59 protein-coding genes and 1 tRNA gene (2 of these 60 cut by a window edge) are annotated in these 53,612 nt (G+C 55.7%); 32 read left to right on the forward strand and 28 right to left on the reverse strand.

The genetic code is table 11. The features are described 5' to 3' along the window. A protein-coding gene (locus RUESEDTHA_RS09000; protein ID WP_180886342.1) for a 2-dehydropantoate 2-reductase crosses the window boundary here: on the forward strand, window positions 1–30 show its 3' portion. It extends 945 nt beyond the left edge of the window; 30 of the gene's 975 nt are visible here — the last part of the coding sequence; its start codon lies off the left edge, out of view; the stop codon is at window positions 28–30. 4 nt (window positions 31–34) lie between these two features. On the opposite strand, the gene RUESEDTHA_RS09005 is transcribed toward RUESEDTHA_RS09000, so the two are convergent. The 3 genes from RUESEDTHA_RS09005 to hrpB all read right to left on the reverse strand — a co-directional run bounded on the left by RUESEDTHA_RS09005 (window position 35) and on the right by hrpB (window position 4,658). Then, complete coding sequence (locus RUESEDTHA_RS09005; RefSeq protein ID WP_180886344.1) at window positions 35–1,513, reverse strand: inorganic phosphate transporter; 1,479 nt, start codon at window positions 1,511–1,513, stop codon at window positions 35–37. 92 nt (window positions 1,514–1,605) lie between these two features. Beyond that, on the reverse strand, window positions 1,606–2,064 hold the full coding sequence (locus tag RUESEDTHA_RS09010) for an NUDIX hydrolase (protein ID WP_180886346.1): 459 nt from the start codon (window positions 2,062–2,064) through the stop codon (window positions 1,606–1,608). Window positions 2,065–2,225: 161 nt separating this feature from the next. Then, complete coding sequence (gene hrpB, locus RUESEDTHA_RS09015; RefSeq protein WP_180886348.1) at window positions 2,226–4,658, reverse strand: ATP-dependent helicase HrpB; 2,433 nt, start codon at window positions 4,656–4,658, stop codon at window positions 2,226–2,228. 227 nt (window positions 4,659–4,885) lie between these two features. On the opposite strand from hrpB, the gene meaB reads away from it, so the two are divergent. The 4 genes from meaB to RUESEDTHA_RS09035 all read left to right on the forward strand — a co-directional run bounded on the left by meaB (window position 4,886) and on the right by RUESEDTHA_RS09035 (window position 7,578). Continuing rightward, window positions 4,886–5,857 (forward strand): methylmalonyl Co-A mutase-associated GTPase MeaB, encoded by a 972-nt coding sequence (gene meaB, locus RUESEDTHA_RS09020; RefSeq protein WP_180886350.1) that lies wholly within the window; start codon window positions 4,886–4,888, stop codon window positions 5,855–5,857. A gap of 163 nt (window positions 5,858–6,020) precedes the next feature. Further along, complete coding sequence (gene rpmB / locus RUESEDTHA_RS09025; RefSeq protein WP_180886352.1) at window positions 6,021–6,308, forward strand: 50S ribosomal protein L28; 288 nt, start codon at window positions 6,021–6,023, stop codon at window positions 6,306–6,308. Between the two features lie 362 nt (window positions 6,309–6,670). Further along, window positions 6,671–7,066, forward strand: a complete 396-nt coding sequence (locus tag RUESEDTHA_RS20855; RefSeq protein WP_370456778.1) for a hypothetical protein — start codon at window positions 6,671–6,673, stop codon at window positions 7,064–7,066. Between the two features lie 44 nt (window positions 7,067–7,110). After that, on the forward strand, window positions 7,111–7,578 hold the full coding sequence (locus RUESEDTHA_RS09035) for a copper chaperone PCu(A)C (protein ID WP_180886354.1): 468 nt from the start codon (window positions 7,111–7,113) through the stop codon (window positions 7,576–7,578). An 81-nt stretch (window positions 7,579–7,659) separates the two neighbouring features. Here the strand turns inward: RUESEDTHA_RS09035 and RUESEDTHA_RS09040 are convergent, their stop codons facing one another. Continuing rightward, entirely contained in the window at window positions 7,660–8,268 is a 609-nt protein-coding gene (locus RUESEDTHA_RS09040) for an HdeD family acid-resistance protein (protein ID WP_171125557.1), read from the reverse strand. A gap of 64 nt (window positions 8,269–8,332) precedes the next feature. Next, window positions 8,333–9,028 carry an NAD-dependent deacylase gene (locus tag RUESEDTHA_RS09045; protein WP_180886356.1) on the reverse strand — a complete coding sequence of 232 codons (696 nt, stop codon included), beginning with the start codon at window positions 9,026–9,028 and terminating at the stop codon, window positions 8,333–8,335. 28 nt (window positions 9,029–9,056) lie between these two features. Here RUESEDTHA_RS09045 and RUESEDTHA_RS09050 point away from each other — a divergent pair, with 28 nt between their 5' ends. After that, a complete protein-coding gene (locus tag RUESEDTHA_RS09050) occupies window positions 9,057–9,500 on the forward strand; it encodes a low molecular weight protein-tyrosine-phosphatase (protein ID WP_180886358.1) in 444 nt (147 codons plus the stop codon). Here the strand turns inward: RUESEDTHA_RS09050 and RUESEDTHA_RS09055 are convergent. Together RUESEDTHA_RS09055 and RUESEDTHA_RS09060 are read right to left on the reverse strand one after the other, a co-directional pair. Continuing rightward, window positions 9,497–10,438, reverse strand: a complete 942-nt coding sequence (locus RUESEDTHA_RS09055; RefSeq protein WP_180886360.1) for a LysR family transcriptional regulator — start codon at window positions 10,436–10,438, stop codon at window positions 9,497–9,499. The genes RUESEDTHA_RS09050 and RUESEDTHA_RS09055 overlap by 4 nt on opposite strands. A 66-nt stretch (window positions 10,439–10,504) precedes the next feature. Then, window positions 10,505–10,813, reverse strand: a complete 309-nt coding sequence (locus tag RUESEDTHA_RS09060) for a hypothetical protein (protein ID WP_180886362.1) — start codon at window positions 10,811–10,813, stop codon at window positions 10,505–10,507. Window positions 10,814–11,068: 255 nt separating this feature from the next. Between RUESEDTHA_RS09060 and lepA the strand changes: the two genes are divergently transcribed. Further along, window positions 11,069–12,868: a translation elongation factor 4 gene (gene lepA, locus RUESEDTHA_RS09065; RefSeq protein ID WP_180886364.1), complete on the forward strand. Its 1,800-nt coding sequence runs from the start codon at window positions 11,069–11,071 to the stop codon at window positions 12,866–12,868. Between the two features lie 44 nt (window positions 12,869–12,912). Here lepA and RUESEDTHA_RS09070 read toward each other — a convergent pair whose 3' ends face one another. Then, a complete protein-coding gene (locus RUESEDTHA_RS09070; protein ID WP_180886366.1) occupies window positions 12,913–13,824 on the reverse strand; it encodes a hypothetical protein in 912 nt (303 codons plus the stop codon). Window positions 13,825–14,152: 328 nt separating this feature from the next. Between RUESEDTHA_RS09070 and RUESEDTHA_RS09075 the strand changes: the two genes are divergently transcribed. The 3 genes from RUESEDTHA_RS09075 to RUESEDTHA_RS09085 all read left to right on the forward strand — a co-directional run bounded on the left by RUESEDTHA_RS09075 (window position 14,153) and on the right by RUESEDTHA_RS09085 (window position 15,569). Continuing rightward, on the forward strand, window positions 14,153–14,332 hold the full coding sequence (locus tag RUESEDTHA_RS09075) for a CTP synthetase (protein WP_180886368.1): 180 nt from the start codon (window positions 14,153–14,155) through the stop codon (window positions 14,330–14,332). Between the two features lie 118 nt (window positions 14,333–14,450). Further along, window positions 14,451–14,936 carry a hypothetical protein gene (locus tag RUESEDTHA_RS09080; RefSeq protein ID WP_180886370.1) on the forward strand — a complete coding sequence of 162 codons (486 nt, stop codon included), beginning with the start codon at window positions 14,451–14,453 and terminating at the stop codon, window positions 14,934–14,936. Between the two features lie 183 nt (window positions 14,937–15,119). Then, window positions 15,120–15,569: a hypothetical protein gene (locus RUESEDTHA_RS09085; protein ID WP_180886373.1), complete on the forward strand. Its 450-nt coding sequence runs from the start codon at window positions 15,120–15,122 to the stop codon at window positions 15,567–15,569. A 1,113-nt stretch (window positions 15,570–16,682) separates the two neighbouring features. On the opposite strand, the gene RUESEDTHA_RS09090 is transcribed toward RUESEDTHA_RS09085, so the two are convergent. Together RUESEDTHA_RS09090 and RUESEDTHA_RS09095 are read right to left on the reverse strand one after the other, a co-directional pair. Then, the gene (locus RUESEDTHA_RS09090) at window positions 16,683–16,820 is read right to left on the reverse strand and encodes an entericidin A/B family lipoprotein (protein WP_171125517.1); all 138 of its coding nucleotides are present in this window, start codon (window positions 16,818–16,820) and stop codon (window positions 16,683–16,685) included. 281 nt (window positions 16,821–17,101) lie between these two features. Next, window positions 17,102–17,443: a metalloregulator ArsR/SmtB family transcription factor gene (locus tag RUESEDTHA_RS09095; RefSeq protein ID WP_180886376.1), complete on the reverse strand. Its 342-nt coding sequence runs from the start codon at window positions 17,441–17,443 to the stop codon at window positions 17,102–17,104. Window positions 17,444–17,780: 337 nt separating this feature from the next. Between RUESEDTHA_RS09095 and RUESEDTHA_RS09100 the strand changes: the two genes are divergently transcribed. From RUESEDTHA_RS09100 to RUESEDTHA_RS09125, 6 genes are all read left to right on the forward strand, one after another. After that, complete coding sequence (locus RUESEDTHA_RS09100) at window positions 17,781–18,413, forward strand: ATP-dependent Clp protease proteolytic subunit (RefSeq protein ID WP_039970058.1); 633 nt, start codon at window positions 17,781–17,783, stop codon at window positions 18,411–18,413. Window positions 18,414–18,547: 134 nt separating this feature from the next. Then, entirely contained in the window at window positions 18,548–19,813 is a 1,266-nt protein-coding gene (gene clpX / locus RUESEDTHA_RS09105) for an ATP-dependent Clp protease ATP-binding subunit ClpX (protein WP_171121930.1), read from the forward strand. Between the two features lie 61 nt (window positions 19,814–19,874). Next, window positions 19,875–20,249, forward strand: a complete 375-nt coding sequence (locus RUESEDTHA_RS09110; RefSeq protein ID WP_180886391.1) for a Rid family hydrolase — start codon at window positions 19,875–19,877, stop codon at window positions 20,247–20,249. Window positions 20,250–20,328: 79 nt separating this feature from the next. Then, window positions 20,329–20,712 carry an NADH:ubiquinone oxidoreductase subunit NDUFA12 gene (locus RUESEDTHA_RS09115; protein ID WP_180886393.1) on the forward strand — a complete coding sequence of 128 codons (384 nt, stop codon included), beginning with the start codon at window positions 20,329–20,331 and terminating at the stop codon, window positions 20,710–20,712. A gap of 12 nt (window positions 20,713–20,724) precedes the next feature. Further along, on the forward strand, window positions 20,725–21,177 hold the full coding sequence (gene mlaD / locus RUESEDTHA_RS09120) for an outer membrane lipid asymmetry maintenance protein MlaD (protein ID WP_170565449.1): 453 nt from the start codon (window positions 20,725–20,727) through the stop codon (window positions 21,175–21,177). Continuing rightward, window positions 21,174–21,542: a DUF2155 domain-containing protein gene (locus tag RUESEDTHA_RS09125; RefSeq protein ID WP_180886395.1), complete on the forward strand. Its 369-nt coding sequence runs from the start codon at window positions 21,174–21,176 to the stop codon at window positions 21,540–21,542. Before mlaD ends, RUESEDTHA_RS09125 begins: the two co-directional genes overlap by 4 nt. Here RUESEDTHA_RS09125 and aat read toward each other — a convergent pair. The 4 genes from aat to RUESEDTHA_RS09145 all read right to left on the reverse strand — a co-directional run bounded on the left by aat (window position 21,497) and on the right by RUESEDTHA_RS09145 (window position 24,731). Then, entirely contained in the window at window positions 21,497–22,129 is a 633-nt protein-coding gene (aat, locus tag RUESEDTHA_RS09130) for a leucyl/phenylalanyl-tRNA--protein transferase (protein WP_180886397.1), read from the reverse strand. The genes RUESEDTHA_RS09125 and aat overlap by 46 nt on opposite strands. Before the next feature lie 48 nt (window positions 22,130–22,177). Then, window positions 22,178–23,527: an acetyl-CoA carboxylase biotin carboxylase subunit gene (gene accC, locus RUESEDTHA_RS09135; RefSeq protein WP_180886399.1), complete on the reverse strand. Its 1,350-nt coding sequence runs from the start codon at window positions 23,525–23,527 to the stop codon at window positions 22,178–22,180. A gap of 9 nt (window positions 23,528–23,536) precedes the next feature. Then, complete coding sequence (accB, locus tag RUESEDTHA_RS09140) at window positions 23,537–24,043, reverse strand: acetyl-CoA carboxylase biotin carboxyl carrier protein (RefSeq protein WP_180886401.1); 507 nt, start codon at window positions 24,041–24,043, stop codon at window positions 23,537–23,539. A gap of 151 nt (window positions 24,044–24,194) precedes the next feature. Further along, window positions 24,195–24,731, reverse strand: coding sequence for a helix-turn-helix transcriptional regulator (locus RUESEDTHA_RS09145; RefSeq protein ID WP_171121938.1), 537 nt, complete (start codon window positions 24,729–24,731; stop codon window positions 24,195–24,197). A gap of 216 nt (window positions 24,732–24,947) precedes the next feature. On the opposite strand from RUESEDTHA_RS09145, the gene RUESEDTHA_RS09150 reads away from it, so the two are divergent. The 5 genes from RUESEDTHA_RS09150 to RUESEDTHA_RS09170 all read left to right on the forward strand — a co-directional run bounded on the left by RUESEDTHA_RS09150 (window position 24,948) and on the right by RUESEDTHA_RS09170 (window position 30,827). Beyond that, a complete protein-coding gene (locus RUESEDTHA_RS09150; RefSeq protein ID WP_180886404.1) occupies window positions 24,948–26,243 on the forward strand; it encodes a helix-turn-helix transcriptional regulator in 1,296 nt (431 codons plus the stop codon). 78 nt (window positions 26,244–26,321) lie between these two features. Further along, entirely contained in the window at window positions 26,322–26,702 is a 381-nt protein-coding gene (locus RUESEDTHA_RS09155; RefSeq protein ID WP_171121940.1) for a response regulator transcription factor, read from the forward strand. Beyond that, window positions 26,699–27,010, forward strand: a complete 312-nt coding sequence (locus RUESEDTHA_RS09160) for a hypothetical protein (RefSeq protein WP_180886406.1) — start codon at window positions 26,699–26,701, stop codon at window positions 27,008–27,010. The genes RUESEDTHA_RS09155 and RUESEDTHA_RS09160 overlap by 4 nt, the downstream gene beginning before the upstream one ends. Further along, the gene (locus RUESEDTHA_RS09165) at window positions 26,998–29,676 is read left to right on the forward strand and encodes a sensor histidine kinase (protein ID WP_180886408.1); all 2,679 of its coding nucleotides are present in this window, start codon (window positions 26,998–27,000) and stop codon (window positions 29,674–29,676) included. The genes RUESEDTHA_RS09160 and RUESEDTHA_RS09165 overlap by 13 nt, the downstream gene beginning before the upstream one ends. Before the next feature lie 77 nt (window positions 29,677–29,753). Continuing rightward, entirely contained in the window at window positions 29,754–30,827 is a 1,074-nt protein-coding gene (locus tag RUESEDTHA_RS09170; RefSeq protein ID WP_180886410.1) for a FliM/FliN family flagellar motor C-terminal domain-containing protein, read from the forward strand. Window positions 30,828–30,837: 10 nt separating this feature from the next. Here the strand turns inward: RUESEDTHA_RS09170 and RUESEDTHA_RS09175 are convergent, their stop codons facing one another. The 4 genes from RUESEDTHA_RS09175 to RUESEDTHA_RS09190 are packed head-to-tail and all read right to left on the reverse strand — an operon-like array spanning window position 30,838 to window position 33,026. Then, entirely contained in the window at window positions 30,838–31,269 is a 432-nt protein-coding gene (locus RUESEDTHA_RS09175; RefSeq protein ID WP_180886412.1) for a TIGR01244 family sulfur transferase, read from the reverse strand. Window positions 31,270–31,278: 9 nt separating this feature from the next. After that, window positions 31,279–31,710, reverse strand: a complete 432-nt coding sequence (locus RUESEDTHA_RS09180) for a DUF6691 family protein (RefSeq protein WP_180886414.1) — start codon at window positions 31,708–31,710, stop codon at window positions 31,279–31,281. Next, window positions 31,710–32,132, reverse strand: a complete 423-nt coding sequence (locus RUESEDTHA_RS09185) for a YeeE/YedE family protein (RefSeq protein ID WP_171121946.1) — start codon at window positions 32,130–32,132, stop codon at window positions 31,710–31,712. Before RUESEDTHA_RS09185 ends, RUESEDTHA_RS09180 begins: the two co-directional genes overlap by 1 nt. A 30-nt stretch (window positions 32,133–32,162) precedes the next feature. Further along, complete coding sequence (locus tag RUESEDTHA_RS09190; protein ID WP_180886416.1) at window positions 32,163–33,026, reverse strand: MBL fold metallo-hydrolase; 864 nt, start codon at window positions 33,024–33,026, stop codon at window positions 32,163–32,165. A gap of 246 nt (window positions 33,027–33,272) precedes the next feature. On the opposite strand from RUESEDTHA_RS09190, the gene RUESEDTHA_RS09195 reads away from it, so the two are divergent. Further along, a complete protein-coding gene (locus RUESEDTHA_RS09195; protein WP_180886418.1) occupies window positions 33,273–33,488 on the forward strand; it encodes a hypothetical protein in 216 nt (71 codons plus the stop codon). 9 nt (window positions 33,489–33,497) lie between these two features. Here the strand turns inward: RUESEDTHA_RS09195 and RUESEDTHA_RS09200 are convergent, their stop codons facing one another. Next, window positions 33,498–33,716, reverse strand: a complete 219-nt coding sequence (locus tag RUESEDTHA_RS09200; protein ID WP_171122335.1) for a hypothetical protein — start codon at window positions 33,714–33,716, stop codon at window positions 33,498–33,500. 160 nt (window positions 33,717–33,876) lie between these two features. On the opposite strand from RUESEDTHA_RS09200, the gene RUESEDTHA_RS09205 reads away from it, so the two are divergent. Further along, window positions 33,877–34,146 (forward strand): DUF2312 domain-containing protein, encoded by a 270-nt coding sequence (locus RUESEDTHA_RS09205; protein WP_171121949.1) that lies wholly within the window; start codon window positions 33,877–33,879, stop codon window positions 34,144–34,146. 154 nt (window positions 34,147–34,300) lie between these two features. Here the strand turns inward: RUESEDTHA_RS09205 and RUESEDTHA_RS09210 are convergent, their stop codons facing one another. Further along, window positions 34,301–35,176 carry a hypothetical protein gene (locus RUESEDTHA_RS09210; RefSeq protein ID WP_180886420.1) on the reverse strand — a complete coding sequence of 292 codons (876 nt, stop codon included), beginning with the start codon at window positions 35,174–35,176 and terminating at the stop codon, window positions 34,301–34,303. A gap of 183 nt (window positions 35,177–35,359) precedes the next feature. Here RUESEDTHA_RS09210 and RUESEDTHA_RS09215 point away from each other — a divergent pair. Then, window positions 35,360–35,435, forward strand: a tRNA-Thr gene (locus RUESEDTHA_RS09215). Between the two features lie 447 nt (window positions 35,436–35,882). Beyond that, a complete protein-coding gene (locus RUESEDTHA_RS09220; protein WP_219635841.1) occupies window positions 35,883–36,632 on the forward strand; it encodes a site-specific DNA-methyltransferase in 750 nt (249 codons plus the stop codon). Here the strand turns inward: RUESEDTHA_RS09220 and RUESEDTHA_RS21020 are convergent. Both RUESEDTHA_RS21020 and RUESEDTHA_RS09230 read right to left on the reverse strand, forming a co-directional pair. Further along, window positions 36,614–36,802: a ScaI family restriction endonuclease gene (locus RUESEDTHA_RS21020; protein WP_180886422.1), complete on the reverse strand. Its 189-nt coding sequence runs from the start codon at window positions 36,800–36,802 to the stop codon at window positions 36,614–36,616. The genes RUESEDTHA_RS09220 and RUESEDTHA_RS21020 overlap by 19 nt on opposite strands. 300 nt (window positions 36,803–37,102) lie before the next feature. Continuing rightward, a complete protein-coding gene (locus tag RUESEDTHA_RS09230) occupies window positions 37,103–39,016 on the reverse strand; it encodes a DUF3604 domain-containing protein (protein WP_180886424.1) in 1,914 nt (637 codons plus the stop codon). Between the two features lie 404 nt (window positions 39,017–39,420). Between RUESEDTHA_RS09230 and RUESEDTHA_RS09235 the strand changes: the two genes are divergently transcribed. Continuing rightward, window positions 39,421–40,293, forward strand: a complete 873-nt coding sequence (locus tag RUESEDTHA_RS09235) for an ABC transporter transmembrane domain-containing protein (RefSeq protein ID WP_255431665.1) — start codon at window positions 39,421–39,423, stop codon at window positions 40,291–40,293. A 35-nt stretch (window positions 40,294–40,328) separates the two neighbouring features. Then, window positions 40,329–40,568 (forward strand): hypothetical protein, encoded by a 240-nt coding sequence (locus tag RUESEDTHA_RS09240; protein ID WP_180886428.1) that lies wholly within the window; start codon window positions 40,329–40,331, stop codon window positions 40,566–40,568. Between the two features lie 23 nt (window positions 40,569–40,591). On the opposite strand, the gene RUESEDTHA_RS09245 is transcribed toward RUESEDTHA_RS09240, so the two are convergent. Further along, on the reverse strand, window positions 40,592–41,545 hold the full coding sequence (locus RUESEDTHA_RS09245) for an SDR family oxidoreductase (protein ID WP_180886430.1): 954 nt from the start codon (window positions 41,543–41,545) through the stop codon (window positions 40,592–40,594). 168 nt (window positions 41,546–41,713) lie between these two features. On the opposite strand from RUESEDTHA_RS09245, the gene RUESEDTHA_RS09250 reads away from it, so the two are divergent. The 4 genes from RUESEDTHA_RS09250 to RUESEDTHA_RS09265 all read left to right on the forward strand — a co-directional run bounded on the left by RUESEDTHA_RS09250 (window position 41,714) and on the right by RUESEDTHA_RS09265 (window position 46,376). Continuing rightward, window positions 41,714–42,607, forward strand: coding sequence for an AraC family transcriptional regulator (locus RUESEDTHA_RS09250; protein ID WP_180886432.1), 894 nt, complete (start codon window positions 41,714–41,716; stop codon window positions 42,605–42,607). A gap of 858 nt (window positions 42,608–43,465) precedes the next feature. Continuing rightward, a complete protein-coding gene (locus RUESEDTHA_RS09255) occupies window positions 43,466–44,167 on the forward strand; it encodes a sulfotransferase family 2 domain-containing protein (protein WP_255431666.1) in 702 nt (233 codons plus the stop codon). A gap of 102 nt (window positions 44,168–44,269) precedes the next feature. Further along, window positions 44,270–45,160 (forward strand): FkbM family methyltransferase, encoded by an 891-nt coding sequence (locus tag RUESEDTHA_RS09260; protein ID WP_180886436.1) that lies wholly within the window; start codon window positions 44,270–44,272, stop codon window positions 45,158–45,160. Between the two features lie 250 nt (window positions 45,161–45,410). Next, window positions 45,411–46,376: a hypothetical protein gene (locus RUESEDTHA_RS09265; protein ID WP_180886438.1), complete on the forward strand. Its 966-nt coding sequence runs from the start codon at window positions 45,411–45,413 to the stop codon at window positions 46,374–46,376. Window positions 46,377–46,490: 114 nt separating this feature from the next. Here RUESEDTHA_RS09265 and RUESEDTHA_RS09270 read toward each other — a convergent pair whose 3' ends face one another. Next, on the reverse strand, window positions 46,491–46,790 hold the full coding sequence (locus tag RUESEDTHA_RS09270) for a hypothetical protein (protein WP_180886441.1): 300 nt from the start codon (window positions 46,788–46,790) through the stop codon (window positions 46,491–46,493). Between the two features lie 580 nt (window positions 46,791–47,370). Between RUESEDTHA_RS09270 and RUESEDTHA_RS09275 the strand changes: the two genes are divergently transcribed. Beyond that, window positions 47,371–50,160 (forward strand): bifunctional aconitate hydratase 2/2-methylisocitrate dehydratase, encoded by a 2,790-nt coding sequence (locus RUESEDTHA_RS09275; protein WP_180886443.1) that lies wholly within the window; start codon window positions 47,371–47,373, stop codon window positions 50,158–50,160. A 122-nt stretch (window positions 50,161–50,282) separates the two neighbouring features. Here RUESEDTHA_RS09275 and RUESEDTHA_RS09280 read toward each other — a convergent pair whose 3' ends face one another. The 4 genes from RUESEDTHA_RS09280 to RUESEDTHA_RS09295 all read right to left on the reverse strand — a co-directional run. Continuing rightward, window positions 50,283–51,545 (reverse strand): TRAP transporter large permease, encoded by a 1,263-nt coding sequence (locus tag RUESEDTHA_RS09280; RefSeq protein WP_180886444.1) that lies wholly within the window; start codon window positions 51,543–51,545, stop codon window positions 50,283–50,285. Continuing rightward, window positions 51,542–52,066, reverse strand: a complete 525-nt coding sequence (locus RUESEDTHA_RS09285) for a TRAP transporter small permease (protein ID WP_180886447.1) — start codon at window positions 52,064–52,066, stop codon at window positions 51,542–51,544. Before RUESEDTHA_RS09285 ends, RUESEDTHA_RS09280 begins: the two co-directional genes overlap by 4 nt. A gap of 63 nt (window positions 52,067–52,129) precedes the next feature. After that, window positions 52,130–53,104, reverse strand: coding sequence for a TRAP transporter substrate-binding protein (locus tag RUESEDTHA_RS09290; protein WP_180886450.1), 975 nt, complete (start codon window positions 53,102–53,104; stop codon window positions 52,130–52,132). 26 nt (window positions 53,105–53,130) lie between these two features. Then, window positions 53,131–53,612: the 3' portion of a 3-hydroxyanthranilate 3,4-dioxygenase gene (locus tag RUESEDTHA_RS09295; protein ID WP_171125493.1), read on the reverse strand. Its footprint extends 61 nt past the window's final position; 482 of the gene's 543 nt are visible here — the last part of the coding sequence; the start codon falls outside the window, past its right edge — the gene reads right to left on this strand; the stop codon is at window positions 53,131–53,133.

A 53,612-nucleotide genomic window follows, 5' to 3' on the forward strand; every position in this document is an offset into this window, starting at 1 on the left:
GCAATGGGTCCAGAGCGGATCGTGTCCTAACGCCTTATTGAAAGGCCGTCAGAATCCAGAAAATAACCGCTGACATTGTTGCGGCGGCGGGCACCGTGATGACCCATGCTGCCACGATTGTCATGAAATGGGATCGCCGCACCAGCTTGCGCCGCTTGTGTTCTTCGCGCGCCAAACGGCGTTCCGGCGGTCGCTGATAGTTTGAGGTTTTCCACCGGCGGTCCGAATGCCATTCGCGGTAAAACCCGACCCCGAAGACCCCGCCAACCGCGATATGGGTGGAACTGACGGGCAGGCCCAGCCAACTGGCCACAATCACCGTGATTGCCGCGGACAAGGCGACGCAGAAGGCGCGCATAGGGTTCAGCTTGGTGATCTGGCTGCCGACCATACGGATCAGCTTGGGGCCAAACAGGAACAGGCCGAAGGAAATGCCAAAGGCACCAATCACCATTACCCAGCTTGGGATTGTCACTTTGGACGCGAAATCGCCGAACTCGGCGGCGTGGACAATGGCGGCCAAGGGGCCAACGGCATTCGCCACGTCGTTTGCTCCGTGGGCGAAACTGAGGAATGCGGCGGAGATGACCAGAGGCAGACCAAAAAGCGTCTTGAGGGATTTCGTGCGGTTTTCCAACCCTTCGGACTTGCGGCGAACCCATGGTACCGTAACGGTCCATGCCAACAAACCAGCGGCCGAGCCGATCAGCAGGGCGACTTCAAGGTCCACCTTGACGATCCGCTTTAGACCCTTGACCGCCAGATAGGTCGCAAATGCCCCGGCCATTACGGCGACCAGAATGGGAACCCAGCGCCGTACGGCGGCAATCTTGTCGTCCTGATATTGGATTTTCGCTTTGATCAGCGCCAGAAAACCAGCGGCAATAACGCCCCCCAGTACGGGTGAGATCACCCAGCTTGCGGCAATCGCACTCATCGTACCCCAACTGACAGCACTCAGACCTGCTGCTGCGATGCCAGCCCCCATCACGCCGCCCACGACGGAGTGGGTCGTGGATACTGGTGCGCCGACCCACGTTGCCAGATTGACCCACAATGCCGAGGAAATCAGCGCCGCCATCATCGCCCAGATGAACACATTGCTGTTTTGAACCGAGGCCGGGTCAATAATGCCCTTGGATATTGTCGAAACTACATCCCCACCTGCCAGCAAAGCCCCTGCGCTTTCGGCTATGGCGGCGATAACAATCGCACCGCCCATCGTCAGCGCGTTGGCACCCACGGCAGGGCCCATGTTATTGGCAACGTCGTTGGCACCGATATTGATCGCCATGTACGCTCCGAAAGCCGCTGCCGCGACGACGATCAGCCCTCCGTCGGCCTGACCAAACAAAACGGCTGCGGTTAACCCGGCCAGCGCGATGAATGCCAGCGCGATACCGGGGGCAAGCATGGGGCGTGCGACGTACACATTTGCAGATTCAACGCGTGAAATGCGGTGCAAGTCGCTGTCCAGTGCCTGCCAGCGGGTTTTGGAATTCGAATTCGACATGAGGTTTCATCGGTTTTCTGGATTTGACGCACGCCGCTAAACGGTTTCGCCTGTGCGGGCAACCGCTCTGTCATCAAATTGTAGCGATTTTGTTACAAGTGACGTAGGATCTCGCTGAGTTCAGGCTCCCAAACGCGGTCAGCGGCCGTCTGGGGCGAAACCCACTCGCGCGTGCGCTGACCTACTTCGGGGAAGTCATCCGCCAGTTCCTGAACGTCAACCCGGTACACATTCGTCAATACCGGCTGAGCCGATCCGTCTTTGAGAATTTTGTCGTATGTGTACTGCCCGACAGGGCTGCGGCCAAGCTTCGCTGGCCTTACGCCGGCTTCTTCCCATGCTTCTTGCCGGGCTGTTTCCGCGCCGTCCAAACCGTCCATGGGCCAGCCCTTGGGAATGACCCATCGGCCCGTTTCGCGGCTGGTGATCAACAAAACTTCGGGCCCGTCTTGCGTTTTTCTCAGGCAAAGGGCAGCGAACTGCACCCGGCGGGGGCGCAGGAACAAAGGTCTGGCGACCTCTTCCCAGATATTTCGCAACCATTTTGTCAAAACAGGCTCACTTGAGTGGATGAAACGTATGCGTGTGTCACATAACAACGGAATGGAATATCTTCAATGCACCTATCTTTACCCTGCGTCATCTCGGCACTGATTGCTGCCGAAGGGCTGCAATTTCTAGCGGGAAAGGTGATTATTTGCCGAACAGCGTTCTAGCTGCGCCGTTTCGCCCGCAACGTGGGGTCGGCCTGCGTTGGGTCTTCGGGCCAAGGGTGTTTGGGGTATTGCGCGCGCATGTCCTTGCGCACATCGGCATAGGATCCCGCCCAAAACCCCGGCAGATCGCGCGTGATCTGTATCGGTCGCTGCGCCGGAGACAGCAGGGTGATCTTCAATGCTTCACCCCCGACAATTGGGTGACGCGTGACGCCAAACAATTCCTGCAAACGTACCGAGATTTCGGGGACCGCGCCGCCATAGTCGATGGGAACCTTGCGCCCGAGCGGTGTCTCAAAAGAGCCGGGTGCGCGGCGATCCAATTCTTGTGTCTGTCCCCAATCCAGACGAGAGCGAAGCGCGGGCAGCAGATCGAACCGTTTCCAGTCTTCAGCATTGCGCACTCCCTCAAGCATGGGCAGCAACCAGTCTTCCACTGTGTCCATCAGGCCCTGATTCGAGAAGTCCGGCAGGTCCACCCCTTCGGCCCGAACCAGTTCCACGCGCGCTGCCAGACGCGCGGCTGCCCCGTTCAAAACCAGCCCGAGGTCTCGCACGCCATCCAGCATTGCGTGGGCGACGGCATCGCTTGGGACGTCTTTCCATATTCGGTCATCAAGAGTGATAGCGCCAAACCGTTCTTGCCGCCGGGCGATGACGCGCCGGTCGCGTTTCGACCAATCACACGTTTCGACCCAGTCGATCTGATCCGAAAACAGGTCGCGGATTTCCCGCTCGGTAATTTGGGCGGCCATGCGTACACGCGCTTCTCGCGGATTTCCATCGGTGTCGGTGACCACAAGATACTGGGCGGCTGCCAGCGTATCTTCACCGTCCAGCACGACCCCTTTGCCGCCGGACAGGACATAGCGTGGCACATCACCCTTTCGCCGCTGTCCGATCCTGTCGGGATATGCAAGCGCGGCCATGGATGCGGGGCTTAGGTCCGAACGACTGCCACGGTCGCGCAGCCGCTTGGCCTCGGCCTTGATCCGGTCCACCGCGCCTGTGTTCACCTGCCAGACCCGATTGCGTTGAAAGGCCCGAGTGTCCCGCAACGCTTCAAGCCGCAGCAGAACATCCGCCGGAGCACCTTTAAGTGGGTCACGTTCTGCCATCAGCGCCGCCAGAATTGCTGCATCGGGTCCAGCCTGTACCAGCATGTGCCCAAGGCGCGGATGCAAAGGCAGCGCCGCCAAAGCCCGTCCGTGATCGGTAATCCGGCCGTTGCTGTCGAGCGCGCCCAGCATTTGCAGCAGGTTTCGTGCTTCGGCCATCGCTCCGTCAGGCGGAGGGGTTAGAAAGGCCAGATCGCTGGGCGAAGCACCCCAGAGGGCCAATTCCAATGCCAGTCCGGTCAGGTCGGCGGCTTCGATCTCGGCCGGGGGGTAGGCAGCCAGCGCTCCTTCTTCCCCTTTGGACCAAAGGCGATAGCAAACACCTTTGGCCACCCGCCCGGCGCGACCTGCGCGTTGTGTCGCTTCGGCGCGTGTGACGCGTTCCGTCACGAGACGGGACATGCCCGAGCCGGGGTCGAACCTTGCTCGCCGCGCCTGTCCCATATCGACGACCACACGAATATCGGGGATGGTCAGCGATGTTTCGGCAATTGACGTGGCCAATACCACTTTGCGGCCGCTATCAACCGGAGCGATCGCCTTGCGCTGCTCTGCGAAAGGCATCGACCCAAAAAGCGGCCTGATCGTGCAGTCCTTGGGCAAGCGACGGGTCAACGCGGCCTCGGCGCGGCGGATTTCACCTTCGCCGGGAAGGAAAACCAGCATCCCCCCATCGGTTTCCCGTTCGGCCTGAGTGACCAGATCCACCAATGCGTCCAGCCTTCGCGCCTGTGTCCCCATTGGATGGTCAAGCCAACGCGTTTCAACAGGAAAGCTGCGGCCTTCGGAGGTGACCAGCAGGGCATCCATCAGGCGTCCTACCGGTTCGGCATCCAATGTCGCAGACATGGCCAGAAGGATAAGGTCGTCCCTCAGCGCCCCCGTTACTTCAAGACATAATGCAAGTCCAAGGTCCGCGTTCAGTGATCTTTCGTGAAATTCATCGAAGATAACCGCGCCCACGCCGGGAAGATCGGGCTCGGATTGCAGCATACGCGTCAAAATCCCTTCGGTCACAACCTCGATCCGGGTGGTCTTGGACACTTTTGTTTCGCCACGCACGCGGTATCCGACCGTTTCGCCAGCGCGCTGACCAAGAGTTTCCGCCATGCGTTCAGCGGCTGCGCGCGCCGCCAGCCTGCGTGGCTCAAGCATGACAATCCGACCGTCACACAGCCCGGCATCCAGTATCGCTAACGGCACCCGAGTTGTCTTACCCGCACCCGGAGGGGCCTGAAGCACAGCGCGGCCCGAAGCTTTCAAAGCTTCGATAAGATCGGGAATGGCGTCGTCGATAGGCAGGCGTGTCATGGTGGCTTTATCCGCGAATGGTCCCCCAACGTCCAGTTCTGCCCTGTGGGAACATGGCCAGAGGTGTGCATCAACGGGGATCACGGTTTTCGCAGACGCCAACAGAGGACAGGCCGCAACACCCTAGCGCGAATAGCTGGCCGTGGTTGCATTTCCCGAACCCTATGGTCTGGACAAACACCCCTTTGGGGCGGCAAGTAGACCTGCCGCAGAGGATCGGGGTCAAAATGGAAATAGACGGCCTGGCAGACAGGATTTTGAACGGAGACAGGCGTGCTTTGGCCCGTGCCATTACGCTGGTTGAAAGTGGCCGCGCCGATCATCGGGCGCAGGCGACGGAATTGCTGGCTCAATTGGCAGGGTCAGACAGGCAGGCGCTGCGGATCGGATTGTCAGGGACGCCGGGGGTGGGCAAATCCACCTTTATCGAGAGCTTTGGCATGATGCTGATCGGTATAGGGCTTCGCGTGGCGGTTCTGGCTGTTGATCCCAGCTCTGCCCGATCGGGCGGTTCAATTCTGGGCGACAAAACCCGAATGGAGCGTCTGAGCCGCGAACGCGCCGCCTTTATCCGCCCGTCGCCCAGCCAGTCGCATCTTGGCGGCGTGGCCCGTCGCACACGCGAGGCAATCGCATTGTGCGAAGCGGCTGGGTTTGACGTTGTGCTGATCGAAACCGTGGGTGTTGGCCAATCGGAAACCGTTGTGTCCGAACTGTCCGACCTGTTCCTGTTGCTGCTCGCGCCTGCGGGCGGCGATGAGTTGCAGGGCGTCAAGCGCGGTATCATGGAAATGGCGGATATGATCCTGGTGAACAAGGCGGATGGCGATCTCAAGGCGACAGCCACGCGCACCTGCGCCGACTACGCCGGTGCCTTGCGCCTGCTGCGCAAACGCCCGCAGGACCCCGAAGGGTTTCCCAAGGCCATGACGGTTTCTGCGGTCGAGGAACATGGGTTGGAAGACGCGTGGTCCGAAATTCAGTCCCTGACCCAATGGCGTCGCGACTCGGGTCATTGGGAAAGGAACCGGGCGGTGCAGGCGCAGTATTGGTTCGAGCAGGAAGTGCGTTCGGCGCTTCTGTCGCGGCTGGCAACTGCGCGGGCGCGGGCCGAGATGGAGCGTCTGAGCACCGAAGTTTCACAAGGCCGGATAAGCCCTGCCGCGGCGGCGGAAGAGATGCTTACGACGCTGGCCTGAAGGGGTGACAGGTAAAGTCAAAGAATTCTGCTGGCCCGTCTTGACCCTTCCGGCGATTCCCACTACACGCATCCAACCAGTTTTCGGGCGCGACTTCGGGTTGCGCCCCTTGTGATTTGGCCGAGGGCAGTATGCCCGGCCTCCAGAAACAAAGGAAGAAACCATGTCGCGCCGTTGCGAACTGACCGGAAAAGGCCCGATGACTGGCAACAATGTCAGCCACGCCAAAAACAGAACTCGTCGTCGTTTTCTGCCCAACCTGAACGACGTTACCCTGCAGTCCGAGACTCTGGGCCGTGGCGTCAAGCTGCGCATTACTGCCGCTGCTCTGCGTTCGGTTGATCACCGCGGTGGTCTGGACGCGTTCCTGGCCAAAGCCAAGGACGAAGAACTGTCCGCGAACGCACTGAAAGTGAAAAAGGAAATCGCCAAGGCACAAGCTTCGGCCTAAACTTTTTTTACTGCGAATTTCAGGCCCTGTACCCACGTGGTGCAGGGCCTTTGCTTTTGTCTGGATTAAGAATGTTCGCGATTTCGGTGCAATTGGATCCTGAAGCGTAACTTTGATCACATACAGCGAATTCTGAACGGAATATGTTTAGGCATATTTTTGGCGGAGTTTGCCCTCATGTCTTTCAAATCTTTCGATTCTTTCTCAGTGTTGGCCGCATTTTTCGGCAAGACCTTTGGGACATGCTTTCGGATGCAACGTCAGGTGAACCGGCTGCATACGAGTCTGACCAAAGGGTCCGTCAAACGCCGGGAATTAGACCGCTGACACTTTCGTCTGACCCCAAGGCTTCAAGCGTCTGAATGCGCTTGAAGCCGGAATTGTCTCTGGCCTATACCCTTGGCAGAATGAAACCCGCTCTGACCAGAATTCTACCCTTTGCGCTTTCGCTGCTCGTTATTTTGACGGGGCAGGGTTTTGCAGTTTCGCGCGGGGTCGATGCTGCGGTCGGTCAAATGGTGCTGTGTACCGGAAACGGTCCGGTTGTTGTCTACGTCGATGCCGAAGGGCAACCGACGCAGGCCCCGCATTTTTGCCCTGACTTTGCTTTGACCGTGTTGGGCGCTGTTTCCATGGCGGACGCTGCGCTTCCCGACGCGCCAAAGCAACCCCAGCCGAGGTTGAAGCGTGGCTTGGGTGATCTCATCACGCCGTCGGTTGCCTCACAATCGGCGCGCGCACCTCCCAATTTGGCTTGATACTGTTTTCCATTTTATCAAGAACTCAAATCAGGAGAGGCTTTATGTCCTTCACCTACAAAATGCTGGCCACCGTTACCGCCGTTACCCTTGCAACTGCCGCCTGGGCGCAAGATAGCATCACCGTCGAGGACGCCTATGCGCGTTCGTCGGGCAAGTCCGCAAAGGCGGGTGCCGCTTTCATGATGATCCAGAACTTGGGTGAGACCGACGACCGTTTGATCGCAGCCGAATCGGATGTTGCGGCACGGGTCGAGCTGCACACTCATCAGGTTGATGACAACGGCGTGGCCAAGATGCTTCATGTCGAAGAGGGGTTCGTCATCCCGGCCGGAGAAACTCATATGCTGAAGCGTGGCGGGGATCACGTAATGTTTATGGGGATTTCGGCACCGTTCGAACAAGGCGCAACTGTGCCTGTCACGCTGGTTTTTGAAAAGGCTGGTGAGATCGTGGTCGACATTCCGGTCGATCTGGAACGCAAAGGCGACCACGGGTCACACAACCACTAAGGCTACGCTTTTCTTCGGGCCGCGATACGGCCGTCATCCATGCGTCAGGCCGGGTAATCCCCGGCCTGTTTGCGTTGCGTTTCAGCGGTTCACGACGCGCATTGCGATGCGATCATGGGCCCGTTTGAAGCGCGCGGCGAGGAAGAACATAACGACCGAGAAGGCCAATGCCGAAAAGGCGATTGCCCAACCCAGGGCGACCATCCCGCTGCCGGGCCAGAACAGCAGCACAAGTCCGATAACCAGCGCCACAATCCCCGAGTTACGCACCGTGGCCGCGTCCGGGTTCTGGTCGGGCATCTGACGCCAAGCCATCAGCGAACCCACTCCAACGATCAACGCCCATGCGCCCAGCAGGAAGAAGGTCAGGCGGGCGACGCCCTCGGGCCAGATCAGCAGAATGAGGCCGATCAGAAGGGCGCCGATTCCAACGCCTCCGATCAGGCCGCGCCGCCCGAAACCCAGCAAGGTCAGGCCGCCGTCGAACACCAGCAATAGCCCAACAAGTCTGAGCAGGAGCGAGATGCTGCCCGTAGGCCAGAACAACGCGGCGATACCAAGCACCCCGGCCAGAATGCCGCGTAGCAGGAAGGTCCACCACAGGTCTGCCAATTGATCGCCAAGCGCGTCTCGGCCATCCGGTCCCTGATCGTCCAGAATTTCGCCTTGTTGGGTATTGGGATCGGTCATGGGAGCCCCTTTGAGAATGGTTACTCCTTAAATGTTAACGATAATTCGGGCTCTTGTCTGCCGGTTATCGCTGCCCCAGCAATTCGTCCACCCATCGCGGCACGGTTTCTGATGCCGGGCCAAGGATCACATCATCGAAGCTGGACGCCCCGGTCGACGGCTCAAGGTTAAGCTCAACGGTGCGCGCACCGGACATGGCGGCTTCGTGCACGAACGCGGCGGCGGGGTAGACTTGGCCCGATGTGCCAATGGATGCAAAGACCGAAGCCCCGGCCAGGTGATCATAGATCGTGTCCATGTGATAGGGCATCTCGCCGAACCAGACCACGTCTGGCCGCGCAGTAGGGGCAGCGCAGGCTGGGCAAGGTTCGCCCACAGACATCTCGGGCGGTGCCGTCCAGCGATGGCCGCACGCAGCACAAAGTGCGCCGGCGAGTATGCCGTGCATGTGGATTACATCTAGGGCGCCACCCGCTTCGTGCAGGCCGTCGACGTTTTGGGTTACGATCACGACTTCTCCGGGCCAGTCTTGCTGAAGGTGAGCAAGCGCATGGTGGGCCTGGTTCGGTTCCGCCTTTGCCGCCTGCGCGCGTCGGGCATTGTAAAACCCTTGAACCAACGCGGGATCGCGGGCAAATCCTTCGGGCGTCGCCACGTCTTCGATCCGGTGTTGTGACCACAAGCCCCCTTCGTCGCGAAACGTGCCCAGTCCGCTTTCCGCAGAAATCCCGGCCCCAGTGAGAATGACGATCTTTTCCATCTTTGCCCTTCGCGCTACACATTGGCCTATGAGCCACCGTATCCTGTTTGTCTGCCTAGGCAATATCTGCCGTTCCCCTGCCGCCGAGGGCGTTTTTCGGGCGCGTGCGCCGCACCACTCCAGCGACAGCGCCGGGACGGCGGGATGGCATGTTGGCAATCCACCTTACGGCCCGATGCAAGAGGCCGCTCTTGCGCGTGGGATCGCCTTAAGCGATCTGCGCGCCCGTCAGTTTACAGCCGAGGATTTCCACAGGTTCGACCTGATTATCGGAATGGATGCGAATAACATCGCGGATATCGAGGGCCTACGCCCTGAAGGAAACGACACTCCCGTGCGCCTGCTAACCGATTTCGCACCCCACTTGGGGGCCGATCACGTGCCGGACCCGTATTACACACGCGATTTCGACGGTGCGTTGGACTTGATAGAGGCTGCCGTTGATGGCTTGGATGAGCACTTGGGCGGTTAACCCATGACCTTGAGCCGGTCACTGAGCCATGGCAATTGCTCCAAAGTTGGATCGACGATCTGAGTGCGCATGAGGCGGCGCATCATGCCAGCGACCTCTTGCGGTACCTGATCGGACCAGTCGGTGCGGGTGAACAGCGAGATCATGCGGGCGAATTCCCCGAACGGAGCCGGATGTGCTTCGAGCCCATCGTGGAAACGTGCCGCACGCATGTACCCCAGCGGGGTCGTAATCGCCCATCCCAATCCACGCGCAACCATCGCCATCAGTGCCAGGTGAGAGCCGATTTCGAACCGTTCCTCAAATTCAAGCTGCTGTCGGGACATGTGCGCTTCGATCTGACGGCTTATCAACTGTTCCCGCGCATAGCGCAAAAAGGGCAGGTCCTGCATCGCGTTTGCGGCCCCTTTAGGGGTCACAAGAATAAATGGGTCCTGAACCAACGGGTATTCCACAACGCCTTCAAGCACCTCACCGGAATGTGCGGATACGGCCATGTGCAGGCGTTGGGCCTCGAGGTCCGCAAACAGGTCAAGGCTGGGCAGCGTGATCAGTTTGAACTTTGACCGGGTCAGGCTGTCAGCCAGCAACGTGGCCAACCGCGGCGTCAGGTCGTTGTCGAAATCGTCGATCAACCCGATGGACAACGTGGTCAGATGGCCAAGGTCCATCACTGTCAGTTCGCTCTGGGCCATCTGGAGCTCGGCCAGAATTGCCTCGGTTCGAGTCAGGAAACTGCGCCCGGCCTGCGTCAGCCGCATCGGGCGACGTCCATGGTCGACCAGTTCGGTGCCCAAGGCATTTTCCAGATTGCGCAATTGTTGCGAGACCGATGGCTGGCTGAGGCCCGTAATCTCGGCCGCCTGAGCCACCGAGCCTGTCCGCGCCAGCGCTTCGAACACTTCGAGGCCGCGCAGGGTAAGCCCTTTCATAACCATATAGTACACCTTTCGCTGCGCCTTTTCTGGGGCGCAGGGCGTGTCAGGTCAAGGCGTAGGGCTGGCTTAGCTGCAAATCGCCTGCGCCATCTGGCCAAAGGCCCGATACCTGTCCCACAGGGCATCGTCCCGCGCAGTCTGAGACATTTTCAGCTCTTGTGCTTGGTGTGGGTCGGTGAACCACTTGGCGACGGTTTTCTGGTCGCTGCGTGTAAGGGCCTGATTGGCCACGCGCTGAATGCAACTGCACCGGTCTCGCGTGGCAGCCGAACGGTCGGACGCCAGACATGCCTGTTTGATCTGGGCCGCATTTGCCACCGGAGCCACCGCCATCAGCGACGCGGCGCATATTGCGATAAAGAGGAACTGTTTCATACTCGAGCCTCGTTTTTGCCTGCCCGGAGGGATCTAGCGCCCCTCTCGGTATGCGCGTGAGTATGAATCAAACCGGACTCGGGATCAATCTCACGATGCAGAAATGTGATTTCTTTTATTGTGGCGAAAAGAATGGCCAAATTAGGGCCGCACGCGGCTGCGCGCGACCCGACGGGTTATTCCAAGGAAATAAGGATCGCAGGCGGCTTTGTCCCACCTTGACCAGCGCACGTTTTCGAACCATATCCCGACGCTATGACAGACCTCGCTCATATCCGCAATTTCTCCATCGTCGCGCATATCGACCATGGCAAATCCACCCTTGCTGACCGGCTCATCCAAGAGACCGGAACGGTCAAGGATCGCGACATGAAGGAACAGCTGCTCGACAGCATGGATATCGAGCGGGAACGCGGCATCACTATCAAGGCCAACACGGTCCGCATCGACTATACCGCCGACAATGGCGAGGAATACGTGTTGAACCTGATCGACACCCCCGGCCATGTGGACTTTGCCTATGAGGTCAGCCGGTCCATGCGCGCGGTTGAGGGCTCTCTGCTGGTTGTGGACTCGACCCAAGGGGTCGAGGCGCAGACGCTGGCCAACGTCTATCAGGCAATCGACGCCGATCATGAGATCGTGCCGGTGCTCAACAAGATCGACCTGCCCGCCTCCGATTGTGACCGCGTGGCCGAACAGATCGAGGATGTGATCGGCATCGACGCCACCGACGCCATTCAGGTCAGCGCCAAGACGGGGCAGGGCATCCACGAAACGCTCGAGGCCATCGTGCAGCAACTGCCCGCGCCGCAGGGCAATCTGGACGCGCCGCTCAAGGCGATGCTGGTGGATTCGTGGTACGATGCCTATCTGGGCGTGATCGTTCTGGTTCGCATCATGGACGGTACGCTGAAAAAGGGGATGCGGGTCAAGTTCATGTCGAACGGCACCCTGCACCATGTGGACCGCGTCGGTGTCTTCCGGCCTGAGATGGAGATGGTCGACAGCCTCGGTCCCGGTGAGATCGGCTTCCTGACCGCTTCGATCAAACAGGTCCGCGACACCCGCGTCGGGGATACCATCACCAATGACCGCAACGGGACCGAGGACGCTCTGGACGGCTTCAAACCCGCGCAGCCAGTTGTGTTCTGTGGCCTCTTCCCCGTGGACTCGGCCGAGTTTGAAGACCTGCGGGATGCGATTGACAAACTGGCCCTGAACGATGCCTCGTTCAGCTTTGAGATGGAAACCTCAGCAGCGCTGGGCTTTGGCTTCCGCTGCGGCTTCCTGGGGCTGTTGCACCTTGAGGTCATCCGCGACCGCATCGAACGCGAATATGATATCGAGCTCATCACCACCGCTCCGTCGGTGATCTATCACGTCTACATGAAAGACGGCGAGATGATCGAGCTGCACAACCCCGCCGACATGCCCGATCCGTCCAAGGTCGACCATATCGAGGAACCGCGCATCAAAGCGACCATTCTTGTGCCCGACGAATACCTCGGCGACGTGTTGAAACTCTGCCAGGACCGTCGGGGTATCCAACTGGACCTGACCTATGCCGGGTCACGCGCGATGGTTGTGTACGACCTTCCCCTCAACGAAGTTGTGTTCGATTTCTATGATCGCCTGAAATCGGTAACAAAGGGTTACGCCAGCTTTGACTATCAGATGACCGGTTATACCGAGGATAATCTGGTCAAGATGTCGGTGCTGGTGAATGACGAACCCGTTGATGCCCTGTCAACCATGGTTCACCGCGACCGGGCCGAGATGCGGGGCCGGGCGATGTGCGAAAAGCTCAAGGACCTGATCCCGCGCCACATGTTCAAAATCCCGATCCAGGCCGCCATCGGAGGCAAGGTCATCGCCCGCGAAACCCTCTCAGCTCTGCGCAAGGACGTGACCGCGAAGTGTTATGGCGGGGATGCCACACGGAAACGCAAACTGCTGGACAAGCAGAAGGCGGGCAAGAAGAAGATGCGCCAGTTCGGGAAGGTCGACATCCCGCAGGAGGCGTTTATTTCTGCGTTGAAGATGGATAGCTAAATATTAATGCCGCTGCCTTTTGTTGGCGGCATTGATACTTCGGGTTAGTTTGGTTTGGGTAGCGCAACTGGCTTAAACCCATCAATAATTTCGGTTGCTTTGACCGGAGCAATGCTACCTGATTTTACCTTAGATTTGAGATATGGCGCTAATTTTTCTTTGTAGTAGACAGTTCGCAGCCATTTCCGAAACTCCGGTAGTGCATCATCGGGGTAGCAATAGGTGTCGATTGGTCCTGCCGCAGATTGTGGATAGTAACTTGGGTAACTACTTTTGAAACTCTGGCGCATGCCGTGAACGGCTTGCAGGTTCTCGTCCTTCCAGTACTTAGCCCATGCGAGGCCGACACTAATATCGGGTACAAACCCAGAATCTATCATTACTCCTTGATGAACTAGGGACGCGAACATCTCTGCGATCTCTTTAAAAATACTAAAGTATCCCATTGGAACTGCATTTTCAAAGAGCCCGACACGGTCCATATATTGAACAGTGGCCAAGTCAGCGGTTGACGCATTTCGCGGCAGTCCGACTTGTTCGTAAACAAAATCTGTGAAGCCCTTTCTAGCGAGCGTTCGATACGCACTTCTCGCATGGTCGTTAGGTGTCGCTGAATCAAGCGCGTAGTATTCGAGGATTGCCATGCACACATGCTCTGGAAATGCATGGTGGATTGATCCGCTTCTTTGAGCCGTGATGAAGGCTTGGGTGTCGTCGCCAGCACCTTCGCGGATAATTTCCTTGATTTTATTGACACGTTTTTTTGGCGGTTCAACCTGCCAGTCGTCGACGATAGAAACAACGTTTGAGGGGCTAACGCCACAAAGGCGCGCCAAACCTCGACCGGTAAGGTAGGGAGCCCCGTTGCTCAAAACTCCCATTCCGACGCCTTCGTTTTCGACTTCGGTCACGATTGTCAGGTTCAGTTCAAGTTGTTCCTTGTCTTGGCTACTCAAGCTCGTTCCTTTTCTATTTTGCTATCGAGTTATTCTGTCCTTGCAGTTATTTAAGTGTTCACGGTCGCGTTACAATGATGTAATTTATTTGTATCTTTTCGTGTTCGATCTGACCAGTGCACCCGCCCGGCGGCACCGCCGAGCCGCGCCGACGCGCGCCATGGGGCGGCGCGTTTGCGCTTCCCCTAGGGTCGGTCGCAGCCCTTTGTTCTATCGAGTGGGCGTTGAGACTTTGCGCCGAAGCACGACACGTCCTGACCCAGATCAAGGACCACCCGCAGCCTCAGTTCTAACCTCCACCAAAACACTCAGAACACACGAGGCCCCTATGTCACCGCTGACGCTGATCCTTCACATCTTCCTTGGTTCCACCCTTGCCGGGTCCGCCGTGATTGCGGTTTTGGTTTTGGGCTTTGCCTCGTGGACGGCCATGTTGATCGCTGCGGTTGCGGGCTTTGTTGCGGCTTTCCCTGTCTCGTTCATGGTGGCGCGCAAGCTGGAAGGTTGAGGCGCGGTTTAGACGCAAAGATCGGAATGTGTTATCCTCCGCCCCAGGGGGACCGCGTTCAGGCGGCCTTTTTGATTATACGCTTGCAACGCAAGACCCTCAGAAATGAGAGGTTATTATGCACAATTTCTTAACAGCGACCGCAATCACAGCCCTGACCGTCGGCCTGTCCAGCACCTTTGCTATGGCTGAAAGTTATGACGCCGCCGGCAAGGGGTCGGGCGTCAGTTCGAACCAGGTCTTCAGCATCTCGGACGGGCACGCGGTGATCAAATCTCAGACCGACTATGACAGTTTCGAGGTTTCCGCCGGTCACCCGTTGGAAGGGGCGACGGGGTCCTGTTTTGGTTCGATGCTGATCAATGGGGCCGAGGTGTCGGGCGCGGGCAATTGCGTCTTTGATACAACCTCTGGCGACAAGGCAGTGATGAGCTGGACCGCCACGGGGATCGGTTCGGACGGCGCATTGACCGGCGACTGGTCGGTATCCGGCGGCACGGGCGGTTGGGCCAGCGCCACGGGGGGCGGCACGTTCTCGTCCTTCACCGATCCGGACACGCAGAAATTCGTCAATACGATTTCGGGTAGCTTTGAGCTGAACTGAATCACTATTTTAAACAGAAGCTTAGGGAAATGGCGTTCGGGTCAGAGCGACCTTTGCGCTGCGTGGCAGGTAAGCGTCACCTAAACCCTTCATGAAGTTTCCCTTAGGTTAGTTGCAACCGGCCCTCTCTCATCCAATCTGTTCAGCAAGCCGGAAACGGCCAGACCTTTGGGAGGAGAGCCCATGACCAGATATATGACTGCCGGAGCAGCCGCTTTGGCCACGACACTCACCCTTGGAACGGCTGCGATGGCCGATACCACGCCCGATCTGCGCGGCACGTGGGTGGGGACCTATACGACCGTACAACCCACGCATATGCAGCGTGGGACCGAGCCGCGTTTCAACAAGGCCGAATGGATGCTGGATGTACAGGTGCAGGAAGACAACGTCTTTTGGGGGCCAAGCCTGTGGCGCCGGGACGGTGACACGGATTGGAACGAGAATGAGGCCACCGGGACGATAAGCCTGGATGGATCCGGCAAGATCGGGATTGTCGAAACCTCACCCTTGGTGATTGGTGCAAATGCGCTGATCGACGCCCGGTATGAAGACGGAAAGATTTTTGCGGATTTCCGTAGCCTGAGAAACGGAACGACCTACAGCACCGTTCTGGAACGTCAGGTGAACTGAAGCGTTTCCGGCCCGGTTGGGCTGTAGGGGGTACTGGCTGCGATTGTTTGCAGTACGTAATAAGTAACTCCGACCGGGCCGGACGCTTCTCAACAACGGAACCAATGTCTCCACAGGGAGGAGACGGGTCGGGCGGCAATTCCGCCGTCAGCGGTAGGGTTCGGTTCTATCCAAGCTGGAATGCGGCGTTTCTTGGTTTGGGTTAGTCGGATCTGGTGAGCTTCAGCGCAGCATCGCAGACGGTTGCAGAAGTGTTGCCCGGCCCTGGTTCCTTTTGTGTGGCGCCCTATTTAAAGCGAATCCACAGGTGTCGATTCGACGGATCGCGCGTCCGAAAGTTGAACGTCCCGCTTCACTTTCACGTTCACAGGTGTTTGCACATGCAGAAACAGCCGCAAATTCGGGCGTTTCCTAAAGTCTGGACTTTTCCTTGATCAAACCTGCGTCTGGGCGCGTTTTCTGGAGTTGTCCACAAAACGCTCCCTGCGGATATCAACACGTTATCCACGGCTAATTTTCATGCTGCAGTGCTATTTTCTTGTCGGGTTACGGACTGAATGCAACAGTCACCTTACCGCAGCGGTTCTTAGGGGCCACGGCGGGACGCAAAGGCCAAGGGGGTCTGAGTGAAAGGTGGTAAGTCTTAGGATATACCAGCGTTCACAGAGGCTTACCGGTAGGTGATTGATCGAGTCGAGCTGAGGCTCGGATCGTTTGATCAACTTCTCAGAAGGTCAATGCGTGTTGCAAGGCGTCCGCAGGCGCCAAGCAGCAGTCGCGGCTTTTAACTGGGTTGTGACAACTGGATCGGGGCGTCCCTCGGGCGTGTCGACCCGGCGAGGCGTCAGGGGTGTCCGTTCGGACACATGCAAAGACCGCGTCTGCGCACCTGACGCCTTTTCCTTTTGCCGGTCCCCGGGATTTTACAGGCTGCCACTCTATCCCCCTTTATGATGGGATCGGGGTTCTTGCTATTGTGCAAGAACCCCGAAGTCGTGTCAGAAATGCAATGCCGCGTCTATGCACCTGTAAGGCAACGATAACGCGGAAGGCTCAGACTATCAACCATATGTAGGGGGTGAGTGTCGCCTTTGCGCAACATGAGGGTTGCGATCAAAGGGCTTGCTGTACGTCGCTGGCCGTATCCGAAATCGCATCGCCCGCTTTTTCAATATCGCGTCCAACGCCTTTTGCCGTTTCGCAGGCAGTCAGTGCAAACAAGGTCAATCCAAGCAGAATTGTGCGGATCATTGCTTTCTCCATAGGTGTTTATGTCGACGTGCGTAACAGTTTTCCAATGTTGAAACCAGCGTTTTGCTGACGGTTGATGAGCCGTCCAGGCCGGAGCGAATTGGGCAGGTGCTCAGGAACTTGGCATGTCGAAACAGGCGGTCCCCGAAGCGGCTAAGAGGGGCTGGTCAAAAGGAAACCCAGCAACCCTTAAACCGCGTTCGAACTACCGTTTACCAGAGGGACGAGATTATTGCGCCGGTTGAATGGACGTTTCAAAACGCCCGGGGTGTGCGATTGCCTCAGGCAGTCTCTTCGCGGCAGAAAATCTCGTAGACAACTTCCAACATGCGGCGTGGACGGTCATCTGCCAGGCGGTAGAAAATGGCTTTTCCTTCGCGGCGGGGCGTTACCAATCCTTCAAGGCGCAGGCGCGACAATTGCTGCGAGACCGCCGCTTGGCGGGCGGATAGCAGTTCTTCTAGTTGCGTAACCGATTTCTCACCCGACACCAGGTGACACAGGATCAAAAGCCGTCCTTCATGGCTGATCGCCTTCAGAAAGTTGGATGCGCGCGCGGCGTTTCCTGCAACGCGCTCGAGGTTTTCGGAAAATGAATCCGGTGAAAGCTCTGATAGTGCCATGTGCGTTTTCCTTTTGGGCCGGGCTTGTGCGTGGTTGGCGGGTTCCCTGTCGCCGCCAAGAGCGGACGCTTTATCTATTTTGGAGGCGAATTTCTATATGTAAGAATCAAAATGACGTGATGAGAAAAACTCAGCCTGCCCGCAAGACGGATCGCGGCTTTCAGTGTTCAGGTCATGCCTGGGAACCGGACAGTTGCGAATTGCGCCTGATGGGGAAACGCCGCGTTCAGGGCATAAGTATTCAGCCCCCCTTGCAGCCCCCCTGTGCCGACACTAAGACTCGGGTAATGTTTCTTCGGGTAGTATCCCGATCCATAGCAAGACAGGCAGGTTCCTAATGTTCGATCCCGTTGATACCTATATGAATACGCTCGTCCCGATGGTTGTTGAGCAGACCAGCCGTGGCGAACGCGCGTATGACATTTTCTCGCGCCTTCTGAAAGAGCGGATCATTTTCATCAATGGCCCGATCCACGACGGGATGAGCCATCTGGTCGTGGCGCAGTTGTTGCATCTTGAGGCGGAAAACCCGAACAAGGAAATCTCGATCTACATCAACTCACCTGGCGGTGTTGTGACCAGCGGATTGTCGATTTACGACACAATGCAGTATATCAAGCCGAAATGTTCGACTTTGGTGATCGGTCAGGCGGCCTCGATGGGGTCTGTTTTGCTGGCCGGTGGCGAGAAGGGGATGCGTTTTTCCCTGCCGAACAGCCGGATCATGGTTCACCAGCCCAGCGGCGGTTATCAGGGTCAGGCGAGCGATATCATGATTCACGCGGCCGAGACGCAAAAACTCAAGGATCGCCTGTACGATATATACGTGCGCCACACCGGGCAGACGAAAAAGGCGGTTGAAAAAGCCTTGGATCGCGACAACTTCATGAGCCCGGAAGAGGCGAAAGACTGGGGTCACATCGACGAAATCGTCGAAAACCGCGCCAAAATGGATGGCGATGAGGCCTAAAAAATAGTCCCCGCGTTAAGGGCGCGGGGTACATTTTTGACATTGTAGCGGCCCCGGCGGTGGCCTAAGCTGCAGACATAAGCGGCAAGAGCGGCCCAAAGCGGGTCGCAGGGACGAAGCCCGAAAGGTAGAACATGGCGACGAATTCAGGCGGTGACGGCAAGAACACGCTCTACTGTAGCTTCTGCGGCAAGAGCCAGCATGAGGTGCGCAAGCTGATTGCCGGCCCCACAGTTTTCATCTGTGACGAATGCGTCGAGCTGTGCATGGACATCATCCGCGAGGAAACCAAGGCCAGCGGTCTGAAATCCACGGATGGGGTGCCGACGCCCAAGGACATTTGCGAGGTTCTGGACGATTACGTGATCGGTCAGGCGACGGCCAAGCGGGTTTTGTCGGTGGCAGTTCACAACCACTACAAACGCCTGAACCATGCCCAGAAAGCGGGCGGCGACATCGAATTGGCTAAGTCCAACATCCTGCTGATAGGTCCGACCGGTTGCGGCAAGACGCTGCTGGCGCAGACCTTGGCGCGGATTCTGGACGTGCCGTTCACAATGGCGGATGCAACCACGCTGACCGAAGCCGGTTATGTGGGTGAGGACGTCGAGAATATCATCCTCAAGCTGCTGCAGGCGTCGGAGTACAATGTTGAGCGCGCGCAGCGCGGCATCGTCTATATCGACGAGGTCGACAAGATTACCCGCAAATCCGAGAACCCCTCGATCACCCGTGACGTATCGGGCGAGGGTGTGCAGCAGGCGCTGTTGAAACTGATGGAAGGCACCGTGGCCAGCGTGCCGCCACAGGGCGGCCGCAAGCATCCGCAGCAGGAGTTCCTGCAGGTGGACACCACGAATATCCTATTCATCTGCGGCGGTGCGTTTGCCGGTTTGGACAAGATCATCGCACAGCGCGGCAAGGGCTCGGCGATGGGCTTTGGCGCTGACGTTCGCGACAATGATGAGCGTGGCGTCGGTGAAATCTTCAAGGATCTGGAGCCCGAAGATCTGCTGAAATTTGGCTTGATCCCAGAATTTGTTGGCCGTCTGCCGGTTCTGGCAACGCTGGAAGACCTGGACGAAGATGCGCTGGTGACGATCCTGACCAAGCCCAAGAACGCTCTGGTTAAGCAATACCAGCGTCTGTTCGAACTTGAAGACGCAGAGCTGGCCTTCACCGATGACGCGCTGAAAGCGATCGCCAAGAAAGCGATTGAGCGTAAGACCGGTGCGCGTGGTCTGCGATCAATTCTGGAAGATATACTGCTGGACACGATGTTCGAACTTCCGGGTCTGAAAAACGTGACCGAGGTTGTTGTGAACGAAGAAGCGGTGTCTTCGGACTCGCAACCGCTGATCATCTACGCGGATGCGGCTGAGTCTGCCTCGGCTGGGTAAGTTCAAAGTCTCCTGACATATTCGGCGCGGTTCTCCCGCGCCGTTTTCTTTTGAGGGCACTATGGCAATTAGACGTATTTCTTCAGGCGGGGAATTTGAGGCCAAAGTCGGATATTGCCGTGCCGTGGTGGCGAATGGGTTCGTCTTTGTTGCCGGAACCTGTGCGCAGGGCGACGACATTCCCACAGATATTGTTGGTCAGTGCAGGTCCGCTTTGGATGCAATTGGAAAAGCACTGTCTGAGGCTGGGACGGATTTCGCCCATGTTGTCCGTGTAAACTATTACCTGCCGGACATGAATGAGTTTGAATTGTGTTGGCCTTTGTTGGTTGAGGCATTCGGAGCCAACCCGCCAGCGGCGACGGTAACCGAATGCAATCTCATTACGCCTGAAGATCGCATTGAGATCGAAGTGACCGCAGTTTTGCCGGAATAGGGGCTGCGGTCTTTGTGACACTGGACCTTGGCGAGCCTTTGGTCCATATCTGCAGGAGCAGAAATACCGGAGGCAGACGATGGGAATCCTGAATAATCTTTTGCGAGCCGTAACCTGGTGGAATGGGGCCACTCTGAATACGCAGCTCTACACGGCGCGTAAGGGAACCAAGGTTGGCGAAGATAACGAAGGTAATGTTTTCTATCGCAATGCCGACGACAGCAAGCGCTGGGTTATTTTTAATGGCGAGGCCGAGGCCAGCCGGATCGACCCTGACTGGCATGGATGGTTGCATCGGACTTGGGACGAACCGCCGACAGACAAGCCGTTGCAGCATAAAAACTGGGAAAAGCCACATCAGGAAAATTTGACAGGTACGGCTTTGGCCTACGCTCCTGCAGGTTCGTTGCGCCGACCCAATCCGGTCGAACGTTCGGACTACGAGGCTTGGACCCCAGAATAAGCGAGGCGAGCAATGTCGAGCTATAATGTAACCGAAGTCCTGGTGGGCGGGGCCGTGTTGGCCTGTGCTGTGGCATTTGGCGTTTATGCCAGCCAATCGACTGGCCTGTCGCAAAGCGGACCGGGATATGAATTGGGCGCATCTTTCAGATCGCTGGAAGGTGTTGGCGTGGGCACTGACGTTCGTCTTGCTGGCGTCAAGATCGGGACCGTGACAGGCGTTGAGCTGAACCCCGATACGTATCGCGCGGATACAACGTTTTCGATTTCTGACGGGATATTGGTGCCGGATGACAGCGCGATCGTCATCTCATCCGAAGGTTTGCTGGGCGGGAACTTTGTCGAGGTTATGCCCGGTGGGTCGCCTTTCTTTTTCGAACCCGGCGATCAGGTCGAGGATACGCAGGGTGCGGTCAGCCTGATCTCGCTTCTGGTCAAGTTCGTGGCCGGGGATGGTGGCGAATGAAGCGCCTGTTTTTGATAGCAGCACTACTTGCATCAACGGGCGCAGCAGCCCAGCAAAAGGTTCAATCCGGCCCGGGCGCGATGCTGCGTGGTTTGGACAAGGTCAACGGCCACACCGTTGACGTCGAATTGCAAAGCGGTCAGACCGAGGCGATTTTTGGACTGGATGTGGCTTTGGGCGATTGCCGTTATCCGGCTGAAAACCCGACCGGGGACGCCTTTGCCTATCTCACGATTTGGGAAAAAGGTAAGACAGATCAATTGTTTGATGGATGGATGATCGCCACATCCCCGGCGCTGAACGCGCTGGATCATTCACGTTACGATGTCTGGGTAATCCGCTGTATGACACTATCCGGCAACTGATCCAATTCTGCGGTGAAGTCTGCGCTGGCGTCGATCGCCTCTTCCAATGCCTGTCTGTACTGAGCGCGCGGAACTTCGATCGCGCCTAATGACGCCAGATGAGCGGTCAGAAATTGCGTGTCAAATAACTGAAATCCGGTACGCCTTAGCCGATCGACCAGATAGGCCAGCGCAATTTTTGAGGCATCCGTTCGCCGTGAAAACATGCTTTCACCGAAGAACGCAGAACCCAGGGATACTCCGTAGACTCCGCCGACCAGTGCCGGTCCATCCCAGATTTCTAATGAATGGGCATGGCCGGATTGGTGCAAGCGTTGATACAGATTTCTCAGCTCTGCATTGATCCAAGTGTCTGTGCGATCGGCGCAGCCGTCGACGACGCCAGCGAAGTTCTGATTGATCGTAACTGAGAAACCGCAGTTTCGGATTCGCCGCGCAAGGCTGCGGGATATGTGGAACCCGTTCAGAGGGATAATGCCCCGAAACTTTGGGTCGACCCAGAACAAATCCGGATCGTCGCGGTGTTCGGCCATCGGGAAAATGCCGATGGAATACCCATGCAGCAAGAGTTCGGGAGAAAGGCTCATTCAGACAGTCCGGCGTTCGAAGGGCCGAAGCCCTTCGAAGTGGTGGTGTTACTCGGCCATATTCTCCGCAAGCCAATGCTCCAGCCAGTGAATGTTGTAGTCGCCGCTGTGAATGTCGGTTTCTTGCAGTAGAGCATGGAACAGCGGCACCGTGGTGTCGATTCCATCTACGATCAATTCACCCAAGGCTCGGTCCAGACGCGCCAGCGCCTCGGCCCGGTCGCGGCCCTGCACGATCAGCTTGGCAATCAGCGAGTCGTAGTAGGGCGGGATCGAGTACCCGTCATACAGCGCCGAATCCATCCGCACGCCCAGACCACCAGGCGCGTGATAGGCGCTGATCTTACCGGGGCAGGGCGAGAAGTTTGGCAGTTTCTCGGCGTTGATCCGAACCTCGATGGCGTGGCCGTTGATTTCCAGATCGTCCTGACCGAACGACATGTCCTCGCCTGCTGCCACACGGATTTGTTCGCGCACCAGATCGACGCCGAAAATGCCCTCGGTCACCGGGTGTTCCACCTGCAGGCGGGTGTTCATTTCGATGAAATAGAACTCGCCATTCTCGTACAGGAATTCGATTGTGCCCGCGCCGATATAGTTGATCTTCGCCACAGCGTCGGCGCAGATTTTACCAATCTTGGCACGTTCCTCGGGGGTGATGCTGGGGCCAGGGGCCTCTTCAAACACCTTCTGATGGCGGCGCTGAAGCGAGCAATCACGTTCGCCCAGATGGACAGCCTTGCCTTTGCCGTCGCCAAAGACCTGAATCTCGATATGGCGCGGTGTGGTCAGGTATTTCTCGATATAGACCTCGTCATTGCCGAAGGCGGCTTTGCCTTCGGCGCGTGCGGTCATGAAGGCGCTTTCCATCTCATCCGCGGTCTGCGCAACTTTCATGCCGCGGCCGCCGCCGCCGGCGGTGGCTTTGATGATGACGGGATAGCCGAATTCCTCACCAATGCGCTTAGCGTCTTCCAAAGTCGGAACGCCGCCGTCGGAACCCGGTACGCATGGCACACCAAGGGCTTTCATCGTGTCCTTGGCGGTGATCTTGTCACCCATCACGCGGATATGTTCGGCGGTGGGGCCGATAAAGGTGATGTCGTGATCTTCGACGATCTGCACGAACTCTGCGTTTTCGGACAGGAAGCCATAGCCGGGGTGGATCGCCTGCGCGCCTGTGATTTCACAGGCCGAGATGATGGCTGGCACGGACAGATAGCTTTGCGGGCTGGGCGGGGGGCCGATACAGACAGACTCGTCTGCCATGCGCACGTGCATTGCGTCGCTGTCGGCGGTGGAATGGACGGCAACCGTCTTTATCCCCATCTCGCGCGCGGCGCGGATGACGCGCAGGGCGATCTCGCCTCGGTTGGCAATCAGGATCTTGTCGAACATGGGCCTGCCTTACTCAACAATGACCAGGGGTGTGCCGAATTCCACAGCGTCGCCGTCACCCACCAGAATGCGTTTGATGGTACCCGATTTAGGCGCGTGGATGTGGTTCATGGTTTTCATCGCTTCGACGATCAGCAGCGTGTCGCCTTCGGACACGGATGCGCCGACCGAGATGAACGCAGGCGCGCCGGGTTCGGGCTGCATGTAGACGGTTCCCACCATGGGAGAGGTCACTGCACCGGGATGGCTGGCCGGGTCTTCGACAGCGGCCGGTGCTTCGGCAGCAGCAGCCGGTGCCGGAGCAGCAGCGGGTGCTGCCGCAGGGGCCGCAGCCGGAACTGCCACTTGAACCGGAGCTACGGCAGCGGTCTGTGACAAGCGGCTGACGCGTACATTCAGGCTGTCTTCCTCGCCGTATTCGCGCTTGACCTGCAATTCGGTCAGGTCGTTCTCGCGCAGCAGTTCAGCCAATGCCTTGATGAATGCCACATCCGCTTCGTGTTTGGTGTCTGTCATGAGTGTCCTCGACGGTTCCCCTTTGGCCCGTCTGTGTCTTGCGGGCTTTGGTCTGATTACGCAGCGTTATAAGCCATGAGCCTTGCCATGAAAAGCGCGTCTCGGCCTGTCAGGTGGGGGTTTTAACCAAGTTTTCGAGGGGGGGAAGAGGTTACAGCGGCATTCCTGAAAGTTTTGCAACCAATTCCGGTAGTTTTCGCGCGCCGAATTTCTCAAGCAACCGGGCGCGGTAAGCTTCGATGGTGCGGTAGCTCAGCCCCAGTTCGACGCCGATTTCCTTGGCGGACAGGCCCCTGCACGACAAAATCGCCACTTCGCGTTCCCGTGCGGTCAGCTCGACTAGCGGACGTTCCTCCGAAATGTCGGAAAAGCTCCAGATGCCGTGGCGGAAGGGGTCATCGGGGGTCAAGGATCGACCGCGTGCGCGGCACCAGAACAAATCCCCATTTCGCCGCCGCATGACGCGCTCGTCCGTGTAATATCCGGTGTCGCGCATGACCTGAAGACTGCGGGCACCGATACGCTCCCAATCCGCGACCGAGGGGTAAAGGTGCAGCAAAGGCATGTTGCGATAGTCGGCCTCGTCTCCTCCGAAGGTCCGTGCAAACTGCAGATTGCAGCGCCGGATGATACGGTTTTCCAACTCGACCAATCCGATAGGAGCATATTCGAAGGCGGCGTCACTCATTCCGGTATCGTGCAGGGAATTGGTTGGAAATAGAAGGGGTGCGGCCGAGAATGTGGTGTTGAGAGGCGTCAACACGGGTCTGATGATCGTGCAATCTGTTTGTTAAGGGTGTAAATTTGGTTTGAAAATGTGCTTCTAAAAGATAGAAAAACCTTAAGAGTTTAGAAAAAACTGAACGCTTACAAAGGTTGGTTCCGCTTGGGGAGGGGCGAGAACATGCGCGACACGTTGACAGGCAGCCGTATTCGAGAGAGGCGGCAAATCGCAGGACTGCGGCAGGCAGAACTGGCGCGTCGGGTCGGGATCTCGGCCTCCTATCTGAACCTGATTGAACACAATCGCCGCAGGATTGGCGGCAAGCTGCTTGTGGATATTGCCTCGGCTTTGGCCGTTGAGCCTTCGCTGCTGACGCAAGGGCTAGAGGCAACGCTGATATCCGCGCTGCGCGAGGCAGCGGCGGACGCGGTTGGACAACAGGCCGAAGTCGACAGCCTGGAGGAGTTCGCGGGACGTTTCCCGGGGTGGGCTGCTGTGCTAGCGCAGATGCACAGGCGCGTTGTCTCGCTTGAGCGAACGGTAGAAACCCTATCCGACCGTTTGACCCATGATCCACATCTGGCTGCTTCGATGCATGAGGTTCTGTCCACCGCAGCCGCGATTCGTTCGACCGCAGCGATTCTGGCCGAAACACAGGAAATCGAACCCGAGTGGCAGGATCGCTTTCATCGAAATCTGCATCAGGATGCTGAACGCCTTGCCGACAGTTCGAAATCCTTGGTTGCTTATCTGGATGATTCTGACGCGGCGGACGATCGTCGCGGCGTTCCTCTTGAAGATGCTGAGGCGTTCTTTGAGCAGCGCGGACACCACTTCCCCGAGATGGAGGGCAGCGAAGATAGCTCTGCGATAGACTTGAGCGAGATTGACTCGGCGGCCGCAAAGACCGTCACTCGCGGTCTTTTGGATGTCTATGCAAGCGACGCCAAGGCCATGCCATTGAAGGCGGTGAAAACTGCGCTGGCTGGCACGGAGCCTGATCCGATCAAGCTGGCTGCACAGTTTTCGGTGGACATCGCGACCGTTCTGCGCCGTTTGGCGGCACTGCCAGACGGGGTTCTTTCGCGACCCACGGGACTGGTGGTGTGCGATGCCTCGGGAAGTATCTTGTTTGCCAAATCGGTGCCGGGCTTTGCGATGCCGCGCTTTGGCGAGGCGTGCCCCCTGTGGCCTTTGTTTCAGGCGTTAAATCGGCCTTTGGTGCCAATTCGCAAACGTATTGTACAGCTTGGCCGGTCGGCGGCTGAGTTTGATTGCTATGCCTATGCATGGCCTCAAGCGATGTCGGGATATGACGACGCACCTGTTTATCGCTCGGTCATGTTGGTCCGGGCCGTCGAAGAAGGCGGGCAGGGTGGCCAGCCGGTTGCCAGGGTCGGGCCAAGTTGCAGGGTTTGCCCAAATGCCGACTGCGAGTCGCGCCGAGAGCCGTCGATTCTGAGCGAAGGTTTTTGACACTTTCCTGACAGACAGCGTAAGCTGATACAGACAGGACTGCGGATGGGTATCCTGTCACGGGGAGGAATGAAACATATGAGCCGTAAGGTTCTGCTAATTGAGGATGAGCCGAACATCGCCGAGGCCATTCGGTTCCTGCTGACGCGTGAGGGTTGGCAGGTTGAAACGCACGCCGAAGGAACGGACGCTGTCGAGGTCATTCAGGGCGCAAATCCTGATCTAGTCATTTTGGATGTTATGCTGCCGGGCAAAAGCGGCATGGATATTCTGCGCGATCTTCGCGAGTTGGACGACCTTCGGGGTCTGCCGGTCTTGATGTTAACGGCACGTGGTCAGCTTCGTGATCGCGAAATGGCCGAAAGCGCCGGTGTCAGCCGCTTCATGACCAAGCCGTTTTCCAATGCCGAGGTCCTGACCGCGGTGCGAGATCTGCACGCGCAGGCCACACAATCATGAGCAATAGCGAAGATCGGCAGCCTCAGGGTGTTCGGCCTTCGCTGTTTCTGGAACGCCAAAGCTATCGTCGGCGTCGGTTGACGGACGCTGCACGGCTGTTGCCAATTCTCGGGGCTGCATTGATCGCGATTCCGTTGCTCTGGCCTGAACCGGGGGAAACCGGGGCGGTCACTTTATCGTCGGCCATTCTCTATATCTTCACCTGCTGGGGGCTAATGATACTGATTAGCCTGATCTTTGGCTTTGCCGCCCGCCGCACGGCGGCGCGGGACGACACCGACCCGGACACGGATCGATGGCAACGCTGAACCTTCTGATCCTTGTCTGTCTGGGCTATGTGGTTCTTTTGTTCGGCGTGGCCTTTGCCGCTGACCGAATGGCTGCCGCTGGACGTGGGGCGTGGTTGCGGTCCCCTTTGTTTTATACTCTGTCGCTGTCGATCTATTGCACCGCCTGGACATTCTACGGCGCGGTTGGAAATGCCGCCCGGTCGGGGCTGGAGTTCGTGACGATCTATCTGGGTCCCACGCTGGTCATGATCAGTTGGTGGTGGGGTCTCAGGAAATTGGTCAGGGTTGGGCGCAGCCAAAGGGTGACCTCGATCGCGGACCTGATTTCGTCGCGCTACGGCAAGTCGAATACGCTGGCAATCTGTGTGACCATTCTGGCGGTTCTGGGCGGTACTCCGTATATCGCGCTGCAACTGCAGTCTATCACCTTATCGTTCTCGATCTTTGCAGAGGCTGATCCGTCCGGCCTTTACCGCGAGGGATCAAGCGTGTTTTGGGTGGCTGCAGGGCTGGCGATGTTTGCCATCCTGTTCGGGACACGAAACCTGGACGCGAACGAGCGTCACCACGGTGTTGTGACCGCTATCGCGTTGGAATCCGTGGTTAAACTGTTCGCTTTGCTGGCGGTTGGTATCTTCGTCGTTTGGGGGGTCGCAGGCGGCGTTGGGCCGATGATGGATCGCATAGACGCATCAGAGATCGGTCAGTGGAATGTGGACGCGGGTCGCTGGACGACGTTTATCTTTTTGTCTGCTGCGGCGTTTGTCTGCTTGCCGCGCATGTTTCAGGTGATGGTGGTTGAAAACGCGGATGAAGGACACCTGAGAACAGCGGCCTGGGCTTTTCCGCTATATCTGCTTTTGATGAGCCTGTTTGTGGTGCCGATCGCTGTGGTGGGTTTGGACCTGTTGCCGGAAGGGTCGAACCCAGACCTGTTTGTTCTGACTGTGCCCCTGTCACAGGGCAATGAGTGGTTGGCCATGTTGTCCTTCATTGGGGGGTTTTCGTCTGCAACGTCGATGGTGATCGTTACGGCCATGGCCTTGTCAACCATGGTTTCGAACCATCTTGTGATGCCAATCTGGCTAAGCACTCAGGAAGGGTCCGGGTCCCTGTCCGGCGATGTTCGACATGTCGTGTTGGTTGCGCGCCGTGTCTCAATCGCGGCGATCATGGCATTGGGCTTTTTTTACTACCGGTTATCTGGTGGTGGCGCTGCGCTTGCCTCAATTGGGCTTGTGGCCTTTGCCGGTATTTCTCAGATTCTGCCTGCCCTGGTCGGCGGTTTGTTCTGGCGCGGGGCGACGCGGACAGGAGCACTTGTCGGGTTGTCAGTGGGGTTCCTCTTGTGGATCTACACGCTGCTTCTGCCCGGAATGGGTGGGGCGCTGATGTCCAGCTCGGTTCTGCAGGACGGCCCGTTTGGGATCGGCTGGCTGCGGCCGCAGGCATTGTTCGGGATCGAAGGGATGGACCCCATGGTCCATACGGTCATGTGGTCGCTGTCTTTGAATACCGTCGCTTTCTGCGTGGCGTCGCTGCTGAGTTTTCCTAGCCCGCTGGAGCGCTTGCAGGGGGCGCAGTTCGTCAATGTCTTTGACCATTCTGTCGCCCCGCGCGGATGGACCGGGTCCGTTGCACAAAGCGAGGACCTGATGATCATGACCCAGCGCATACTGGGCGCGGGTCCTGCGCAGGAGTTCTTTCAGGCCGAAGCTGAACAACAAGGCGGACGATCCAGCCTGCCCGAACCAACACCTGCCTTTCTGGAACGGCTTGAGCGGGAATTGAGCGGCTCGGTCGGGGCCGCGACGGCGCATGCCATGATTGGCCAGATTGTCGGCGGGTCTTCGGTGTCGGTCGAGGACCTTTTGGCTGTGGCCGACGAATCCGCGCAATTGCTGGAATACTCCAGCCAGCTAGAAGTGAAATCTGCCGAGCTTAGCCGTACAGCCCGGCAACTGCGCGAAGCGAATACCAAGCTGACCCAGATATCGCAGCAGAAAGACAACTTCCTTAGTCAAGTCAGTCATGAACTGCGTACACCCATGACCTCGATCCGGGCGTTTTCCGAGATCATGCGGGACACAGACGGTTTAACGGACGAAGAACAGACGCGCTATGCGGCGATCATCCACGACGAGGCGCTGCGGTTGACGCGATTGCTGGATGACCTGCTGGACCTGAGCGTTTTGGAAAGCGGACAGGTCAGCTTGAATATGGGAGGCGATACCCTGCGCTCGGTTCTGGATCGGGCCGTATCGAGCGCGTTGGCGGGCACCAGCAAAACCCTCACCGTTCGCCGCTCGAAGGCGTCCGAACGCATTCCGCTTCACACCGATCTGGATCGTTTGGGGCAAGTCTTCATCAACTTGATTTCCAACGCGCAGAAATACTGCGATGCGGATGACCCGGTCCTGACCATTTCTGCGCATGATGTAGGCGGCCAGGTCGTGATTGATTTTGCGGATAACGGTAGCGGTATTCCAGCCGAGGCGCGGTCCATGGTGTTCGAAAAATTCGCGCGTGTAGGTGGCGACAAGGCAGGCGGGGCTGGTTTGGGTTTGGCGATCTGCCGCGAGATCATGCAGCGTCTTGGGGGCGATATCAGCTATTTGCCGGGGCAGGGCGGGGCAGCCTTCCGCGTGCAGGTGCCACTGGCTTATAGGCAAGCAGCCCAATAAGACGGGTGTAAAGACATTCGTAACCTGTGCCGGAGTAGACCAGAACATAGGCACATTTACGATTGACGACTTCAGGCATGACACAACCGGTCACCACCGCTTTGGCGAAAAAACTAACTGCAAGCCAGGACGCGCGCGGCGATCAGTCGAATTCCATTCTTCGCGCGCTGCGGTTGGCACTTGCCCGTACCGCTGCGGATCGTTTGCAACTGCCGTTGTCGGTCATCGCGGCAAGGCGGGTATCTCGATCAGCCGACGGGCTTTCGGGGTTTGCCGGTGACAACTGGTTGTTGCTGCATCTTCTGAACAACGACGGGCTTTCGGCGGCGGTCTGTATGGATTTGGAAACCGTTTCGGCCATCGTTCAAGTGCAGACTATTGGTGAGGTGACGTCAACGACACCTACGCCACGGGCCTTTACCGATACGGATGCCGCGATGGTTGCGCCCATGATCGAAGACGCATTCACCCGCGCGGTACGGTTGGTGGAAACCGTCAGTGAACAGGCAAGCCTGACAGGGTATCAGTACAAGTTGCGGTTGCCTGATCTTCGGGCGCTGTCATTGGCTATGACTCAGGATGCGTATGTTTCATATGATCTAACGGTCGAGCTGGGCGGCGGTTTGCGACAGGGCCGGTTTTCTGTTCTTCTTCCCGAAGTGGCGGGCCCGGCGGATGCCGAACCTAGTGAGGATTCGGAGCCGCATATCGAACAGGCATCGGGCGTGCTGCGCGCAGAGTTGAATACTGTGATTTGCCAAATGGCTTTACCCCTAGCTTCTTTTTCGGCGCTTGCAGCGGGGGATGTATTGCCTTTGACCGGAGCACGGCTTGATCGCGCGCAATTGCTGACGATCGACAGGACTCGGACAGCAGTAGGACGTTTGGGGCAATCCGGTGGGATGCGGGCAATTCGCCTGAACGAATACGAGCCGCAGGATGCGCCGTCACAGGCCGAGACTAAGGATTTCTTTGAGGCACGAACGACGGCAATCCATCCCTCGACAGAGCTGTCTGTAGAACCCATTCACACAGACACACATGCGATTGACACCATCGATAGCACGTTGGAGTTCGGCGACTCCGACCAGATCGCCGCCGAAATTTCGAAGCTGGCTGGCCTGAACGATGACGCAGGTCAGGTGGCCTGATCCATAGGGTTTACCCAGCCGCGTTGCGAATTTGATCAAGCGTGGGACGAAGGTTTTCCAGCGCGTAGCCTGCCTTGGTTGTTGCGTCCAGAATATCGTCCGTGCTCATCCGGTCGCATTGGCCAAGGGCCCAGATAACTGAACACCGCGTACCTGATGCGCAATACGCCAGCACCGGTCCGCTGCAGCTTTCGGCCAACTCGCGCTGGAGGGCGACGTTCTCGGGTGTCATGGTCTGATGCGTCAGCTCCAGAACCTCATATTCCAAACCCGCTGCACGGACGGCCTCGCCAATGGCGTCCGACTGCATGTCTGACGGAACTTCGGTGTTCGGCCGGTTGCAAATAACCTTGACGAATCCGGCTTCGGCTATGGCTGAAACATCCTCGACCGTGATTTGCGGCGAGACGGCGTAGCGGGGTGTAATGCGGCGAATCTCCATCCCAATTGATTAGGCTGCGTTTGCAGTTCTGTCCAGTTGCGCCCCCACAGTCGGCGCTGCGTACATTCCGGCGATCATTGCGGCCAGAAACACTAGCCCGCCAACGCCGCCATAGGTCACCGAGGCAATGGCAGGTCCCGGACACAGCCCGGACAAGCCCCACCCCATGCCAAACAGGACAGAGCCGACGACAAGCCGCCGATCCAACTCGGGCGGAGACATGGTCGGAAAGGTGCCGCCGGCCAAGGGGCGACGATGTTCTGTCATCCGCCAGGCAAACAGCATTGGGATAATCGCCCCGCCCATCACGAAGGCCAGTGTCGGATCCCAGTTCCCGAACACGTCCAGCCACCCCTGAACTTTGGTGGTGTCCGTCATGCCCGAGATCAGCAGACCTGCGCCAAACAGGCACCCGGCAATCAAAGAGATCAGCAACCGCATCAGATCACCCCCCACATGTGGCGCAGAACCGCGAGTGTGATTGCACCGGCAGCGATGTAGATAACCGTTGCCACAATTCCGCGCAGCGAGAAACGCGATATTCCACAGACCCCATGTCCCGACGTGCATCCATTGGCGATCCGGGTGCCGATCCCAACCAGCAGTCCCGCGAAAATGATGACAGCAATATTGCCGGTCAGATGGGTCTGCGGTGTGGGTGACATCAACGGGCGAAGAAGCAAGGGCATTCCTACAAGCCCTGCAACAAAAACCAGGCGTTCCAAGGTGCGATCACTATTGTCGACCAAGCCGCCCAAGATGCCGCTGGCCCCCATGATCCGGCCATTCCCTAGCAGATAAACAGCGGCACCCAGACCAATCAGCAGGCCCCCGGCCAACCCCCAAATCCATTCCAGTTGCATGGTTCTTTTTTCTCCACGTATTGGTTGGCTTCACAGTTTATTCACTGGAATCTTTAGGAAAACATCACCCTCTTTGTCGGCAGGAGGCATCTGCCCCGCGCGCATATTGACCTGAAGAGAAGGCAGGATCAGACGGGGCATGCCAAGCGTCGCATCCCGTGCATCGCGCATTTTGACGAACTCCTCGACCGAGCGTCCCTGGCCGATATGAACATTGAGCGCCTTCTGCTCTCCGACTGTTGTTTCCCACGCATATTCGTCGCGGCCCGGTGCCTTGTAATCATGCCCTACGAAGATGCGTGTCTGATCAGGCAGCGACAGGATTTTCTGGATCGACGTAAACAGCATTTCCGATGACCCGCCCGGAAAATCGCACCGCGCGGTTCCGAAATCGGGCATGAACAGGGTGTCCCCCACGAAAGCCGCGTCTCCGATAACATAGGTCAGACAGGCCGGGGTATGGCCGGGCGTGTGCAGAACATCACCCCGCATTTGACCCACGTGAAAGCTGTCGCCCTCGCGGAACAAGGCGTCAAACTGACTGCCATCGCGTTGGAACTCGGTCCCTTCATTGAAGATTTTGCCAAATGTCTCCTGAATGGTGACGATCTGATCTCCGATACCGATTTTACCGCCCAAATTCTGTTGTAGGTAGGGGGCCGCCGACAGGTGATCGGCATGAACATGGCTTTCCAAAATCCATTCGACTTTCAAACCGTTGGCCTGAACATATTCGATAATCTTATCCGCTGAACTGGTGTCGGTTCGGCCGGATGCATGGTCAAAGTCCAGGACACTGTCGATAATTGCACAGGCCGTCCCCTCGGGTTCCTGTACTAGGTAGGACACGGTAAACGTATCGGTGTCAAAAAACGCTTTCACCTTCGGTGTCATTTTGCCCTCCGTCAGACTGCCTTATTCGTATATCAATTTCGGAATGTATAGTGATAAAGAATCCGTGAATTGATGTTTGTCAAGGCAGGGTAATTCAGATCGGCCTAGAATTTAACCATTCCGCAGGTGACTGCCGAAACCGTATTTCAGACAGGCGGGTTTTTGCGTGTCGTCGGGTTAAGGTCAGCAGGTCTTAAATCGGTTACCTATATGTGGGTAGATAACGCACCATTTGGGAGGATGGAGATGTCTACAATTAATTTATATTCCGAAGCCGAGCAGCTTGAAGAAAAGTTGCAGGGTGCGTGTCTTGAAACCCGTCTGGCGCTTCAGCCAAGCGTGACAAGGGTAATTGAACGGATGCGCCAGCAGGGTGTACATGTCCCCTCGCGCTTGCGTCGGCTGGATGCAGCCTTGTGTGAGGACGCGATGGAGGCTCAGTTCGATAATCTGCCTGTTTAGGCTATGGGATTAACTGAACGAGATACCCAGAATAACCAGCATCAGCCCGATCACGGACAGAAAGAGTGAGGCCAGATTCCAAGGCAATACTCCCTGAACAGTCGCGCGCAGTTCGTCATCGGACAGACCGGACTTTCGCGCTTTCATCACGTGCAGGATGCACCAGACGAGTCCCAACAGTCCGGCAAGCGACAGGGCGGCTCCGCCCCAGGTGATGATTTCGAACATGGTTTTCCGCATCAGGCCAAAGAGTTTCTTTGCGCTTATCGGATACCCGTGCATCGCACAAGTCCGATGCCCGATTGTCCGCTTGCGGCGGGTGCTGCGGCCATGTATCCGGCTTAGTGCCGACTTGCGGCAACAGACTTCAGCCTCTGGGAGAGAATAAATGGAAGACATGACCGAAGATCAGGCCGCCGCCAACTATCGCGTTACCGCCGGAGAGCTGCGTCAGTTTATCGAACGGTTCGAACGTCTGGACGCTGAAAAGAAAGACATCGCAGAGCAGCAGAAAGAAGTCATGGCCGAAGCCAAGGCGCGCGGCTACGACACCAAGGTCATGCGCAAGGTAGTTGCTCTTCGCAAACGTGACAAAGACGATATCGCAGAAGAAGAGGCGGTATTGGAGATGTACAAAGAAGCCTTGGGTATGAGCTGACGGTTTCGAATTTGTGGTGTCGTTCAGGCTTTGCTTTCTACGACACCGCGATCTGGGTGGGCAGCCAAACCGGGACTGGTGGATTTCTATCTCGGGTCAAGAAAGGCTGATTGATCGCAGGTCACAGTACTTGGGCGGGGCAATTTTTCTGGGCTCAGGGCCTTAACAACTGGACCCCTGGCATTGATTCCAGCCTTTCAAGATCCTGTTCATAAAGCTCGGAAAACGCATCCACGATGTCTGTGCTCCAGCCCGGAAGTTCCAGTTCTTCTTCTACAAGCTCCGGTTGGGCGTGATCTTCCAAGATGTCCGCCAGAGCATAGCGTAAGCCCGTTTGTTCCCCGTCAGGTCTCGCATTCAAAAGCGCATTCGCCTTTTCTTTTCCCGCTTCATCCAGAAGGGAAAGCAGAAAGTTATACTCTTTTTCTAGGGTCAGTTCCTCTGGCAGGCCGCACATTCTTCTCAAAATGTCGCCCCAAATCAGAGGCGATTCCTCATTGCTCCACAAGGTGATGTTTACGCCCGGAGCCATGTCGCGGATGTCGTCGACCATTCCGATCCAATTCAGGCAGCTCAGGTCTGTATTGCGAATGATATTTTCCCTGTCTTCGTCTGGCAGAGACATTAGTAGTTTGGGAATAAACGTGCCCGGGTTTCGTAAGGCAAAGAAGAAGTCGATCCGAATGTCTTCGAGCGCCTGATCCAACACGGACATTAGCTTTCCGGCGCGTGGGTAAAGTTGCCCGTCCTGAATAGCCGCCTTTGAGTCTGCAATCAGTGCATTGCTTTGGAACACGGCCCGGCGAATGCTGGGGTCTGATGTCAGGCCTGCGCGAACCTGACTGGTTTCTTCTGGTGTCAGGAACTGCGGCTCGGATGTTGAGAAGGTCGGCTTGAAGGCTTGTTTGTATTGGCGCGGGCCAAAAGCGGCAACACCATGCTCGGTCAGCACAGACTTGTGGGCTCTCAGGGCTTTTAACACTCTGCCTTCGCCGGTGAATGCGGCTCCTGCGTGGATAGCAACCTGCATATTCGCTTTTTGCCCCTGCCTCTTCTGCCTCGTCTGTCGGGTTACAGGCTGTGTAACTGACAGTCAAACCAGTACGCTGATGTGGCGTGGCAGGGGCGCCTGACGCTGGGATTCAAAAATCATCGACAAAAGAAAAAAATGAGTCTTGCAGTCCAGAACCAGAGGCAGTAATCGACGTCCAGTGCCCCTATAGCTCAGCTGGTAGAGCAACTGATTTGTAATCAGTAGGTCCGCGGTTCGAGTCCGTGTGGGGGCACCACTTCAACCGATTGACCGGAAACGAAAAACCGCTGAGCGAAGCTTGGCGGTTTTCGGTTTTTTCAAACGTTTTTCAAACATTGTCTAAATTTCTGCGTTTTTGGTCGGCATGATGTAACCGTGACTTTGATGCAGTGTTACCAGTCTCATGTTCGGGCTGCGCAACATCTCAAACCGTAAGCGCAGGAAAAATAACTAAACCGCCGAAAATACCGCTCACGCTACATATAGTTGGTTGATGAACACACAGAAGAATTTATTGTGGTATGTAAGCCTGTATGAGCGTTCGAGTCGTCGCCCGTGGCAACGATTGTGCTGAAGCCAAAGTACGACAAAGCAGTCTACGTTCGGGAATTCTGTAGGAGTTGAGTATGAAGTTCGATGAATTGTTGGAGACTCTGGGCGCCCCGACTAAGTCAGGTGAAAATTGGGCTGTTTATCGTGGAGATTGTGTGGAGTTGCTTGCCCAGATGCCAGCGGCATCAATTCCTCTCACGGTCACTTCTCCGCCTACAACATCGGGAAATCGTATGAAGAAGTACGCGATGTAGGGGAGTACATAGATTGGTGCGAGAATTGGATAGAACTTACCCATCGCATCACGACATCCTCAGGATCGTTTTGGCTTAACCTTGGCTATTTGTCTTTGCCAGATCGGGCAAAAGCGATTCCGATTCCATACCTTTTATGGGACCGTGTACCATTTTATCTGATTCAGGAGGTTGTTTGGAACTACGGGGCTGGGGTTGCCGCCCGCACATCATTTTCTCCGCGAAACGAGAAATTCTTGTGGTATGTCCGCGACCCAGAAAACTATACATTTAACTTGGATGATGTGCGTGACCCCAACGTAAAGTATCCAAACCAAAGAAAAAACGGGAAGCTAAGATGCAATCCGCTTGCAAAAAACCCGTCTGATGTTTGGCAATTTCCAAAGGTTACCTCCGGCAAGAATCGTTCTTCGAAAGAGCGGACTCCGCACCCAGCTCAATTCCCAACAGCGGTTGTGGACAGGATAATCAAAGCATGTAGCAACCCTGGAGATGTGATCCTCGATCCGTTTATGGGTTCAGGTTCACTGGCGGAGGCAGCTCTGCGCGCAGGACGCAAAGCCGTCGGGTTCGAAATCAACGCTGACTATGTTGACCTGACGGCAGAGCGCCTAAAAGTGGCCTTCGCTCAGCCAGAACTGCTATAAAGCCGCTTTAGCTTGTACCTGTCGCTCTCTGGACGCAGTCGAGCTTGCTGACCTGTTGCAGCTTTTTGCCCAATCCAATCTGTGTGATCGAGCCACCCAAATCTGATCAATTTCACTTTTGGAAGACCGTTGGTTCCGAACTTTTCGAAATTTACCGTCGACGCAGTCATTCACTGCAGTTTGCGCGAGCGTCTGCTTTCGGCGGATTCGGTCCTTGGTCGAATTTCTTTGCAACTACTGACGTGCGGACAAACCTGCCTTTGACATCCCCAGATCGGACGTCCGCTCTCGAAACTACAGGTTCAAATACGCCGACGCATCTTCATCAGACCAGTCGTTCGTTTTATCCACCAAATCGAGCGGCGGGCCAGCTGTGGTAAGGAGCACCTCAGCCAATGCGGTTGTTTCCCAGAATCATCATTTAGGGTCTAAGCTGATCATGAATGGTTTTGCCATGTAAACTAAGCCCGCTATTCGGCGTTGTACCAAATTGGTGACGTATAAGCGCGGTCCTGAACTTCCGCGGGAACAGCCTCGGGCAGCGGGATATCGTAGAAAGCGGCGTCGATAGTCGTCCAACGTGGTTTTGGAATTTCGATCACCCTCACGTAAAAAAACGCGTTGTTATCCGGATCAAACTCTGGGTCTTGCCAATACGCGGCAAGCTCTACGGAACCGATTGAGTTGCTGTAGGTGGCGTTCTCAATATCTACGGTCGAGCCCACAGGTTCGCGTGCGCGCCCATCTTCTCCGATCTCACGACCGTCAGAGACCGCCACGTCAAAAATTCGCTCGTGGGTCTCGCCACTCTGATCGATCCAACCTTTGATGATCTGGACACGGTCGAGGTTTGCACCATCCGGATCGCGCAGCGCACGTACCAGAAAGCCGGGGACCGCCCCATCAGGCGCGTTCTTCAGGTCACCGCCCATTGGCACGCCATTCTGATACCCGTTGGAAACAAAGTCCGACGCGTACAGATCTTCGGCGTCGAAATCCCAACCACCAAAGACGCGGACCCGCATTCTCGGCCCGGTTGTGGCATAGGCCTCCTTGCGCTTGATGGCACCGTGGACTTCTTCGCGCGTGTTGTCGCGGGCCCAAACAGCCGTAAGGCCCGCAGCCGACTCCTGCGCCGTAATGATACGCAATGCCGGATCTTCCGCCGGAATTACATCAAAGTTGTGACGGCTCGCCGAAGGCTCCGTATGTTGGTACTTGCCAAAGTAGTTGTCCTCGCGCGTGGTCGGCAGGGCGGTATGCGTGTCCGTCGTACCGTAGAAGCCGAACTTGAACGGGTTAACGCCTGTCTCGCGCTGCACCTCAAGCCCGACCTTCAAGGCGGAACGCCCATATTCGTAGCGCAGCATTTCAGGTGTCTTTGCAACGGTGCCCGAGATATTTGCGACATCCCAGGTTTCAAAATCCGCAAACTCATCATCGGGCGACAGGTACGGATGCGTTTCCTCATCTCCCTTGATCTGGGTGACCTCATGCATGGGCTCCCAACGAATACGTTTGGCGGCGTATTCCGCATCCATGGGTGACCCGTCAAACTTGGTCGGCGCGAACATTATACCGTTGGATATGTTGCCGTTATGGGGAACGGACACGGCGCTTCCGCCTGTCGCGTCTTCGTAGGCGGCCAGATAATCCCACAGCCGCTCAGGGTCCTCACTTTCAAAAAAGGGCAATGGGCGGGTTCGACTGGTCTTATCAGCACCATCCCCAAAAATCACGACGCGATGAAGGTTGTCACCACGTGGTGTCGATGTCCATTCGTATCCCGCCAACGATGTAAAAACGCCGGGTTCGTAGTACTCGTCGACAGTTTCCACGATCTGTTGCCAGAGGTCGCCGTCCAAACCCAAACCTGCCGTTGGGTCCCGGCCTTCGATTGACGCAATTTCGATGATGTCGGCAAACGCCTCCATCCGGCCTTCCTGCCCAGAATTGAACCTTTCATAAGTCAGGCGGCCCCAGTCGTCGGCCAAAAGCCTAGGGTCTGCCGCGCGAATGGCGGTCGCAAGACCCAGCATTTCCGCATGCTCGGTGATCGCAAGGAAATCGAGGGGCCTGATGAGCTGAACAGGCTGCCCGGTATTCGAGGTTATTCTCTCTCCTCGCGCAACGCGAAAAGCGTCATGGATGTTCAGCGATGTTCCCACCAGCCCTGCGTCGAACGAAATTTCAGTGTGAAAATGCAAATCTCCAAAGAGAACTTGATCGGGGTAAGACCGATCAACAAACGGAGAGTAGGTCTGCGCAGGGACCACAGCTTCAGGAGGAACTTCGCCTTCAAAGCCTACAGCTTGTGTTCCCAATGAAAACGCTAAGGCGGTTGTAGCATGCAACAAAAACGTGGGTTCAAATTGAGTTCTCATGACTGCCCCCCAGACAAAAAAACTAATGCCGCAGTGTATGAAAAAATATGCAAAAAATCAAATATTCAGGTGGGTGAGGCGCGTGATCCGGGATCCGAGCTTAACGGTTGGAGTGGTGAACTTGCGCAGCAGTTGGCACGTCTGCGCCAGACCAGAACTGGGGATCAGTGACCGCCCCTATTTCCGCAAAATTTATTAAAAGTCGTTGATTTTTAAAGAGTTTACGGGCTCAAAACTCATTACAACTGCTCACCGGAAACGGATCTTTTTATGCGAATGGTACTGAGTGTTACAGTGCGTTCATAACACCTGCATCGTTCAGCAAAGGTGCCGCAAGAAAGTTAGGGGAACGTGAAGTGATTGAATTTTATAGATCCATTTGGAGAACAACGGGACAGCGACAGATGGTTAACATCTTGCTGTCGCTGGCCATTGCCGCCCTGGCGGCGTTTCCTCTGAATTACCAAAAGGAAATCGTGAACGGGCTGACCGAAAAGAAAATAAGCCCCGCAGGATTGCTGTGGCTCGGCGTTGCAATGGGTGGAGTGATCATCCTGAGCCTCGCGCTGAAATGGGTGCTGGGTTACCTATCGAGCGTTCTGGGCGAAGACATGATCCGCAAACTTCGCAAGCGCATTTGCAATCTGTCGCGCGAAACCCCCGCAGGGGCTGAGAAAGTTGCCTATGGTGCCAAGGCCACAATGGTGTCGGCCGAAGCCGAACAAGTGGGAAAGTTCTCGGGAAGCGCTTTGTCTGAACCCATCGTACAGGCCGGAACCCTTGTTGTGATCGTCGGATACATTGCAGCCAATCAACCCTCTCTGGGGCTGATTGCAATCGGTATGATTATCCCTCAGGTGTTTATTGTTCTTCTCGTCCAGACTCGCGTGAACTCCCTTGTGTCAGACAGGGTTCACACATTGCGCAAAGCCACAAACTGGCTTGTTGACCCTGATCGCTCGGCCGTGGAAATCACACCTAAATTTGACGAGATCTACGATACCCGTTCTCGGATATTCGTGTGGAAGCTGTCTTCGAAATTTGTACTCAGCGCCATTAACGGAGCCGGGACGGTGGGGGTTCTTGTCGTGGGCGGTTGGCAGGTTCTGGAAGGCAATACGGATGTCGGCACAGTCGTCGCCGCCACTGTAGGTTTGACACGTCTTCAGGGCCCGACGCGGCAGCTGATTGCCTTTTATCGACAGGTCAGCGCAACCGCTGTGAAATTTGAACTGCTGCGCGACGCAGGTGTAGATATGGCTGACGTGCCAAACTGAACTTTGCCCGCCTGTTGTTTCAAGAGGATAAAGCAATGACCAATGAGGCCGGTCTTGTCTTTGTATTGATCGCTGCCGTAGGCGTTGAACTTATGGCAAACAACCGTTCATTCTACGACTTTGTCGCCTTGAAAGCAGGCATTCCTTCAAGAGCAACAAAAGGCAGCTTCGTCCACATTGCAGGCATTCAACGAATTATCTTCAATGTCCTCTCCGAGCCCCCTTCTACCAAGTGCAGCAAGGTGCACGAATGTCCAATGGTGGGCGAAGCATAACCAGCCGCACTGGCTCTGCTGGATCAAATCTCCCACTTGAAGCCTGTTTCTTGTTCAGTCACCTCCCAAAGTCTTGTCATGGCGGGTTTGTCATACGCGTGCGGGTTCAATGTGCCCTTGCCGACTGGGCCAACGGCTTCTAAGCGGCCTGTTGGTCCGTAGAGTGCGCGTTGTTCGGTCAAAGTCTCTTCGGTGGCGCACATGACTTCGGGATAGGATCCTTGCTCGGCCGTTTGAACCATCGGTGTCTTCGTCATCAGCCACCAGATGAACCGCATCGTCCGGCTGCCGCTCGTACTGATCAGTGACGTTGCCGACGAGCCGGGATGGCAGACATAAACCTCGACCTCGGTGCGCCCTGCGGCGGCAAGCCTGTCCTGTAATTCATAGGCGAACATCATTTGCGCCAGCTTGCTTTGTGAGTAGGCGGTATTCGGCCCGTAACCCTCTTCCCAGTTCATGTCGTCGAACTTGATCGTCTTCAGACCCATGTTGTAGCCGAGACTGGCGACAACAACGATCCGACCTTTCGAGGCTTTGATCCGCTCAAACAGAAGACCACAGAGTAGGAAGTGACCGTAATGGTTGGTGCCGAGCTGGCTCTCGAATCCATCCTCTGTAAGCTTGCGGGTTGGTACCTGCGCGATGGCGGCATTGCAGATGAGCGCATCAATCTGAGGAACGGAATTTAGAACCTCGTCCGCAGCTTCACGCACGCTTGCGAGCGAGGCCAAGTCCATGCGTATGAAGATCACTTCTGCTTCACTGCCGAACTCGCTCTTCAGGTCCGCAACAGCTGTCTGAGACTTCTCAGCCGAACGGTTCAACATCACGACCTTGGCGTTCTTTTTAAGGAGCGTCCGTGCGGCCTGGAACCCGGCACCGGCGTTGGCACCCGTGATGAGGTAGGTCTTGCCAGAGAGGTCGCCGAGGCGCTCGGGCACCCAGCCTTTGGGTCCAAATGTGGTATCTGGCATCTTTTGTCTCCTATCCGCGTTGGCGCATGGGCCAAGCGAACTTTGTTTAAGCATGGAAATGTAGATAGCTCTCATCAGAACGCAGAAACAGGCGAGAATATCGCAAATACTTGCCCGATTATATCAAGATAGTTGTCAGCATCGATCTGGAGTCTTTACATCGCTCTTATGAGCAAGGATCAGATCAAGCAAATCATCGCAGACCGAACCGCAACGGACGGCCTGACCGACACGGGCATCAAGGGTGTACGGTTGTTTCGCGCCACGCAATCAATCCCCTGTGTTCCAGCTGTTTATGAGCCCTGTGTCGTGGCCATTGTGAGCGGTGTAAAGGAAGCCGTTCTGGATGGCCGAAGATACGAATACGACAACAGTCAATACCTCTGCTGCCCAATGTCGATGCCGGTCAAGGCGGGGACGCCTTTGGCCTCGCATGACAACCCTCTCTACGGCGTTATGATCTTGCTGGAACAACGTGTTATGGCCGAACTGGCGATGGAAATGGAAAATGCCGGGGGCGTTCTGCCTTCGGTCAAAAGAGAAATGCGGGAGCCGGGAATTAGGCTCGCGCGATGGGACGACGGGTTCACGGAAGCGCTACTGCGGCTACTGCGGCTCGGAGACAGCGAGATGGATACAGCGGTTCTCGGCGAGGCGCGATTGCGTGAGCTGCTCTATTCGATCCTGAAGGGAGAAGCTGGCACCTTTGCACGGCAGGCATTTGGTGCTGGCAACGCGATCGCACGTTCCATAGCGCACGTGTCGTCACACTTGGATGCGCCGATCTCGATTGAAGTTATGGCAAGCAGAGCGGGCATGAGCCGGGCGGTCTTCCATCGTAAGTTCAAGCAGGTCACGACGATGGCACCTATCCAATTCGTTAAGTCGATGCGCCTCAACAACGCTGCAATGAAAATCGCGGGCGGGATGCCGGTGAACGAGGCTGCAACGGACGTTGGCTATGTCAGCCCGTCCCAGTTCAGTCGCGAGTTCAGGCGTGTGTATGGACAATCTCCAAGGCAATGGGGTGAGGCACAGAAACTACGGGTCAAAGTTTCTTGAGGTTGACTTGCGTGAGCAGAGCGGACCTTGGAGCAACCGCAGCGAACGGCTGCTTCGTCCGCGCTGCGGTAATTGATGCACTACATAGCGAAAGACCGCTTTGAGTCCAAAGTGGACATTTATCCGATACAAGTGCTCCGCTCTGCAGCGAAAGACCGTGTTGAGCGCAAAGTGCCGAATGCTGCGAACCCAACCAATGGCTTCTATAGTATTTGACTTTGTTCATTCACTGTCTGAAAGATTAGCGCAAGTATTTGATCATCTGCGGGTCGATAAACGCAGAAGCGGTGGATCGCGCTACCTCAGGCCAATAAACCTCCTGACAGGGTGACTATTTATGAAAAAAACCAACAATGGCTTTAGGCTTAAGAATATGTTCTCCATAAATTAATTAGAATTTCAGGGCGCCACATCTCAGATGTTTTTTGTCACGTTTCACTCTGTTGTCCCGAACGAAAACGAACATGGCTTCAATTCAGAGCAATAAGCCTACTTGTCGAGTAAATAAGGTTCTGGAGAACTGGCAGAGGTTATGTGTTTGTCTGTCTCACTACCGCCAAAAACCATCGTCTCAATGGACCAGAGAGCACTCAGGCACTAACAATCAAACTGGACCAGTCAAATCGGGCCAACCACGTATCGAAATCGTAGCGTATGGAGGCACAATATCGCGGGGGCGAACGTACGGACCGGGTAGGGGCGAGGATTTCAAACCCTCTTAGGCGTCCTATGGAGCCGCAACTACGATTGCAGGTGCAGTGGGAAAAATCGGCGCATTAGTATCGGGTTTCAAAGAAGAGAGCACCGAAAAATGTTAGAATAATATGGCAGTTTGCGCTCTAACCGCCAACCATCAAAATGGTTGATGTCTACACTATATGTCAGAAAGCGAATAAGGTGCTTCATAACTTCATAACTTCATGGAGAATCAACTGCGAATGCCCAACTTGCGGCTGCCCAAGCGCTGGCGGTAAAGGAAACTATACCTTTAGGTACGTTAATCCACCGCTAGTTTATTTCGATGTGCCTAAGTGTGCGTCAAGTTCCATTAGACGCGCGTTTTTTGGCCCTGATGAAAGCATGAGCCTGAGAAAGCCACCTGTCTTTGCTTTGACGCGCGCTTTCAGGTTCTCTTTCGTTCGCAACCCCTTTGCGAGGGCTCTATCCAACTGGAAAATGTTTACCAATGTACCGGGCCGCAAAAGGCAACTGCGATCCATGGGCGGCGACGATACAGCCGACTTTTTTTCGTTCCTAAAGTTCTGCGGCCAGCATAAAAACCACCATTGGCAACCTCAATCTCTTTATGTACCCAAGAGGTTGGACTTTCTCGGACGGCTAGAGAATTTTACCAGCGACTTCGCAAAAGTACAAAGCGTCGCATTAGAATTTGGTTTGATAGAAAAACGGTCACAAGCACTGCACCTTAATGCAAACGCATCAGTAACTGAACACTATTCAAAATACTATGGCGCAAAAGAACGAGAATTGGTGGAGGAGCTATACGAGGTTGACTTAAGGCGCTTTGATTATGGTTTCGAAACCGCGTCTGAACACTAATAGATGCAAGTAAACCCGCTCTCATGTCGTAGTTCTCTTGGTCACGCATCAAAGTTTTGCCTCGGTAAGTCAAAATTTTGACTACATAGAAAAGAAGTTAAGATGGGAATACGGAAAAAAATTAAGAAACTTCTATTTGAAAAGACTGAGCAGGCTAAGAGCTGCCAGGTTCGGGATGCAATGACCACCCCTGCAGCATCTCCGGATCATGCCAAAAATCCGAAATCACCCGTTAATAGTATGGTCCAGAGGCAGCCCACTAAGTCCAGAATGGAGAAGTTAGAGGAAGTCTTGGAAGTTAATCGCAGGTTGACTTTCGGCGATCAGAAGGCGCAAGTGGATTTTCTCGTGAATTATGTTTTTGACTACGAAAACAACGGGCTCCCTAGAAATCGGTTTTTTGTAGATCTTGCTTGTGCAGATGGTGTCCAAATAAACAACACGTATTTTCTGGAATCGTGGCTAGGATGGAAGGGGTTGTTATTTGAACCCAATCCAAACTACTGGCCGACAATTGAGAAAGAGCGGCGATCCCCGGTTGTAAAAAAAGCTGTATCCCGACGATCCGGCGAACTTGTGCAATTTCGGATCGACAACGGTATGCTTGGAGGGATTGTTTCAAAAGAGACTGACAATAACCCATCTGTTCGCGGCAAGGAGCTTGAAAACGCCGAAATTATCCATGTAGAAACAACGACATTGAGTGACGAGTTAGATGCCTACAGTGCTCCTACGGAGATCGATTTTCTCTCGCTTGATATTGAAGGCGCCGAACTGATGGCTATACAGGGGCTAGACTTAGAAAAGTACCGAATTCGGTGTCTTGCGATTGAACGTCCAACACCAGAACTTTGTATTCTTCTTGATGAATTTGGGTATCGTCAGGCAAAACATCTGCGGAACGACGTTATTTATGTTCACAAGAAATATTGGTCCGAAGTTAACTGGAACCCTAGGGCAGTGTTTTCGTTTGTCCCCCCAAAGAAGCGTTAAATTTCTAAGTTATAATAAACTTTTAAGCATCAACTTGGGCATCATCGAACGTTGCTCTAGGTCTAGGGACGTCGTTCGCCGCATGAATGAGCAAAAAAACCTTTCTTCGCCAACAGAAACTCTTCTAACGGTCTTTAAAACGGGTTTGTTTAAACACTTTTCTGGGCGGGAAAATTTCTGGAATGTTCGGCCAGAATACATAGTGTTACGCAAGGTTCCCACTCTTCAAGTTTGACAAAAGGGATTTGATTTGACCGACGCACCTACCAAACCCTCGCCACACCAGAAACCCGTCGCCCCTCAATGGTTGTCAAAAAACGTATTATGCCAACGTCGCAATCAACAATTGGGCGAACTGTACGAATTTTTTGGTGAGCCGGAATTGCCAAACAAGCCCGTTAGATTGGTTCATGTTGTTAACTTTTTTTCCGTCAACGGTAATTTGGACTTCACGCAGGAAGCAACGGCAAAAAGTATGCTCGTAGCCGCCGAAAGTAGTAAGTCAGGTTTTGGAGAGACCAAATTGGTGCAAGTTGGTACTCCCGAAGATGTAGACATATTACCGAAGGGCTTTGTTCAGAGCGCATTTCTGGAAAGAGACATTAGAGATTTCGGAAAGTTTGAAATCGAACGAACCTTTCCTTTATTGTTTGACATCTTGGACCGAGGCTCAGAATACGCTGGTGCAAATGACTATGTTATCTACACAAACGCTGACATCTGTTTAAAAGAGCACTTTTATGGTGCTATACGACAGCTAATCCTCGCCGGTTTTGACGCCGTTACAGTAAACCGAATGACGCTATGCGATAATCAGACTTCTGCTCCGCCAGCGCTCGTTGCCTCAGAAATTGGTAAGCTCCACGGAGGTTTTGACTGTTTTATTTTTCGAAAGTCTCACTATCAATCCTATCAAAAAAGCACTTCGTGTCTGGGAATAGGCGGCGTTGCGCGCCCTCTCCTTTACAACATGGTGACAACATCAAAAAGAATGCTCATGTTACAAAACGTCAACTTGACCTATCATTTTGGCAACGATAAGCCGTGGCTGGACGAAAGTTATCGTGATTACGCCGCCCACAACAGAGCGGAAATGGTTACCACACTGCAAAAGCTCCTACGCCATCCTGAGAAGCAAGAAGCGTTAAAAAGCTTCTGTTTAAATCACCCTGAGCCAAAAGTCGTTACTTCTGAGTTTATAGACCAATTTGGATAGTGTAAGACCAAGTCATGCATTTCGCTTGACCGCGTTTTTATGATCCAGAGTTCAGTGGTGACTCCAAACTGGTTCGATAAATACTGCAATCACGTCAACGGACACTTGCCTTAGTCAAGATTCTTGAAGCTCAAAAGTTATAAAGGCTACATCGACGCTATCAAGTTCAAACATATCTACTGTTTGTACCCCGCAACTCCCCAATTTACCCAGCTTCGTTCTTTTTAACGACACTCTGCATTGGGTCAAGTCTCTGACCTGCCCTTGCCCCCCAACGGCCAGTTCCATTTTTTGCCTTTCGACAAAAATTGCTTTTACAGACAGTAGAGCTTCTCTGACGGCCAAGCGCAGGTGCATCACTTTGAACAGGTGTTGGAATGCCCCAGCGCTGCCGGAATAAAATCCGCCGTCCAATCTGGTCTTGGGGTAGCGCTATTGAATAGGGTACACTTGTCTGATGGTATCGAGGTCATAGAGGGCGTATTTCCCCCCCCCAACTTGATATTGCCTTTGTCGCGCGTAACCATCCCAAAAGAAGAACTGAATCCGTAAAGGCGCTCATCGGCGAAATCGTACGCGAGCTAAGCGCATTGATCCCTTTGCGCCCTGCTACTTTCTTAGTTGGATAGATTCAGGTTAACCACCAGCATGGGATGCCAAAAAGCAAATCAGGCATTAGTATCTACTAATTTCCTGTGCAAAGCATGGAAGGAAATCTACTAACTCATTGTAATTTTTTTACCTCAAACAGATTTGTAATCAGTAGGTCCGCGGTTCGAGTCTGTGTGGGGGCACCATTTTCCCCTGTATCCAAAAGACGTGCCTGGTTCATGTGGCTGGAATTCCGTTTCAGAAGCGTTGTGACGAACGGTTGTGGGCAGAATGTCGCAAGCGGGGCCCTTGAATTCCGTTGATGTGTATACCATTGTATGCCAAATCGAGTCTTCCCTTAATTTAGCTGCCCTCCAGCCCCTTGCCCGATGTGGAAATGATCATGAGCCTATACGATGAATACCTCGCTGAAATCGAAAACCGGAAAGAACAGGGCCTTAACCCTAAACCGATTGACGATGCTGCGCTTCTCAATGAGGTGATCGCCCATATTCAGGACACAGCCAGCGGACATCGCGCGGATTGCCTGCAGTTCTTTATCTACAACACACTTCCCGGAACCACCAGCGCGGCAGGTGAGAAAGCCCGTTTTCTGAAGGCGATCATCTTGGGTGAAGCGACCGTGGACGAAATCACGCCCGCCTTTGCCTTTGAGCTTCTGAGCCATATGAAAGGCGGGCCGTCGGTTGAGGTGCTGCTTGATCTGGCGCTGGGTGCTGACGAGGGCATTGCGCGCCAAGCGGCTGACGTTCTGAAAACCCAAGTCTTCCTCTACGAGGCCGATACGGACCGCATCAAAGCAGCTTACGAAGCAGGCAATGCAGTCGCTGCCGATTTGCTGGACAGCTACGCCAAGGCTGAGTTTTTTACGACTCTGCCCGACATTGATGAAGAGATTGAGGTTGTCACTTATGTTGCGGCCGAAGGCGATATCTCGACCGACCTTCTGAGCCCCGGCAATCAGGCGCATTCCCGGGCTGATCGCGAATTGCATGGCAAATGCCTGATCTCAGAAGAGGCGCAGAAAGAGATTGAAGCGCTCAAACTGAAGCATCCGTATGCGCGTGTGATGCTTGTTGCCGAGAAGGGCACGATGGGTGTCGGCTCGTCGCGTATGTCTGGCGTCAACAACGTGGCACTTTGGACTGGCAAGCAGGCTTCGCCTTATGTTCCGTTCATAAACGTGGCGCCTGTTGTGGCGGGGACCAATGGGATTTCTCCGATCTTTTTGACAACCGTTGGCGTGACCGGCGGGATCGGTGTTGACCTTAAGAACTGGGGCAAGAAAATCGGTGAAGACGGTCAGCCGATCCTGAACAACGACGGCAATCCGGTTCTTGAACAGAAATATTCGGTCGAGACTGGCACCGTACTCAAGATCGACACGAAAAAGAAAAAACTCTTCAGCGTCGAAGGCGAAGAGCTGGTCGATATGGAAGGGTCGTTCACGCCGCAGAAGATGGAGTTCATGAAGGCAGGTGGCTCTTACGCCATCGTCTTCGGTAAGAAGCTGCAGACATTTGCTGCCGAAACCCTAGGGATCGAAGCCCCGCGGGTCTTTGCCCCGTCGAAGGAAATCAGCAACGACGACCAAGGGCTGACAGCGGTTGAGAAGATATTTAACGCCAATGCGCTGGGTGTCGCACCGGACAAGGTGCTGCATGCAGGGTCCGACGTGCGCGTGCGGGTCAACATCGTTGGATCTCAGGACACGACCGGCCCGATGACAGCACAGGAGCTAGAGGCAATGGCGGCAACCGTGCTGTCGCCGTCCGTTGACGGTGCGTATCAGTCCGGGTGCCACACAGCGTCTGTCTGGGATGCTAAGGCGCAGGCCAATACGCCGAAACTGATGGCGTTCATGAACAAGTTTGGTCTTGTGACTGGTCGCGATCCCAAGGGTGTCTATCACGCGATGACCGACGTGATTCACAAGGTCCTGAACGACATCACCGTCGACGACTGGGCGATCATCATTGGCGGGGACAGCCACACGCGTATGTCCAAGGGCGTGGCATTTGGTGCAGACTCAGGCACTGTGGCGCTGGCGCTTGCGACCGGTGAAGCCTCGATGCCGATCCCGGAATCGGTGAAGGTGACCTTCAAGGGCAAGATGGCTGATCACATGGATTTCCGCGACGTGGTCCATGCAACTCAGGCGCAGATGCTGGCGCAGCATGGTGACAACGTGTTCCAGGGGCGTATCATCGAGGTCCATATCGGAACGCTATTGGCGGACCAGGCGTTCACATTCACGGACTGGACGGCCGAGATGAAGGCAAAGGCGTCGATCTGCATTTCGAACGATGACACGCTGATTCAATCGCTTGAACTGGCAAAGCACCGTATTCAGATCATGATCGACAAGGGGATGGAGCATGAGAATGGAATGCTTCAGAAACTGATCGACATTGCAGAGGCGCGGATCACCCAGATCAAGTCGGGCGAGAAGGCTGCATTGACGCCGGACGAAAATGCCAAGTACTTTGCCGAAGTTGTCGTTGATCTGGATGAAATCGTCGAGCCGATGATCGCTGACCCAGACGTCAATAACATTGACGTTTCAAAGCGTTATACTCATGATACGATCCGGCCGATCTCTTACTACGGGGCGGAAAAGAAAGTTGATCTTGGCTTTGTTGGATCGTGCATGGTCCACAAGGGCGACATTAAGATCGTTGCGCAGATGCTCCGCAACCTTGAGGCGGCCCATGGTGAAGTTGCGTTCAAGGCACCGTTGGTTGTTGCTGCCCCGACCTACAACATCATTGATGAGTTGAAAGAGGAAGGGGATTGGGAAATCCTGCAGAAATACTGCGGATTTGAGTTTGACGACGCTACCCCCAAGGTCACTGCAAGAACGGAATACGAGAATATTCTCTATCTCGAACGTCCGGGCTGTAACCTATGCATGGGGAACCAGGAAAAGGCCGCAAAAGGGGATACGGTTCTGGCGACCTCGACACGCTTGTTCCAAGGCCGGGTTGTTGCCGACTCTGAGACCAAGAAGGGTGAATCGCTTTTGGGCTCAACACCGGTTGTTGTTCTGTCCGCAATTCTGGGACGCACGCCGACGCTTGAAGAATACAAGCTGGCGGTAGAAGGGATTGACCTGACAAAATTTGCGCCGCCGGTTCAGAAACCACTCGGCGGCTTGTCGGTACATTTCTAACAATAACGGCAGCGGCGCGAAGGGCATGGGCAAGCTATCAACTTGTCCCGGCCCGTCGCGCCGCTGCTGACATTTTGCGGCACCCAGTATCGCCACCGGTCATGCTAGGGTGAAATGTGGACCTAGCTAATGAGGTAGGTCGACAGAAACGGCGCATAGCTCAGCAGAACAAGGACAACCGTTACGGCCATTAGAAATGGCCAGAGCGATCTTAGGATCGAACCGGGTGTGGCGCCGCTCATTGAAGAAGCGATGTAAAGGCCAATTCCAACCGGCGGTGTCAGCAGGCCAAGGACAAGGTTCAGGCAAACGACTACGCCGAACTGGTAGGGGCTGATGTCGTATGAACCCGTGGCAATCGGCAGCAAGATCGGGGTGATCAGGATAATCGCGGCGATGCCGTCGATGATCATGCCCACCAACAGAAGCGCCGCGTTGACAATCAGCAGGAACAGGAACGGATCAGAGGTTATGGTTGTGATCAAACCGGCCAGCTTTTGTGGAAGCTCTTCGTAAATGATCACCCAGCCGAAAACACTTGCCGCCGCGATCATGAACAGGATCATCGAGGCGTTCTTGGCCGTTCTCAGGAACATTTCGCCAAGATGTCTTGGGTCAAGTTCACCATAGATCAACCAGCCGACGACAAACGCCACAAATGATGCGACAGCAGCGGACTCTGTCGGCGTGGCAATGCCGAACAGGATGCCGCCAATGATGGCCACAGGGATCAACAGGGCTGGTGCTGCGGCAGCAAGGGCGCGTGCGGATTCCTTGGCGCTCATCCAACTGCCTTTGGGAAATTGCCGCCGCCATCCGATCAATGCGATCACCAGCGCAAAGCTGGCCGCCAGGATCAGGCCGGGCAGGATTCCGGCAATGAACATCTCGCCAATCGGAATCTGCGCCAGCACCCCAAAAATCACGAACATCATCGACGGTGGGAGCACCGGGGCCAGCAACCCGCCCGCTGCGGTGGTGGCCGTCGCAAAGCCTTTGTCATATCCTTCCTCCTCCATGGCAGGGACCATGGCGCGCGACATGACGGCGATCTGGGCAGTGGCCGATCCGATAATTGCAGCCATGAACATGTTCGCCAGAAGGTTGATATAGGCCAGACCACCCCGGAAACCGCCCACGAAAATGCGGGCCAGGGCAATCAGGCGGCGGGTCATGCCGCCTTCGTTCATAAGTTCGCCGGTCAGCATGAACAGCGGGATGGCAAGCAGACCATAGTTTTCCAAGCCGCCGAACATCTTCTGTGCAAAGCTGTCATAGAGGATCGTGTTCCCGCTTTCCCAGATGTACCAGATCGCGGTCACACTCAGAACGATTGCCACGGGCACCGAGATAAACAGGGCCACAAGAAAGACAATGGGGCTCATGAAACGGGCCTCGTCCCAAAGAGGTGCATTGCTGAATGCAATGTGGCCCCAAGCGCAAAGAGCCACATGACCAGCCAAAACAGGAATTTCGGCAGGCCGAGTGTCAGCGTGGGCTCGGCGTAAATGAAGTTGAAGGTTTGGCCCTGAAACGCGGTGGTATCGAATCCAGCTTGGACAATGTTCAAGGGCAGAAACCAGCGCCAACAGAACCACAACATCGCCAGCGCGAAAGCAAAGACAATCACGTCAACGCATTTGTCGATAAGATGTTTAATGCGGGTCGACACTGCATCAGTAACGATGGTGATGGATACGGCATCCCGGTGGTGCAAAGCGGCGGATGCCCCCAGAAAAGTCATCCAAACCATCGAATAAATCGCAAGTTCGTCGACCCAGAACAGCGCGTTTCCGGTGCTGCGCGTGACCACGTTCAGCAGGATCAGCACCGTTACGATAAGCGCCAAAAGCGCCGCCGACCAGAGCTCTACTCGGGCCCAGAATGCCGATAACCGGTACAACATGACCTATCCCCAAGACAAATGGCGCGAGCACAGGCTCGCGCCATGTCTGTCTGTGACCAAACTTTACTTGGTTTCTGCCGCAGTAGCGCGCAGGGCGTCAAGCGACGAGGTCTTTTCCGACCAGATCGTATTCCATTCGTCGATGGCATCGCCAAAGAACGAGGCATCCACCTTTACATAGGACTTTCCGGTGCCTTCGATCTGCTCCAGCCAACCGGCCTCGTTCGAGACATAGCTGTCGATGGTGCTGTCCACATGCTTGGCCATCAACTCACCAATCAGTGCCCGGTCTTCCTCGGACAACCCCGCCCAGACTTTGGCCGAGACAAGCCCAACCATTGGGAACATCATGTGGTCGGACTGAACGATCGTATCTGCATGGTCATAGTATTTCAGAACCCAGATGAGTTCGGCATCCATGTCGATGGCGTCGACCTGACCATTTGCCAGTGCGTCGTAAACCGCAGGCAAGGGCATAGGGGTCGGGGCCGCGCCAACGGCGTTGTAGAAGTCAAGGATTGGAGTGAACGGAGTGATCCGCAGTTTTAGACCGGCAAGGTCATCCGCTGACGAAACTTCGCCCCGGCTTACGATCTGGCGCAGTCCGGCCATACCGTAGCCGACCCCAACGACGCCTACCTGACCGGGCAGGGGCTCCAACATTGTCTTTGCGGTGTCTGACCTCAGGATACGACCGGCATGGCCGATGTCGTTAGCAAGGTATGGGGCGTAGAAAGCCCCCAGTTCCGGCGCGCGGTTTGACACTTCGGCCACGGTCATAAAGGCCATATCCAGTGCACCGGTCTGCAACTGCTGTAACATCTCGGCTTCGTTGCCCAGTTGTCGCGCCGGGAAAACGGATACGCTGTGCGCGCCGTCGCTGGCTTCGGACAACTCGGCCCCAAACGCTTCGGCGGCCTTGGTCCAAATGTGAGGTGGCGGTGTGATCAGGCCCAACCGGAATTCCTCGGCCTGTGCCGCAACAGCAGAGACTGTCGCCAAAGCAGTGGCCGCAATGATTTTTCCAAAGTGTTTCATGTTCTTCCCCGTTACTTTTTTTGTTTCTACAACTGCACCCAGCCCTCGGGCGGTTCTTTTCCCGGATGTATCGCATTACAATTCGGGCAAGTGCGGTCTTTTTCCGATGCATAGAATTTTTCGTACACCGGAGGCAGGTCGTCAACGATGGACTTTAGCTGCATTTCAGCCCGGTACACGCGTGTCCCGCATTCAAAACAATACCATTCGATTGCGTCCAGTTCACCTTCCTGCCGCTTGGGTTCGATGACCAAGCCGACCGAGCCTTCTTGCGGACGCTGAGGAGAGTGGCGGACATGCGCCGGAAGAAGAAATACCTCGCCTTCACGGATGGGGACGTCATAGAACTCCTCGCCATCAAACAGCTTGAGAAGCATGTCCCCTTCAAGCTGGTAAAAGAACTCTTCGACCGGGTCGTCGTGGTAATCGGTGCGTTTGTTTGGGCCGCCGACAACGGTGACCATCAGGTCGGCATCTTCGAATACCATTTTATTGCCGACCGGTGGCT

The sequence above is a fragment of the Ruegeria sp. THAF57 genome, assembly GCF_903914075.1.
GTDB lineage: Bacteria > Pseudomonadota > Alphaproteobacteria > Rhodobacterales > Rhodobacteraceae > Ruegeria.

What these genes read in the sequence shown, in the direction of transcription:
- lepA (WP_180886364.1), top strand. Translation starts at nt 11,069, where the DNA reads ATGACAGACCTCGCTCATATCCGCAATTTCTCCATCGTCGCGCATATC.
- RUESEDTHA_RS09165 (WP_180886408.1), top strand. Translation starts at nt 26,998, where the DNA reads ATGGCAACGCTGAACCTTCTGATCCTTGTCTGTCTGGGCTATGTGGTT.
- RUESEDTHA_RS09115 (WP_180886393.1), top strand. Translation starts at nt 20,329, where the DNA reads ATGGGAATCCTGAATAATCTTTTGCGAGCCGTAACCTGGTGGAATGGG.
- RUESEDTHA_RS09185 (WP_171121946.1), bottom strand. Translation starts at nt 32,132, where the DNA reads ATGCAACTGGAATGGATTTGGGGGTTGGCCGGGGGCCTGCTGATTGGT.
- RUESEDTHA_RS20855 (WP_370456778.1), top strand. Translation starts at nt 6,671, where the DNA reads ATGCGCTTGAAGCCGGAATTGTCTCTGGCCTATACCCTTGGCAGAATG.
- RUESEDTHA_RS09180 (WP_180886414.1), bottom strand. Translation starts at nt 31,710, where the DNA reads ATGCGGTTGCTGATCTCTTTGATTGCCGGGTGCCTGTTTGGCGCAGGT.
- RUESEDTHA_RS09045 (WP_180886356.1), bottom strand. Translation starts at nt 9,028, where the DNA reads ATGGAAAAGATCGTCATTCTCACTGGGGCCGGGATTTCTGCGGAAAGC.
- RUESEDTHA_RS09150 (WP_180886404.1), top strand. Translation starts at nt 24,948, where the DNA reads ATGCGCGACACGTTGACAGGCAGCCGTATTCGAGAGAGGCGGCAAATC.
- rpmB (WP_180886352.1), top strand. Translation starts at nt 6,021, where the DNA reads ATGTCGCGCCGTTGCGAACTGACCGGAAAAGGCCCGATGACTGGCAAC.
- RUESEDTHA_RS09080 (WP_180886370.1), top strand. Translation starts at nt 14,451, where the DNA reads ATGCACAATTTCTTAACAGCGACCGCAATCACAGCCCTGACCGTCGGC.
- RUESEDTHA_RS09280 (WP_180886444.1), bottom strand. Translation starts at nt 51,545, where the DNA reads ATGAGCCCCATTGTCTTTCTTGTGGCCCTGTTTATCTCGGTGCCCGTG.
- RUESEDTHA_RS09060 (WP_180886362.1), bottom strand. Translation starts at nt 10,813, where the DNA reads ATGAAACAGTTCCTCTTTATCGCAATATGCGCCGCGTCGCTGATGGCG.
- RUESEDTHA_RS09085 (WP_180886373.1), top strand. Translation starts at nt 15,120, where the DNA reads ATGACCAGATATATGACTGCCGGAGCAGCCGCTTTGGCCACGACACTC.
- RUESEDTHA_RS21020 (WP_180886422.1), bottom strand. Translation starts at nt 36,802, where the DNA reads ATGACTGCGTCGACGGTAAATTTCGAAAAGTTCGGAACCAACGGTCTT.
- accB (WP_180886401.1), bottom strand. Translation starts at nt 24,043, where the DNA reads ATGACAGACACCAAACACGAAGCGGATGTGGCATTCATCAAGGCATTG.
- RUESEDTHA_RS09160 (WP_180886406.1), top strand. Translation starts at nt 26,699, where the DNA reads ATGAGCAATAGCGAAGATCGGCAGCCTCAGGGTGTTCGGCCTTCGCTG.
- RUESEDTHA_RS09195 (WP_180886418.1), top strand. Translation starts at nt 33,273, where the DNA reads ATGTCTACAATTAATTTATATTCCGAAGCCGAGCAGCTTGAAGAAAAG.
- RUESEDTHA_RS09055 (WP_180886360.1), bottom strand. Translation starts at nt 10,438, where the DNA reads ATGGTTATGAAAGGGCTTACCCTGCGCGGCCTCGAAGTGTTCGAAGCG.
- RUESEDTHA_RS09040 (WP_171125557.1), bottom strand. Translation starts at nt 8,268, where the DNA reads ATGACCGATCCCAATACCCAACAAGGCGAAATTCTGGACGATCAGGGA.
- mlaD (WP_170565449.1), top strand. Translation starts at nt 20,725, where the DNA reads ATGTCGAGCTATAATGTAACCGAAGTCCTGGTGGGCGGGGCCGTGTTG.
- RUESEDTHA_RS09285 (WP_180886447.1), bottom strand. Translation starts at nt 52,066, where the DNA reads ATGTTGTACCGGTTATCGGCATTCTGGGCCCGAGTAGAGCTCTGGTCG.
- aat (WP_180886397.1), bottom strand. Translation starts at nt 22,129, where the DNA reads ATGAGCCTTTCTCCCGAACTCTTGCTGCATGGGTATTCCATCGGCATT.
- accC (WP_180886399.1), bottom strand. Translation starts at nt 23,527, where the DNA reads ATGTTCGACAAGATCCTGATTGCCAACCGAGGCGAGATCGCCCTGCGC.
- RUESEDTHA_RS09190 (WP_180886416.1), bottom strand. Translation starts at nt 33,026, where the DNA reads ATGACACCGAAGGTGAAAGCGTTTTTTGACACCGATACGTTTACCGTG.
- RUESEDTHA_RS09275 (WP_180886443.1), top strand. Translation starts at nt 47,371, where the DNA reads ATGAGCCTATACGATGAATACCTCGCTGAAATCGAAAACCGGAAAGAA.
- RUESEDTHA_RS09090 (WP_171125517.1), bottom strand. Translation starts at nt 16,820, where the DNA reads ATGATCCGCACAATTCTGCTTGGATTGACCTTGTTTGCACTGACTGCC.
- RUESEDTHA_RS09155 (WP_171121940.1), top strand. Translation starts at nt 26,322, where the DNA reads ATGAGCCGTAAGGTTCTGCTAATTGAGGATGAGCCGAACATCGCCGAG.
- RUESEDTHA_RS09210 (WP_180886420.1), bottom strand. Translation starts at nt 35,176, where the DNA reads ATGCAGGTTGCTATCCACGCAGGAGCCGCATTCACCGGCGAAGGCAGA.
- RUESEDTHA_RS09095 (WP_180886376.1), bottom strand. Translation starts at nt 17,443, where the DNA reads ATGGCACTATCAGAGCTTTCACCGGATTCATTTTCCGAAAACCTCGAG.
- RUESEDTHA_RS09170 (WP_180886410.1), top strand. Translation starts at nt 29,754, where the DNA reads ATGACACAACCGGTCACCACCGCTTTGGCGAAAAAACTAACTGCAAGC.
- RUESEDTHA_RS09290 (WP_180886450.1), bottom strand. Translation starts at nt 53,104, where the DNA reads ATGAAACACTTTGGAAAAATCATTGCGGCCACTGCTTTGGCGACAGTC.
- RUESEDTHA_RS09125 (WP_180886395.1), top strand. Translation starts at nt 21,174, where the DNA reads ATGAAGCGCCTGTTTTTGATAGCAGCACTACTTGCATCAACGGGCGCA.
- clpX (WP_171121930.1), top strand. Translation starts at nt 18,548, where the DNA reads ATGGCGACGAATTCAGGCGGTGACGGCAAGAACACGCTCTACTGTAGC.
- RUESEDTHA_RS09075 (WP_180886368.1), top strand. Translation starts at nt 14,153, where the DNA reads ATGTCACCGCTGACGCTGATCCTTCACATCTTCCTTGGTTCCACCCTT.
- RUESEDTHA_RS09235 (WP_255431665.1), top strand. Translation starts at nt 39,421, where the DNA reads ATGGTTAACATCTTGCTGTCGCTGGCCATTGCCGCCCTGGCGGCGTTT.
- RUESEDTHA_RS09175 (WP_180886412.1), bottom strand. Translation starts at nt 31,269, where the DNA reads ATGGAGATTCGCCGCATTACACCCCGCTACGCCGTCTCGCCGCAAATC.
- RUESEDTHA_RS09050 (WP_180886358.1), top strand. Translation starts at nt 9,057, where the DNA reads ATGAGCCACCGTATCCTGTTTGTCTGCCTAGGCAATATCTGCCGTTCC.
- RUESEDTHA_RS09260 (WP_180886436.1), top strand. Translation starts at nt 44,270, where the DNA reads ATGGGAATACGGAAAAAAATTAAGAAACTTCTATTTGAAAAGACTGAG.
- RUESEDTHA_RS09205 (WP_171121949.1), top strand. Translation starts at nt 33,877, where the DNA reads ATGGAAGACATGACCGAAGATCAGGCCGCCGCCAACTATCGCGTTACC.
- RUESEDTHA_RS09005 (WP_180886344.1), bottom strand. Translation starts at nt 1,513, where the DNA reads ATGTCGAATTCGAATTCCAAAACCCGCTGGCAGGCACTGGACAGCGAC.
- RUESEDTHA_RS09110 (WP_180886391.1), top strand. Translation starts at nt 19,875, where the DNA reads ATGGCAATTAGACGTATTTCTTCAGGCGGGGAATTTGAGGCCAAAGTC.
- hrpB (WP_180886348.1), bottom strand. Translation starts at nt 4,658, where the DNA reads ATGACACGCCTGCCTATCGACGACGCCATTCCCGATCTTATCGAAGCT.
- RUESEDTHA_RS09255 (WP_255431666.1), top strand. Translation starts at nt 43,466, where the DNA reads ATGGTTGATGTCTACACTATATGTCAGAAAGCGAATAAGGTGCTTCAT.
- RUESEDTHA_RS09230 (WP_180886424.1), bottom strand. Translation starts at nt 39,016, where the DNA reads ATGAGAACTCAATTTGAACCCACGTTTTTGTTGCATGCTACAACCGCC.
- RUESEDTHA_RS09245 (WP_180886430.1), bottom strand. Translation starts at nt 41,545, where the DNA reads ATGCCAGATACCACATTTGGACCCAAAGGCTGGGTGCCCGAGCGCCTC.
- RUESEDTHA_RS09250 (WP_180886432.1), top strand. Translation starts at nt 41,714, where the DNA reads ATGAGCAAGGATCAGATCAAGCAAATCATCGCAGACCGAACCGCAACG.
- RUESEDTHA_RS09240 (WP_180886428.1), top strand. Translation starts at nt 40,329, where the DNA reads ATGACCAATGAGGCCGGTCTTGTCTTTGTATTGATCGCTGCCGTAGGC.
- RUESEDTHA_RS09100 (WP_039970058.1), top strand. Translation starts at nt 17,781, where the DNA reads ATGTTCGATCCCGTTGATACCTATATGAATACGCTCGTCCCGATGGTT.
- RUESEDTHA_RS09200 (WP_171122335.1), bottom strand. Translation starts at nt 33,716, where the DNA reads ATGTTCGAAATCATCACCTGGGGCGGAGCCGCCCTGTCGCTTGCCGGA.
- RUESEDTHA_RS09035 (WP_180886354.1), top strand. Translation starts at nt 7,111, where the DNA reads ATGTCCTTCACCTACAAAATGCTGGCCACCGTTACCGCCGTTACCCTT.
- RUESEDTHA_RS09145 (WP_171121938.1), bottom strand. Translation starts at nt 24,731, where the DNA reads ATGAGTGACGCCGCCTTCGAATATGCTCCTATCGGATTGGTCGAGTTG.
- meaB (WP_180886350.1), top strand. Translation starts at nt 4,886, where the DNA reads ATGGAAATAGACGGCCTGGCAGACAGGATTTTGAACGGAGACAGGCGT.